Annotated in this window: 61 protein-coding genes, 10 tRNA genes and 1 pseudogene (2 of these 72 only partly in view); 30 read left to right on the top strand and 42 right to left on the bottom strand. The window is 22.6% G+C overall.

The window, feature by feature from the left end:
- The 12 genes in view from rpsC to map are tightly spaced (at most 6 nt apart) and all read right to left on the bottom strand, a layout consistent with a single transcriptional unit that may run on beyond the window.
- A protein-coding gene (gene rpsC / locus NHG04_01540; protein ID WGH27326.1) for a 30S ribosomal protein S3 crosses the window boundary here: on the bottom strand, nucleotides 1–414 show its 5' portion. It extends 246 nt beyond the left edge of the window; the window shows 414 of its 660 coding nt (coding positions 1–414); it begins with the start codon at nucleotides 412–414; the stop codon falls past the left edge of the window.
- Nucleotide 415: 1 nt separating this feature from the next.
- Nucleotides 416–796, bottom strand: a complete 381-nt coding sequence (locus tag NHG04_01535; GenBank protein ID WGH27325.1) for a 50S ribosomal protein L22 — start codon at nucleotides 794–796, stop codon at nucleotides 416–418.
- A 6-nt stretch (nucleotides 797–802) separates the two neighbouring features.
- The gene (gene rpsS / locus NHG04_01530; protein ID WGH27324.1) at nucleotides 803–1,084 is read right to left on the bottom strand and encodes a 30S ribosomal protein S19; all 282 of its coding nucleotides are present in this window, start codon (nucleotides 1,082–1,084) and stop codon (nucleotides 803–805) included.
- 1 nt (nucleotide 1,085) lies between these two features.
- Nucleotides 1,086–1,913, bottom strand: coding sequence for a 50S ribosomal protein L2 (rplB, locus tag NHG04_01525; GenBank protein ID WGH27323.1), 828 nt, complete (start codon nucleotides 1,911–1,913; stop codon nucleotides 1,086–1,088).
- 3 nt (nucleotides 1,914–1,916) lie between these two features.
- A complete protein-coding gene (gene rplW / locus NHG04_01520; GenBank protein WGH27322.1) occupies nucleotides 1,917–2,198 on the bottom strand; it encodes a 50S ribosomal protein L23 in 282 nt (93 codons plus the stop codon).
- Entirely contained in the window at nucleotides 2,195–2,824 is a 630-nt protein-coding gene (rplD, locus tag NHG04_01515; GenBank protein ID WGH27321.1) for a 50S ribosomal protein L4, read from the bottom strand. Before rplD ends, rplW begins: the two co-directional genes overlap by 4 nt.
- The gene (rplC, locus tag NHG04_01510; GenBank protein ID WGH27320.1) at nucleotides 2,815–3,432 is read right to left on the bottom strand and encodes a 50S ribosomal protein L3; all 618 of its coding nucleotides are present in this window, start codon (nucleotides 3,430–3,432) and stop codon (nucleotides 2,815–2,817) included. The genes rplD and rplC overlap by 10 nt, the downstream gene beginning before the upstream one ends.
- Nucleotides 3,433–3,434: 2 nt before the next feature.
- Nucleotides 3,435–3,740 (bottom strand): 30S ribosomal protein S10, encoded by a 306-nt coding sequence (gene rpsJ, locus NHG04_01505; GenBank protein ID WGH27319.1) that lies wholly within the window; start codon nucleotides 3,738–3,740, stop codon nucleotides 3,435–3,437.
- A 3-nt stretch (nucleotides 3,741–3,743) separates the two neighbouring features.
- A complete protein-coding gene (fusA, locus tag NHG04_01500; protein WGH27318.1) occupies nucleotides 3,744–5,840 on the bottom strand; it encodes an elongation factor G in 2,097 nt (698 codons plus the stop codon).
- A gap of 5 nt (nucleotides 5,841–5,845) precedes the next feature.
- A complete protein-coding gene (gene rpsG / locus NHG04_01495) occupies nucleotides 5,846–6,322 on the bottom strand; it encodes a 30S ribosomal protein S7 (protein ID WGH27317.1) in 477 nt (158 codons plus the stop codon).
- Nucleotides 6,322–6,711: a 30S ribosomal protein S12 gene (gene rpsL / locus NHG04_01490; GenBank protein WGH27316.1), complete on the bottom strand. Its 390-nt coding sequence runs from the start codon at nucleotides 6,709–6,711 to the stop codon at nucleotides 6,322–6,324. The genes rpsG and rpsL overlap by 1 nt, the downstream gene beginning before the upstream one ends.
- Nucleotides 6,712–6,717: 6 nt before the next feature.
- Nucleotides 6,718–7,488: a type I methionyl aminopeptidase gene (gene map / locus NHG04_01485; GenBank protein WGH27315.1), complete on the bottom strand. Its 771-nt coding sequence runs from the start codon at nucleotides 7,486–7,488 to the stop codon at nucleotides 6,718–6,720.
- 53 nt (nucleotides 7,489–7,541) lie between these two features.
- Between map and dnaB the strand changes: the two genes are divergently transcribed.
- A complete protein-coding gene (dnaB, locus tag NHG04_01480) occupies nucleotides 7,542–8,870 on the top strand; it encodes a replicative DNA helicase (GenBank protein WGH27314.1) in 1,329 nt (442 codons plus the stop codon).
- A 49-nt stretch (nucleotides 8,871–8,919) separates the two neighbouring features.
- Here dnaB and dnaK read toward each other — a convergent pair whose 3' ends face one another.
- Nucleotides 8,920–10,860: a molecular chaperone DnaK gene (gene dnaK / locus NHG04_01475; protein WGH27313.1), complete on the bottom strand. Its 1,941-nt coding sequence runs from the start codon at nucleotides 10,858–10,860 to the stop codon at nucleotides 8,920–8,922.
- Between the two features lie 797 nt (nucleotides 10,861–11,657).
- Between dnaK and rplM the strand changes: the two genes are divergently transcribed.
- The 5 genes from rplM to NHG04_01450 are packed head-to-tail and all read left to right on the top strand — an operon-like array spanning nucleotide 11,658 to nucleotide 14,787.
- On the top strand, nucleotides 11,658–12,095 hold the full coding sequence (rplM, locus tag NHG04_01470) for a 50S ribosomal protein L13 (protein WGH27312.1): 438 nt from the start codon (nucleotides 11,658–11,660) through the stop codon (nucleotides 12,093–12,095).
- 4 nt (nucleotides 12,096–12,099) lie between these two features.
- A complete protein-coding gene (rpsI, locus tag NHG04_01465; GenBank protein ID WGH27311.1) occupies nucleotides 12,100–12,498 on the top strand; it encodes a 30S ribosomal protein S9 in 399 nt (132 codons plus the stop codon).
- Between the two features lie 13 nt (nucleotides 12,499–12,511).
- Nucleotides 12,512–13,207 carry a 30S ribosomal protein S2 gene (gene rpsB, locus NHG04_01460; protein ID WGH27310.1) on the top strand — a complete coding sequence of 232 codons (696 nt, stop codon included), beginning with the start codon at nucleotides 12,512–12,514 and terminating at the stop codon, nucleotides 13,205–13,207.
- A gap of 12 nt (nucleotides 13,208–13,219) precedes the next feature.
- The gene (gene tsf, locus NHG04_01455; protein ID WGH27309.1) at nucleotides 13,220–14,011 is read left to right on the top strand and encodes a translation elongation factor Ts; all 792 of its coding nucleotides are present in this window, start codon (nucleotides 13,220–13,222) and stop codon (nucleotides 14,009–14,011) included.
- An 11-nt stretch (nucleotides 14,012–14,022) separates the two neighbouring features.
- Nucleotides 14,023–14,787, top strand: coding sequence for a TerC family protein (locus NHG04_01450; protein WGH27308.1), 765 nt, complete (start codon nucleotides 14,023–14,025; stop codon nucleotides 14,785–14,787).
- Here NHG04_01450 and dnaX read toward each other — a convergent pair.
- Both dnaX and sucC read right to left on the bottom strand, forming a co-directional pair.
- The gene (gene dnaX / locus NHG04_01445; GenBank protein ID WGH27307.1) at nucleotides 14,784–15,809 is read right to left on the bottom strand and encodes a DNA polymerase III subunit gamma/tau; all 1,026 of its coding nucleotides are present in this window, start codon (nucleotides 15,807–15,809) and stop codon (nucleotides 14,784–14,786) included. The genes NHG04_01450 and dnaX overlap by 4 nt on opposite strands.
- Before the next feature lie 2 nt (nucleotides 15,810–15,811).
- Nucleotides 15,812–16,996, bottom strand: a complete 1,185-nt coding sequence (gene sucC, locus NHG04_01440; protein ID WGH27306.1) for an ADP-forming succinate--CoA ligase subunit beta — start codon at nucleotides 16,994–16,996, stop codon at nucleotides 15,812–15,814.
- Nucleotides 16,997–17,072: 76 nt separating this feature from the next.
- On the opposite strand from sucC, the gene NHG04_01435 reads away from it, so the two are divergent.
- From NHG04_01435 to NHG04_01405, 7 genes are all read left to right on the top strand, one after another.
- Nucleotides 17,073–17,705 (top strand): phospholipase, encoded by a 633-nt coding sequence (locus NHG04_01435; GenBank protein WGH27305.1) that lies wholly within the window; start codon nucleotides 17,073–17,075, stop codon nucleotides 17,703–17,705.
- Nucleotides 17,698–18,228: a hypothetical protein gene (locus tag NHG04_01430; protein ID WGH27304.1), complete on the top strand. Its 531-nt coding sequence runs from the start codon at nucleotides 17,698–17,700 to the stop codon at nucleotides 18,226–18,228. Before NHG04_01435 ends, NHG04_01430 begins: the two co-directional genes overlap by 8 nt.
- A 1-nt stretch (nucleotide 18,229) precedes the next feature.
- Nucleotides 18,230–21,559 carry an isoleucine--tRNA ligase gene (gene ileS, locus NHG04_01425; protein ID WGH27303.1) on the top strand — a complete coding sequence of 1,110 codons (3,330 nt, stop codon included), beginning with the start codon at nucleotides 18,230–18,232 and terminating at the stop codon, nucleotides 21,557–21,559.
- Entirely contained in the window at nucleotides 21,546–21,941 is a 396-nt protein-coding gene (locus NHG04_01420) for a TraR/DksA C4-type zinc finger protein (GenBank protein WGH27302.1), read from the top strand. Before ileS ends, NHG04_01420 begins: the two co-directional genes overlap by 14 nt.
- The gene (locus tag NHG04_01415) at nucleotides 21,938–22,549 is read left to right on the top strand and encodes a signal peptidase II (GenBank protein ID WGH27301.1); all 612 of its coding nucleotides are present in this window, start codon (nucleotides 21,938–21,940) and stop codon (nucleotides 22,547–22,549) included. The genes NHG04_01420 and NHG04_01415 overlap by 4 nt, the downstream gene beginning before the upstream one ends.
- Before the next feature lie 53 nt (nucleotides 22,550–22,602).
- Nucleotides 22,603–23,208, top strand: a complete 606-nt coding sequence (locus tag NHG04_01410) for a superoxide dismutase (GenBank protein ID WGH27547.1) — start codon at nucleotides 22,603–22,605, stop codon at nucleotides 23,206–23,208.
- A 5-nt stretch (nucleotides 23,209–23,213) separates the two neighbouring features.
- A tRNA-Cys gene (locus NHG04_01405) sits at nucleotides 23,214–23,284 on the top strand.
- On the opposite strand, the gene recJ is transcribed toward NHG04_01405, so the two are convergent.
- Nucleotides 23,254–24,972: a single-stranded-DNA-specific exonuclease RecJ gene (recJ, locus tag NHG04_01400; GenBank protein WGH27300.1), complete on the bottom strand. Its 1,719-nt coding sequence runs from the start codon at nucleotides 24,970–24,972 to the stop codon at nucleotides 23,254–23,256. The two genes, NHG04_01405 and recJ, sit on opposite strands and share 31 nt — an antisense overlap.
- Entirely contained in the window at nucleotides 24,956–25,636 is a 681-nt protein-coding gene (gene rsmI, locus NHG04_01395) for a 16S rRNA (cytidine(1402)-2'-O)-methyltransferase (protein WGH27299.1), read from the bottom strand. Before rsmI ends, recJ begins: the two co-directional genes overlap by 17 nt.
- A 34-nt stretch (nucleotides 25,637–25,670) precedes the next feature.
- Here rsmI and alr point away from each other — a divergent pair, with 34 nt between their 5' ends.
- From alr to NHG04_01375, 4 genes are all read left to right on the top strand, one after another.
- On the top strand, nucleotides 25,671–27,131 hold the full coding sequence (gene alr / locus NHG04_01390) for an alanine racemase (GenBank protein ID WGH27298.1): 1,461 nt from the start codon (nucleotides 25,671–25,673) through the stop codon (nucleotides 27,129–27,131).
- A gap of 2 nt (nucleotides 27,132–27,133) precedes the next feature.
- Nucleotides 27,134–27,562: an rRNA maturation RNase YbeY gene (ybeY, locus tag NHG04_01385; GenBank protein ID WGH27297.1), complete on the top strand. Its 429-nt coding sequence runs from the start codon at nucleotides 27,134–27,136 to the stop codon at nucleotides 27,560–27,562.
- 12 nt (nucleotides 27,563–27,574) lie between these two features.
- Complete coding sequence (gene mnmG, locus NHG04_01380) at nucleotides 27,575–29,461, top strand: tRNA uridine-5-carboxymethylaminomethyl(34) synthesis enzyme MnmG (GenBank protein WGH27296.1); 1,887 nt, start codon at nucleotides 27,575–27,577, stop codon at nucleotides 29,459–29,461.
- 26 nt (nucleotides 29,462–29,487) lie between these two features.
- A tRNA-His gene (locus NHG04_01375) sits at nucleotides 29,488–29,561 on the top strand.
- Between the two features lie 6 nt (nucleotides 29,562–29,567).
- On the opposite strand, the gene nusB is transcribed toward NHG04_01375, so the two are convergent.
- Nucleotides 29,568–30,395, bottom strand: coding sequence for a transcription antitermination factor NusB (nusB, locus tag NHG04_01370; protein ID WGH27295.1), 828 nt, complete (start codon nucleotides 30,393–30,395; stop codon nucleotides 29,568–29,570).
- Nucleotides 30,396–30,510: 115 nt separating this feature from the next.
- Between nusB and NHG04_01365 the strand changes: the two genes are divergently transcribed.
- Nucleotides 30,511–30,837, top strand: coding sequence for a PUR family DNA/RNA-binding protein (locus NHG04_01365; protein ID WGH27294.1), 327 nt, complete (start codon nucleotides 30,511–30,513; stop codon nucleotides 30,835–30,837).
- A 1-nt stretch (nucleotide 30,838) separates the two neighbouring features.
- On the opposite strand, the gene NHG04_01360 is transcribed toward NHG04_01365, so the two are convergent.
- The 4 genes from NHG04_01360 to ubiE are packed head-to-tail and all read right to left on the bottom strand — an operon-like array spanning nucleotide 30,839 to nucleotide 34,889.
- Complete coding sequence (locus tag NHG04_01360) at nucleotides 30,839–31,738, bottom strand: RNA polymerase sigma factor RpoD/SigA (protein ID WGH27293.1); 900 nt, start codon at nucleotides 31,736–31,738, stop codon at nucleotides 30,839–30,841.
- A 1-nt stretch (nucleotide 31,739) separates the two neighbouring features.
- Entirely contained in the window at nucleotides 31,740–33,848 is a 2,109-nt protein-coding gene (locus NHG04_01355; protein ID WGH27292.1) for a polyribonucleotide nucleotidyltransferase, read from the bottom strand.
- A gap of 5 nt (nucleotides 33,849–33,853) precedes the next feature.
- Complete coding sequence (gene rpsO / locus NHG04_01350) at nucleotides 33,854–34,123, bottom strand: 30S ribosomal protein S15 (protein WGH27291.1); 270 nt, start codon at nucleotides 34,121–34,123, stop codon at nucleotides 33,854–33,856.
- Nucleotides 34,124–34,166: 43 nt separating this feature from the next.
- On the bottom strand, nucleotides 34,167–34,889 hold the full coding sequence (gene ubiE, locus NHG04_01345) for a bifunctional demethylmenaquinone methyltransferase/2-methoxy-6-polyprenyl-1,4-benzoquinol methylase UbiE (GenBank protein WGH27290.1): 723 nt from the start codon (nucleotides 34,887–34,889) through the stop codon (nucleotides 34,167–34,169).
- 29 nt (nucleotides 34,890–34,918) lie between these two features.
- Between ubiE and NHG04_01340 the strand changes: the two genes are divergently transcribed.
- Complete coding sequence (locus tag NHG04_01340) at nucleotides 34,919–35,164, top strand: type B 50S ribosomal protein L31 (GenBank protein WGH27289.1); 246 nt, start codon at nucleotides 34,919–34,921, stop codon at nucleotides 35,162–35,164.
- Here the strand turns inward: NHG04_01340 and NHG04_01335 are convergent.
- A complete protein-coding gene (locus NHG04_01335; GenBank protein ID WGH27288.1) occupies nucleotides 35,161–35,871 on the bottom strand; it encodes a 16S rRNA (uracil(1498)-N(3))-methyltransferase in 711 nt (236 codons plus the stop codon). The two genes, NHG04_01340 and NHG04_01335, sit on opposite strands and share 4 nt — an antisense overlap.
- Nucleotides 35,868–36,893 carry a tRNA (adenosine(37)-N6)-threonylcarbamoyltransferase complex transferase subunit TsaD gene (gene tsaD, locus NHG04_01330; GenBank protein WGH27287.1) on the bottom strand — a complete coding sequence of 342 codons (1,026 nt, stop codon included), beginning with the start codon at nucleotides 36,891–36,893 and terminating at the stop codon, nucleotides 35,868–35,870. Before tsaD ends, NHG04_01335 begins: the two co-directional genes overlap by 4 nt.
- Nucleotides 36,894–36,922: 29 nt before the next feature.
- Here tsaD and NHG04_01325 point away from each other — a divergent pair.
- The 3 genes from NHG04_01325 to NHG04_01315 all read left to right on the top strand — a co-directional run bounded on the left by NHG04_01325 (nucleotide 36,923) and on the right by NHG04_01315 (nucleotide 37,182).
- A tRNA-Ser gene (locus NHG04_01325) sits at nucleotides 36,923–37,009 on the top strand.
- A 7-nt stretch (nucleotides 37,010–37,016) separates the two neighbouring features.
- A tRNA-Pro gene (locus NHG04_01320) sits at nucleotides 37,017–37,091 on the top strand.
- Between the two features lie 17 nt (nucleotides 37,092–37,108).
- Nucleotides 37,109–37,182: transfer RNA gene (locus NHG04_01315), tRNA-Arg, on the top strand.
- A 29-nt stretch (nucleotides 37,183–37,211) separates the two neighbouring features.
- On the opposite strand, the gene NHG04_01310 is transcribed toward NHG04_01315, so the two are convergent.
- The 4 genes from NHG04_01310 to NHG04_01295 form a co-directional block, all read right to left on the bottom strand.
- Nucleotides 37,212–37,286, bottom strand: a tRNA-Val gene (locus tag NHG04_01310).
- A 169-nt stretch (nucleotides 37,287–37,455) separates the two neighbouring features.
- On the bottom strand, nucleotides 37,456–37,782 hold the full coding sequence (locus NHG04_01305) for a hypothetical protein (GenBank protein ID WGH27286.1): 327 nt from the start codon (nucleotides 37,780–37,782) through the stop codon (nucleotides 37,456–37,458).
- 60 nt (nucleotides 37,783–37,842) lie between these two features.
- Nucleotides 37,843–38,292, bottom strand: coding sequence for an SsrA-binding protein SmpB (gene smpB, locus NHG04_01300; protein ID WGH27285.1), 450 nt, complete (start codon nucleotides 38,290–38,292; stop codon nucleotides 37,843–37,845).
- A gap of 3 nt (nucleotides 38,293–38,295) precedes the next feature.
- The gene (locus tag NHG04_01295) at nucleotides 38,296–39,297 is read right to left on the bottom strand and encodes a YchF family ATPase (protein ID WGH27284.1); all 1,002 of its coding nucleotides are present in this window, start codon (nucleotides 39,295–39,297) and stop codon (nucleotides 38,296–38,298) included.
- 42 nt (nucleotides 39,298–39,339) lie between these two features.
- On the opposite strand from NHG04_01295, the gene NHG04_01290 reads away from it, so the two are divergent.
- The 3 genes and pseudogenes from NHG04_01290 (at nucleotide 39,340) to NHG04_01280 (ending at nucleotide 41,410) form a co-directional block, all read left to right on the top strand.
- A complete protein-coding gene (locus tag NHG04_01290) occupies nucleotides 39,340–40,125 on the top strand; it encodes a twin-arginine translocase subunit TatC (GenBank protein WGH27283.1) in 786 nt (261 codons plus the stop codon).
- 10 nt (nucleotides 40,126–40,135) lie between these two features.
- Entirely contained in the window at nucleotides 40,136–40,948 is an 813-nt protein-coding gene (locus NHG04_01285) for a 1-acyl-sn-glycerol-3-phosphate acyltransferase (protein ID WGH27282.1), read from the top strand.
- Nucleotides 40,929–41,410, top strand: a pseudogene (locus tag NHG04_01280) (ribonuclease HI). Before NHG04_01285 ends, NHG04_01280 begins: the two are co-directional and overlap by 20 nt.
- Here NHG04_01280 and NHG04_01275 read toward each other — a convergent pair.
- On the bottom strand, nucleotides 41,407–42,192 hold the full coding sequence (locus NHG04_01275; GenBank protein ID WGH27281.1) for an RNA methyltransferase: 786 nt from the start codon (nucleotides 42,190–42,192) through the stop codon (nucleotides 41,407–41,409). The pseudogene NHG04_01280 and the gene NHG04_01275 sit on opposite strands and share 4 nt — an antisense overlap.
- A complete protein-coding gene (asd, locus tag NHG04_01270) occupies nucleotides 42,170–43,168 on the bottom strand; it encodes an aspartate-semialdehyde dehydrogenase (protein WGH27280.1) in 999 nt (332 codons plus the stop codon). The genes NHG04_01275 and asd overlap by 23 nt, the downstream gene beginning before the upstream one ends.
- A 25-nt stretch (nucleotides 43,169–43,193) precedes the next feature.
- Between asd and pth the strand changes: the two genes are divergently transcribed.
- Both pth and NHG04_01260 read left to right on the top strand, forming a co-directional pair.
- Complete coding sequence (gene pth / locus NHG04_01265; GenBank protein WGH27279.1) at nucleotides 43,194–43,781, top strand: aminoacyl-tRNA hydrolase; 588 nt, start codon at nucleotides 43,194–43,196, stop codon at nucleotides 43,779–43,781.
- Nucleotides 43,760–43,831: transfer RNA gene (locus NHG04_01260), tRNA-Arg, on the top strand. Before pth ends, NHG04_01260 begins: the two co-directional genes overlap by 22 nt.
- On the opposite strand, the gene NHG04_01255 is transcribed toward NHG04_01260, so the two are convergent.
- Nucleotides 43,832–45,085: a hemolysin family protein gene (locus NHG04_01255; protein ID WGH27546.1), complete on the bottom strand. Its 1,254-nt coding sequence runs from the start codon at nucleotides 45,083–45,085 to the stop codon at nucleotides 43,832–43,834.
- A gap of 86 nt (nucleotides 45,086–45,171) precedes the next feature.
- Here NHG04_01255 and NHG04_01250 point away from each other — a divergent pair.
- Nucleotides 45,172–45,244: transfer RNA gene (locus NHG04_01250), tRNA-Phe, on the top strand.
- Nucleotides 45,245–45,260: 16 nt separating this feature from the next.
- Here the strand turns inward: NHG04_01250 and trmD are convergent.
- The 6 genes from trmD to NHG04_01220 all read right to left on the bottom strand — a co-directional run bounded on the left by trmD (nucleotide 45,261) and on the right by NHG04_01220 (nucleotide 50,914).
- Nucleotides 45,261–45,920, bottom strand: a complete 660-nt coding sequence (gene trmD / locus NHG04_01245) for a tRNA (guanosine(37)-N1)-methyltransferase TrmD (protein ID WGH27278.1) — start codon at nucleotides 45,918–45,920, stop codon at nucleotides 45,261–45,263.
- Nucleotides 45,911–47,389, bottom strand: coding sequence for a glutamate--tRNA ligase (gene gltX, locus NHG04_01240; GenBank protein ID WGH27277.1), 1,479 nt, complete (start codon nucleotides 47,387–47,389; stop codon nucleotides 45,911–45,913). Before gltX ends, trmD begins: the two co-directional genes overlap by 10 nt.
- 22 nt (nucleotides 47,390–47,411) lie before the next feature.
- A tRNA-Leu gene (locus tag NHG04_01235) sits at nucleotides 47,412–47,498 on the bottom strand.
- Between the two features lie 22 nt (nucleotides 47,499–47,520).
- Nucleotides 47,521–49,593, bottom strand: a complete 2,073-nt coding sequence (locus NHG04_01230) for a penicillin-binding protein (GenBank protein ID WGH27276.1) — start codon at nucleotides 49,591–49,593, stop codon at nucleotides 47,521–47,523.
- Nucleotides 49,586–50,548, bottom strand: a complete 963-nt coding sequence (locus tag NHG04_01225; protein WGH27275.1) for an RluA family pseudouridine synthase — start codon at nucleotides 50,546–50,548, stop codon at nucleotides 49,586–49,588. Before NHG04_01225 ends, NHG04_01230 begins: the two co-directional genes overlap by 8 nt.
- A gap of 9 nt (nucleotides 50,549–50,557) precedes the next feature.
- Nucleotides 50,558–50,914, bottom strand: coding sequence for a hypothetical protein (locus tag NHG04_01220; GenBank protein ID WGH27274.1), 357 nt, complete (start codon nucleotides 50,912–50,914; stop codon nucleotides 50,558–50,560).
- A gap of 65 nt (nucleotides 50,915–50,979) precedes the next feature.
- On the opposite strand from NHG04_01220, the gene NHG04_01215 reads away from it, so the two are divergent.
- Together NHG04_01215 and rseP are read left to right on the top strand one after the other, a co-directional pair.
- The gene (locus tag NHG04_01215) at nucleotides 50,980–51,930 is read left to right on the top strand and encodes a D-alanine--D-alanine ligase (GenBank protein ID WGH27545.1); all 951 of its coding nucleotides are present in this window, start codon (nucleotides 50,980–50,982) and stop codon (nucleotides 51,928–51,930) included.
- A 34-nt stretch (nucleotides 51,931–51,964) separates the two neighbouring features.
- Nucleotides 51,965–53,236, top strand: a complete 1,272-nt coding sequence (gene rseP, locus NHG04_01210) for an RIP metalloprotease RseP (protein ID WGH27273.1) — start codon at nucleotides 51,965–51,967, stop codon at nucleotides 53,234–53,236.
- Here the strand turns inward: rseP and NHG04_01205 are convergent.
- The 5 genes from NHG04_01205 to aspS form a co-directional block, all read right to left on the bottom strand.
- Nucleotides 53,229–53,795 (bottom strand): 5-formyltetrahydrofolate cyclo-ligase, encoded by a 567-nt coding sequence (locus NHG04_01205; GenBank protein ID WGH27272.1) that lies wholly within the window; start codon nucleotides 53,793–53,795, stop codon nucleotides 53,229–53,231. The two genes, rseP and NHG04_01205, sit on opposite strands and share 8 nt — an antisense overlap.
- 25 nt (nucleotides 53,796–53,820) lie before the next feature.
- A tRNA-Val gene (locus tag NHG04_01200) sits at nucleotides 53,821–53,895 on the bottom strand.
- Nucleotides 53,896–53,929: 34 nt separating this feature from the next.
- Nucleotides 53,930–55,123 carry a bifunctional folylpolyglutamate synthase/dihydrofolate synthase gene (locus NHG04_01195; protein WGH27271.1) on the bottom strand — a complete coding sequence of 398 codons (1,194 nt, stop codon included), beginning with the start codon at nucleotides 55,121–55,123 and terminating at the stop codon, nucleotides 53,930–53,932.
- A gap of 2 nt (nucleotides 55,124–55,125) precedes the next feature.
- A complete protein-coding gene (murA, locus tag NHG04_01190; protein ID WGH27270.1) occupies nucleotides 55,126–56,430 on the bottom strand; it encodes a UDP-N-acetylglucosamine 1-carboxyvinyltransferase in 1,305 nt (434 codons plus the stop codon).
- Nucleotides 56,417–57,671 carry the 3' portion of an aspartate--tRNA ligase gene (aspS, locus tag NHG04_01185; protein ID WGH27269.1) on the bottom strand. The gene runs 479 nt beyond the window's last position, so only the last 1,255 of its 1,734 coding nucleotides appear in the window; its start codon lies off the right edge, out of view — the gene reads right to left on this strand; the stop codon is at nucleotides 56,417–56,419. Before aspS ends, murA begins: the two co-directional genes overlap by 14 nt.

The raw sequence follows: 57,671 nt of genomic DNA, 5'->3' as shown, positions 1-57,671 counted from the left end.
AGCAGATATAATAGCTTGTTTAATAATTCTTTTATAAGAAAATCTATTTTCAATATAACGAGCTAAATTTTTAGCTACTAAAGATGCATCAAGTTCAGGACGTTTAATATCATTAACATTTATTTGCATTTCTTTGGTAGTAATTTTACTTAATTCATTTTTTAATTTATCTATCTCATGACCACCTTTACCAATAATAATAGCTGGACGAGAAGTATATATAGTAATAGTAATAAATTTTAAAGTACGTTCTATGAATATACGAGAGACAATATATTTTGGTAAACGTTTTTCTATATAATGTCTTATTTTAAAATCTTCAGTAATTCTTTCTAAAAAATCCCCACACCAACTAGATTGCCATGATAGAATAATACCTAATCTATTAGCAATTGGATTTGTTTTTTGTCCCATTTTAATAATTAATTATAATTTTAACATTATTATATTTCTTTTTTATTTGATTAGCTCTACCTTTAGAAGCTATTCGTAATCTTTTTAAAGTACGAGCTTTATTGACAATAATTTCTTTTATATATAAAGGTTTTTCAATATTTTTATTTTTTATTTTCCAATTTGATAATGCTGATAATAAAAGTTTTTTTAAAAAAATTGATGATTTTTGTTTGCTATATTTTAAAATATTTAAAGCATTATTGACACTTAAATTACGAATATTATTCGCCATTAATCTCATTTTCCGGGGAGATATTGGAACATTTCGTAATAAAGCAAATACTATTGGTTTTCTATATTTAATATTATTTATAGCTATTCTCTTTTTTCTTGCACCCATACTACATTATTTTGTTATTTTTTTATTTTTAGAACCTGCGTGTCCCCTAAATATCCTAGTATAAACAAATTCTCCTAATTTGTGGCCCACCATATTTTCAGTTATATATACTGGAATATGATGTTTTCCATTATGAACAGCAAAAGTTTGACCTACAAATTCAGGAATTATCATTGATGATCTTGACCACGTTTTTATAACTATTTTTTTATTTAATTTTTTATTATTAATAACCTTTTTTAATAATGTATACGATACATATGGACCTTTTTTTAATGAACGTGCCATATTATTTTTTATTATCTATTATATATTTAGATGATGTTTTTTTAGAACGTGTTTTAAATCCTTTTGAAGGTATACCTTTTCTATTTCTTGGATGACCTCCAGAAGATTTTCCCTCTCCACCTCCCATAGGATGATCTATTGGATTCATTGCTACACCTCTAGTGCGTGGTCTTCTTCCTAACCATCTATTTCTTCCAGCTTTGCCTAATATTTCTAATTGATGATCAACGTTAGATACAGACCCTATAGTAGCAATACAGTTATTCAAAATCATTTGATTCTTACCTGAAGGTAATTTAACTATTACATATTTACCATCTTTAGCCATCAATTGTGCATAAGAACCAGCACTACGAGCTAGTGTTGCTCCTTTACCAGGTTTTATTTCTATACATGAAATAATAGTTCCTAAAGGAATATCATTTAAATATAAAGCATTTCCAATGTCTGGTGAAATGTTTTTACCTGAAAAAATTTTTTGACCAATTTTAATTCCATTGGGAGATATAATATATCGTTTTTCACCATCAGCATAAAATAACAAAGAGATAAAAGATGATCTATTAGGATCATATTCAATAGTTTTTACAATAGCTGGTATATTGAATTTATTTCTTTTAAAATCAATAATTCTATATTTTTTTTTATGCCCTCCTCCAATATAACGCATAGTAATTTTGCCATAATTATTTCTTCCACCTGATTTATTTTTTCCTATACTTAAATATTTAACATTACTTAAATTTTTTTTTTTAGAAATATCATCATAATTATTTACTACTCTAAATCTTTGACCTGACGTTATTGGTTTTAATTTTTTAATTGACATTTATTATTTATTTATATAATTTATAAAAGCACCTTTTTCAAGAGTTATTATAGCTTTTTTTAATGTTTTTGACTTATTTATAATAAATCCTTTTTTAGTATATTTAGATTTTGGTTTAATATAAAATATTATTGTATTAACATTTTTTACTATAACATTATAAAATTTTTCTATTTCATTCTTTATTTGAATTTTATTGGCTCTATTTTTAACTAAAAAAACGTAAGATTTATTATATCTATTATATTTTTCAACTTTATTTAAAGGTTTAATTAAAATTGTCATTTATTCAAATAATTAGAAATTTTTTCTATTGAACTTTTAAAAAAAATAATATATGAAGCTTTTAAAAGATCATAACTATTTAATTCATTAACTGATATAAGTTTGAATTTAGGTAAATTACGAGATGCTAAATATAAATTTTTATTATACGTTTCTAAAACCATTAGAATATTTTTTTTATTTATTGATATATAATTAAAAAATTTTAATTTTTCTAAAAAAATCCTAGTTTTAGGAATTTCTAAATAAAAATCTTCTAAAATTAATATTGAATTATCTTTCAATTTTTGACTTATAATAGAACGTTTAGCTAATCTTTTTAAAGATTTATTTAACTTAAAATTATACTTTCTAGGAGTAGGTCCAAAAACTCTTGCTCCACCTTTAAATAAAGGATTCTTAATATCACCTTTTCTTGAACTACCAGTTCCTTTTTGACGATGTAGTTTACGTCTACTTCCTGATAATTCACTTCTTTCTTTGGTTTTATGAGTTCCTTGACGTTTTGATGCTAAATATCTTTTAATTTCAAGATATACAGAATGATTATTAGGATTAATATTAAAAGAATCTAATTTTAAAGATCCAGTTTTTTCACCATTTATATTAAATACTGTTACTTCCATTTATTAATTTTATTTATTATTAAATACGAATTTTTATATCCTGGTACGGATCCTTTAACAATTAATAAATCTTTTTCTATATCTATTTTAATTAAATTAATATTTTTAATAGTAATTCTATTATTACCTGTTCTACCTGCCATTAAAGTCCCTTTAAATACACGAGAAGGATCAGATCCAGCTCCAATAGATCCTGGAGCTCTTAAACGATTATGTTGACCATGAGTACTTTCACCAACACCTGAAAATCTATGACGTTTTATTACCCCTTGAAATCCTTTGCCTTTAGAAATACCTGTAATATTAATTAATTCATTTTCATTAAAAATATTAACTTTAATATTATCTCCTAATTTAAGATTAGGAAAATCTCCTTTAAATTCTACAATTTTTTTATTAGGTAATATATTTTTAAAATGTCCTTTTAAAGGTTTATTTATCTTTTTTTTATACTCAAAACCCAATTGTATAGCGCAATAACCATCTTTATCTATAGTTTTAATTTGAGTTACTGTACATGGTCCAGCTTTTATAATACTACATGGAATACTTATTCCATTTTGATATAAGTTAATCATACCTATATACTTACCTATTATTCCTTGCATAATTAAACTTTAATTTTAACTTCAACTCCACTAGCTAATTCTAACTTCATCAAAGCATCTATAGTAGTAGAACGTGCATTACAAATTTCTAAAAATCTCTTATGTTTAGGTAAAACATATTGTTCACGAGACTTTTTATTAACATGTGGTGAACGTAATACAGTATAAATTTTTTTAACAGTAGGTAAAGGAATAGGACCTTTAATTATAACACCTGTAGGAATTACCGATTTAATAATTTTATCCATAGAATTATCTAATAAAAAATGATCATATGATTGTAATTTTATTCTAATATTTTGACTCATATTTTATATATCTTTTGTTTTTGAAATAATTTCTTCTGCTATATTAGAGGGAACAACTTCATAATGAGAAAATTCCATTGTTGAAATTGCTCTACCAGAAGATAACGTACGTAAAGTAGTGACATATCCAAACATTTCTGATAAAGGAACAATAGTCTTAATAATTTTTGTATTATTACGGCTATCTATGTGTTTTACAGTACCTCTCCTACGATTCAAATCTCCTACAATATCTCCCATATTTTCTTCAGGAGTTACTATTTCTAATTTCATTATAGGTTCTAATAAAACAAATTTTGCCTTTTTTGATGATTCTCTAAATCCAGATTTTGCTGCTAATTCAAAAGATAATTGATCAGAATCTACTGGATGATAAGAACCATCTATTAAAGTTAATTTCATTGCATCAATTTCATAACCAGCTAAAGGTCCACTTTTCATTGCTGCCCTAAAACCTTTTTCAATAGAAGGAATAAATTCTTTTGGAATATTACCACCTTTCACTTTATTTATAAATTCTAAACCATTTTTATTTTTTTCAGAAGGACTTAATATAAATATTATATCTGCAAATTTTCCCCTACCTCCAGTTTGTTTTTTATAAATTTCTCTATGTTTAATTGTAGTTTTTAATGCTTCTTTATATTCAACTTGAGGTTCTCCGTGATTGACTTCTACTCCAAATTCTCTTTTCATACGATCTATAATAATTTCTAAATGTAATTCTCCCATACCTGAAATAATAGTTTGTCTGGTTGATCTATCAATACGTACTTGAATAGTAGGATCTTCTTCAAGAAATTTTGAAATTGCCAAACTCATTTTATCAAGATCTTTTTTATATTTAGGTTCAATAGCTAATCCTATTACTGGTTCAGGAAACGATATATTTTCTAATATTATTGGATATTTCTCATAACAAATAGTATCTCCTGTTTTAATATCTTTAAAACCTACTATAGCTCCAATATCACCTGCTCCAACTTTTTCTATAGGAATTTGTTTATTAGTATGCATTTGATATATACGTGAAATACGTTCTTTATTTTTTGTACGCGTATTATATACATAAGAACCAGCATTTAATACACCAGAATAAACTCTTATAAAAGCTAAACGGCCAACAAATTGATCAGTAGAAATTTTAAATGCTAATGCTGAAAATGGTTCATTATCATCAGGTCTACGTTCTTCTTTATTATTTGTAATAGGATTTATACCAATAATTTTTTTTATATCAATAGGAGATGGCAAATACTGACATATTGCATCTATTAATATTTGGACTCCTTTATTTCTAAAAGAAGAACCACAAAACATAGGAACTATTTTAAGATTTATTGTAGCTTTACGTAAAGTTTTATATATTTCTTCTTCTGAAATAGAAGAAGGATCTTTAAAAAATTTTTCTATTAAAACATCATCATATTCTACAATATCTTCTATTAATTTATTTCTATATTTTATAGAAATATTTTTTATACTATTAGGTATTTCACATTCTTTATATGTTACACCTTTATCATTATCATTCCAAATAATAGCTTTATTTGAAATTAAATCTATTATACCTTTAAAATCTATTTCATTACCAATAGGTATTTGCATAATAACTGATTTACTACCTAAAATATTTTTTACTTGATCACAAACATTAAAAAAATCTGACCCTCTACGATCCATTTTATTAACATAACCTATTCTTGGAATATTATATTTATCAGCTTGTCTCCAAACAGTTTCTGACTGAGGTTCTACCCCATCTACAGCACTAAATAAAACTACCATACCATCTAATACACGAATAGAACGTTCTACTTCTACTGTAAAATCTACATGTCCAGGTGTATCAATTATATTGATATAATATTTATTATTATAATACGTCCATTCGCAACGTGTTGCTGCAGAAGTAATTGTAATGCCCCTTTCTTGTTCTTGAGCCATCCAATCCATGGTAGCAGTTCCTTCATGCACTTCACCTATTTTATGAGTTTTACCAGTATAAAAAAGAATACGTTCTGTTGTAGTTGTTTTACCAGCATCAATATGTGCTGCAATACCTATATTTCTTGTATATTTCAATTTGTTTTTGACCATAAATACTAAAATCTAAAATGAGAAAAAGCCTTATTAGCTTCAACAATTTTATGAATATTATCTCTTTTTTTTATAGCCATACCTTCTTCATTAAACGCATCTAAAATCTCACAGGCTAATTTAAATGCCATACTTTTTTCATTTCGTAATGATGCACATTTAATTATCAATTTTATGGCTTTAGTTATTTTCATATGTGACGATATAGTAACAGGAATTTGAATATTTACTCCTCCAATGCGACGGCTTCTAACTTCTACATGAGGCATAACATTTTTTAATGCCTGTTTCCAAATATCTAAACCTGTTTTTTCTTCTGTTTTTTTATCCTCATCTATTTTTTTAATAGCATTATAAAATATATTAAAAGCTTTTATTTTTTTACCATCTTTAATAAGATGATTAACAAATCTAGTGACTAATGTATCACCATATTTGGGATCTGGTAAATAAGACTTTTTTAAAGCTTTAACTTTTCTCATTATTGTTTATTTTCATTAGAACTTTTTTTAGTACCATATTTACTTCTACTTTTCATACGACCAACAACTCCAGCAGCATCTCTACATCCACGTTCTACATGAGCACGTACTCCTGAAAGATCTCTAGCTATTTTTCCTCCTGCTACACATACAATTGAATGCTCTTGAAGATTATGACCTTCACCACGTATATAAGCAATTATTTCTTTTCCATTAGTTAAACGTACACGACAAACTTTACGCATAGCAGAATTAGGTTTTTTAGGAGTAGTAGTATATACACGTGTACATACACCTCTTTTTTGAGGACAAGAATTTAATATAGCTGATTTACTAGTTTTTTTAATTGAAATTCTTCCTTTTCTTATTAATTGTTGAATAGTGGGCATATTTATTTATTTAATTAAAGATTTATAAATATATTCAAAAGTAGATAGTAAAGAAGCTTTACCATTAATAATTGCTATATTATGCTCAAAATGAGCTGAAGGTTGTCTATCAAAAGTAGAAATTGTCCAACCATCTTTATCAAATTGTATTTGATCAGTACCCATATTAACCATTGGTTCTATAGCTAATACCATTCCTTCTTTTAAAAGATCACCATTACCTTTTTTACCATAATTAGGTATTTGAGGATTTTCATGTATTTTACGTCCTATACCATGTCCTACAAATTCTCTAACTATGCTATATCCATATTTTTCTACATTATTTTGAATAGCAAAACCAATATGTCCTATACTATGTCCTTTTTTACATTCTTTTATTCCTAAATATAAAGATTCTTTAGTTATTTGGAGTAATTTTTTTTTTTTTGAATTTATTTGACCTACTTCAAAAGTATATGCTTGATCTCCACAATATCCATTCATTTTTACACCACAATCTATAGATATAATATCTCCTTCATATAAATAAACATTTTTTTTAGGAATTCCATGTACTACTTGTTCATTAATAGATATGCAAATAGTATTAGGAAAATCATATAATCCTAAAAATGCTGAAATACCACCATTATCATAAATAAATTCTTTTGCTAATTTATCCAAATATAAAGTATTAATCCCAGGTTTTATTTCCTTTGCTAACATTCCAAGTGTTTTTGATGTTAATAACGCACTTATTCTAATAAGTTCAATTTCTTCTACAGAATAAACCATATAATTTTTTTTACGATTAATACTATTAAATTAATAATAATTAATATAAAAAAATGGATAAAAATTTAAAAATACCTCCTCAAGCATTAGAATTAGAAGAAATTGTTTTAGGTGCTATAATGATTGATCAAAAAGGATTATATAAAATTATTGATATATTATCTCCAGAAATGTTTTATAACACAAAACATAAAGAAATATATAGAGTTATACTACAACTTTTTCATAATTCTGAACCTATAGATTTATATACAATATCAAATAAACTTCGTCAATTAGGAAAAATAAAAATTATTGGAGATGAATATTATTTAATAAAACTTACCCAAAAAGTAGTTTCTTCCGCACATATTGAATATCATAGCAGTATTATAAAATACAAATTTATCTTAAGAAGTCTTATAAATATTTCTTATGAAATAATAGAAAAATCATACGATGAAACTACAGATATTTTTGAATTACTTGATTATGCTGAATCAAAATTTTTTGAAATTACTTATAATAATTTAAGTAAAAAAAAATTTGAACATGTACAATCAATTATTTTAGAATCTATAGATAAAATGAAAAAAATAGCATCACTTAATAATAATGGATTGAGTGGTATACCTTCTGGTTTTTCTAAAATAGATGATATTACTTCAGGTTGGCAAAATTCTGAATTAATTATATTTGCAGCACGTCCTGGAATGGGAAAAACAGCATTTATATTATCTATGGCTAATAATATTTCTGTATATAATAAAATACCTATAGCATTCTTTTCATTAGAAATGTCTTCTATACAATTAATTAATAGATTGATTGCATATCAAACTGATTTATCAATTAATAAATTAAAAAAAGCTAATTTATCTGATTTAGAATGGAAATTACTTAATCAAAAAATAAAAAAAATAGAACAATCTCCATTTTATATAGATGATACTCCAGCACTTTCAATATTCGATTTACGTTCTAAATCTCGTATTTTAGTCTCTCAATATGGTGTACGTCTTATTATGATTGATTATTTACAATTAATGACTTGTAATAAAAACACTATTAATCGTGAACAAGAAATATCAATAATTTCTAGAAGTTTAAAATCTATTGCTAAAGAACTTAATATACCTATAATAGCTATATCTCAATTATCTCGTGCCGTAGAATCTAGGGGAGGAAATAAACGTCCATTATTATCTGATTTACGAGAATCAGGTGCAATTGAGCAAGATGCTGATATTGTTTCTTTTATTTATAGACCTGAATATTATGGTTTTAATACTGATACTTGCAAAGATCAAGCTGAAATAATTATTGCTAAACATCGTAATGGAAAATTAGATAATATTCGTTTACGTTTTATTAAAAATAAAGCCCAATTTTTAAATGACTAAATAAATACATAAATACATTTATGTATTTATTTAGTATTTATTTATTTATTTATTTAACTTCTTCAAAATCAACATCTTGTACATTTTCATTTTTTTTAGAATCAGTTTTTTTTGAAGAATCATTTGTTTCAGCTTGTTGAGCTTGTTGAGCTTGTTGAGCTTGTTGAGCTTGTTGAGCTTGTTGAGCTTGTTGAGCTTCATAAATTTCTTTAGAAGCAGCTGAAAAAGCTTCGTTTACTTCTTTTGTAGCTTCATCTATCATAGATAAATTTTTATCATTATATGCAGATTTAAGTTTTTTTATTGATTCTTCAATATTTTTTTTATTATTTTCTGAAATTTTATCTCCATATTCTTTTAATTGTTTTTCACTATTAAATATTAAACTATCAGCAGAATTTAATTTTTCAACTTCTTCTTTTATTTTTTTATCTTTTTCAGCATTTTCCTTTGCTTCTAGTTTCATTTTTTCAATTTCTTCTTTACTTAACCCTGATGAAGCTTCTATACGAATAGATTGCTCTTTTCCTGTAGCTTTATCTTTAGCATAAACATTTAAAATACCATTAGCATCAATATCAAAAGTAACCTCAATTTGAGGAGTACCTCTTGGAGCAGGTGGAATATCCACTAAGTCAAAACGTCCAATTTCTTTATTATCATTGAACATAGAACGTTCACCTTGTCCTACACGTATAGTAACAGCTGGTTGATTATCTGTAGCAGTAGAAAATATTTCTGATTTTTTTGTAGGAATAGTTGTATTAGATTCTATTAATTTAGTAAAAACTCCTCCTAAAGTTTCTATTCCTAAAGATAATGGAGTGACATCTAATAAAAGAACATCTTTTACATCACCAGTTAATACACCTCCTTGAATAGCAGCACCAATAGCTACCACTTCATCAGGATTTACTCCTTTAGATGGTTGTTTACCAAAAAAAATTTCTACTTCTTTTTGTATTTTAGGTATACGTGTCGAGCCACCTACTAAAATTACTTCATCAATATCTTTAGCTTTTAATCCTGCCGCATCTAGAGCTTTTTTGCAAGGTTCCATAGAACGATTAATTAATTTTTCAGAAAGTTGTTCAAATTTAGCTCTTGTAAGTGTTTGTATTAAATGTTTAGGACCAGAAGCTGTAGCAGTTATATAAGGTAAATTAATTTCAGTTTGCATACTTGAAGATAGTTCAATTTTCGCCTTTTCTGCAGCTTCTTTTAAACGTTGATGTGCAATAGGATCTTTACGAAGATCTATACCTTCTTGATTTTTAAATGTCATAGACAACCAATTAATAATAACACTATCAAAATCATCACCTCCTAAATGTGTATCTCCATTAGTTGAAAGAACTTCAAAGACACCATCAGCTAATTCTAATATTGAAATATCAAAAGTTCCTCCTCCCAAATCATATACCACTATTTTTTTAGATTCTTTATGTTTATCTATACCATAAGCTAATGCAGCTGCAGTAGGTTCATTAATAATACGTTCAACTTTTAATCCAGCTATTTCTCCAGCTTCTTTAGTTGCTTGTCGTTGGGAATCATTAAAATATGCTGGAACAGTAATTACTGCTCTACTTACTTCATGTCCTATATAATCTTCTGCTGTTTTTTTCATTTTTTGAAGTATCATAGCTGATATTTCTTGAGGAGAATATAATTTGCCATCAATACTTACTCTAGGAGTATTATTACTACCTTTTATTACTTTATAAGGAACATTTTTAATTTCTTCAGTAACTTCAGAAAATTTTCTTCCCATAAAACGTTTTATAGAAAAAATTGTTTTTGAAGGATTAGTAACAGCTTGACGTTTAGCTGGATCACCAATTTTTATTTCACCACCTTCTACAAAAGCCACGGTAGAAGGTGTAGTTCTCTTTCCTTCTGAATTAGGTATAACAGTGGGATCCTTTCCCTCTATTATAGCAACACACGAATTAGTAGTACCTAAATCTATACCTATAATTTTACTCATATTATTTTATTATTAATTAATAATTAATTTTCAATCATCATGCCCAATCATCATGCAATTAAAAAATTATTTATATAATAACAAAAATAATAACATAAGAATATACAAATTGGTAAAAAAAATATTTTTTTTTAAAATTATTAATAAATTATTAATAATTATTAATGACAAAAAGTCATTTAAATAAAAGTCATTTAAATAACAAAATCACAAATATTATTTTATTAATAAAGTCACATAATATATTTATATATATATATATATAATTATTATATATAATTATTATTTATATAATTATTATTTATATAATTATTATATATAATTATTATTTATTTATATAATTATTATTTATATAATTATTATTTATATAATTATTATATATAATTATTATATATTTATATATATATAATTATTATATAATTATTATTTATATAATTATTATATATAATTATTATATATTTATATATATATAATTATTATATATAATTATTATTTATATAATTATTATATATAATTATTATATATTTATATATATATATATATATATATTTATATAACATATAATATTAAAATATTTTATAATATAAATATATTATATATATAATTATATATAATATATTTATATATATAATAATATATTATATATAATTAATATATAATATATTTATATTATTTATTTATATAAATAAATATTATATATATATATAATAAAAATATTATATATATATATAATATTTATTATTAATGATAATATATATAATTATAATAATATTATATATAATAATATTATATATATAATGAATACTTTAAGTTTTAAAACTATTTCAAATAATAAATCAATTAAAAAAGAATGGTTTATTATAGATGCTACGGATAAAATTCTAGGGAGATTATCTTCAAAAATTGCTATTTTAATAAGAGGAAAACATAAACCATATTTTATTAATAATGTTAATATAGGAGACAATATTATTGTTATAAATGTTGATAAAATTAAACTAACTGGAAAAAAATGGAATAATAAAACATATATTACTTATACAGGATATCCTGGAGGAAAAAAAATAATTCTTTTTAAAGAATTATTCAAAAGAAATCCTAAAAAAATTTTGGAAAAATCAATAAAAGGTATGTTACCTAAAAATAGGTTAAGAAAACAATTTCTTAAAAATTTATATATATATGTAGGATCAAAACACAATCATGATGCTCAAAAACCTAAAATTTTATTATAATTAAATGGAAGAAAAAAATATTATATATCATGCAATAGGAAGAAGAAAATGTTCTGTGGCTAGAATTTACTTGAAAGAAGGACATGGAGATATTAAAATTAATAAACGTTCTTATAAAGAATATTTAAAACATTATTTACTTTTTGACAAAATTTTAAAATCTATTATATTAACTAATAACCAAAATAAATATGATATATTAATTACAGTATTTGGTGGTGGATTTAATAGTCAAGCAGAAGCTATTTCATTAGCTATTTCACGTGCACTTTGTAAAGTAAATTTAGAAAATAGATCTATTTTAAAACCTAAAGGATTATTAACACGTGATTCACGAATTATAGAAAGAAAAAAATATGGTAGAAAAAAAGCACGTAAAAAATTCCAATTTTCAAAACGTTAAAATTTAATAAATAGTGATACCAGAAATAAATATTCAAGAATTATTAAAAGCAAGAGTTCATTTTGGACATTTAACTGAAAAATGGAATCCACATATGAAACCTTATATTTTTTTTGAAAAAAGAGGAATTCATATAATAGATTTATTTAAAACACGTAAAAATATGATAGAATTTTGGGATCCCTTAAAAAGGATTGCATCTTCTGGAAAAAAAATATTATTTGTTTGTACAAAACAACAAGGAAAAAATATAATATCTAATTATGCTAAAAAAGTAGGAATGCCTTATATAACAGAACGTTGGTTGGGAGGGATATTAACAAATATATATACTATACGTAAATCTGTTACAAAAATGAATACTATTGATCGTAATAAAAAGGAAGGTATTTATGATAAACTTTCTAAAAAAGAACAACTTCTTATAGAAAGATTACAATTAAAATTAAATCGTACATTTGGAACTATTGCTAATATGAATAATCTACCTTCTGCTATTATTATAGTAGATATACGTAAAGAACATATAGCGGTAAAAGAAGCAAAAAAACTTAATATTCCAATATTTGCAATGGTAGATACTAATTCAAATCCTAAAGATGTTGATTATCCTATACCTGCCAATGATGATTCTTCTAAATCAATTGAATTTATTATATCATTTTTAACTAAAGCTATTAATGAAGGTATTTCCATTAATAAATCTTAAATATTTTTTTTTATGTATAAAATATCAATTGATGATATTAGTAAATTAAGACAAATTACTGGCTCTGGCATAATGAATTGTAAGAAAGCATTAGAACAAACAAAAGGTAATTTGAATCAAGCTATAAAACTGTTAAGAACAAAGGGACAAGAATTTATAATAAATAAAAAGAAAATTACTAATCAAGGATTAGTAATTGCTAAAGTTAATCATAATCGTAAAAAAGGCGTAATTATTGCTTTAAATTCAGAAACAGATTTTGCATCTAGGAATAAAAAATTTACCAATTTAATAAATGAAATAGCAGAATTAGCAATTATTTACAATTGCAATTCTAAAGAAGAATTAATGTTAAAAAAATTTGATGATGGATTAAATGTTATAGAAAAAATAACAGAATTAGCAGGCATAATTAAAGAAAAATTGGTATTAACATATGAACAATTAGAAGCTCCATTTATTTCATATTATACACATCAAAATAGAATTGCTGCTTTAGTAGGATTTTATGCAAAAATTAAAAATTGTGAAGATATATATAAAAATGTCGCTATGCAAGTTGTGGCTATGAATCCTATATTTTTAAATGAAAAAACTGTTGATAAATCAACAATTGAAAAAGAAATAAAAGAAAAATTAAATGAAGAAAAAAATAACCATAATATTATTATAAATAATTTTTTTTCAGAAAAAGTACTTACTCATCAACCTTTTATTAAAAATAATAATATATCTTTAATAGAATATATTAAAAACATTAATTCAAATATTGAAATTATTAATTTTAAAAGAGTATCTATATAAATAAATAAATAATGTTATTTAATCCTAATACATATATTGTTTTATTTATGTTAATTTTTTTTGAAATTGTTTTAGGAATAGATAATTTATTATTTTTATCAATAATTTCGAATAAATTACCTAAAAATAAACAAAATTTAGCCCGAATAATAGGTTTAAGTTTAGCTATGTTATTCAGATTAATACTTCTTTTACTTATTACTTGTATTTTACATTTAAAACAAACATTAATTAGTTTTGATATAGGTTTTATAAAAGGTGAATTTTCATTTAAAAACCTAATTTTATTATTAGGAGGATTTTTTTTACTTTATAAAAGTATTTACGAAATTTATAATTTTACAAAAATTAAAAAAAATAATATACAAATATCTAATTCTAATTTATTTAATACAATTTCACAAATTGTATTTATTGATATTGTATTTTCCTTAGATAGCATATTAACAGCTATAGGTATAGTTAATTTTAAAGGATTGGGTTATATTAATGGTATTTTTTTAATTATGATAGCAATAATAATAACAATTGCAATAATGCTTATGTTTTCATCTTATCTTAGTAAGATAATAAATAATCATCCTTCTATACAAATTTTAGTATTATCTTTTTTATTATTAATTGGATTAATGTTAATAACAGAAGCTGCTAAAATAGGAAATTTTAGAATTTTTGATAATTATATAGAAACTATACCTAAAAATTGGTTTTATATAACAATAATATTTGCATTATTAATTGAAATATTCAATATAAACATGAAAAAAAAAAATTAATATTTTAATAATGCCAGTTTTATTAAAGCAATTTCTGCATCTAATCTAGAATTGTGGCTTTTTTTACAATTATATTCTGCATTTTTACATATTTCAATAGCATTAATTAAAAAATTTTTATTTATTTGGTGTGCTTGTTTTAAATAATCTTCTTTCATATTTTCATTTTCTAATAATTTAATAGTTATTGAATCTTTAGATATAAAAAGTTCTCTAAAATGATCAGCTAAACCATTAAGAAATAAATCAATATAAAATCCACGTTCTAAAATTTTAGAAAATAATAATAAAGTTCTTGAACTATCGTTTTTTATAATAAAATCAGTTATATTAAAATAATATTCATTATCTAGTATACCTAATTGATCTTCAACAGTTTTTTTAACTAAAATATTACCTGAATATGAAACTAATCTATCAAAAATAGAAAGTGCATCCCTAATAGAACCATTAGCATGTTTTGCAATCATAAATAAAATGTAATCAGTAACTTTAATTCCTTCTTTTTTTGAAATTGATTTTAAATATAATTGAATATCTACTGTAGATATACGTTTAAATTCATATACTTGACAACGAGAAATTATAGTAGGCAAAATTTTGTACTTTTCTGTTGTAGCTAATATAAATATTATATGTGATGGTGGTTCTTCTAAAGTTTTTAGAAAAGCATTAAAAGCCGATTGAGAAAGCATATGAACTTCATCAATAATATATATTTTATACTTTCCTTTTTGTGGATGGAAATATATTTTATCAATGATATTACGAATATCTTCTATTGAATTATTAGAAGCTGCATCTAATTCTATTATATTTAAATTATAATCTTCTAATGGTTCATTAATTTTTTTAGCCACAATACGTGCACAAGTAGTTTTTCCCACTCCTGGAGGTCCACAAAATAATAAAGCTTTTGCTAATCTTTTTTTATTAATTGCTTTTTTTAAAGTTTCTGTAATAATTTCTTGTCCTATAACATATTCAAATTCTGTAGGACGATATTTTATTGATGAAATCATATTTATAATAAAGACTTAATATTTTCCATTGCTTCTTTTAAAGAATTAGCATAATAAATATTTTTTAATAAATTTTTATTAATCATATTTATTGCTAATTCATAATTAGTACCATTAAAACGAATAACTATTGGTTTTAATATTTTATTTTTTTTACAAGCATTAATAATACCTAGTGATACTATATCACAACGTACAATTCCACCAAAAATATTAACAAATATTATTTTTACATTTTTATCATTTAAAATAATATTAAAAGCTATTTCAATACATTTCTTATCAGCATTTCCACCAATATCTAAAAAATTAGCTGGATCACCTCCATATAATTTAATCATATCCATAGTTGCCATAGCCAAACCAGCACCATTAACTACACATGCAACATTACCTGTAAGTTTTATAAACTTTAATCCAAATTTAGAAGCTTCTACTTCAATGGGATTTTCTTCTTTAAGATCACGCATAGATAAATAATCATTATGACGAAATAATGCATTATCATCAATAATTATTTTAGCATCAACAGCAACAATATGATTATCTGAAGTTTTTAATAAAGGATTAATTTCCAAAAGAGTAGCATCAGATTTAATATATGCTCTATATAAAGAATATAGAAATTCTATGAATTCATTAAAAGATTGTCCATTTAATTTTAAATTAAATGCAATTTTTCTAGCTTGAAAAGATTGAAGTCCATATGAATCTATTTCTTCATATAATATTTTATTAGGATTATTTTTAGCTATATGCTCAATATCTATTCCACCTTCATTTGAATATATAATAATATTTTTGTTTTTGATTCTATCAAATAATATAGATATATAATATTCTTTTATTTCATATTTACCTTCATAATAAATATCTTCTGCAATCATAACTTTATTAACTAATTTTCCTTCTTTAGTAGTTTGTGGAGTAATTAAATGCCTTCCTAATATTTTAGATACTTTTTCTTTAACTTCTTTTAAAGATTTTGCTATTTTTATACCTCCACCTATTCCTCTTCCTCCAGCGTGAATTTGAGCTTTTATAATAAAACATTTAGTATCTGTTTCTTTATGTAATTTTTTAGCTAATTCTATTGAATTTTCTATATCATCAACTATAACATAACGAGGTACTTTGATTCCAAAAGATTTTAATATTTCCTTACTTTGATATTCATGTAAATTCATATAATCATATTATTTATAATAATTAATAATATAAAAGAAGATTTTATATATTTATTTAAATTATTTATAATTTTTTATGCTAAAACATATAACTAAACAACCTTTAATAAAAAAAAAGAATCCACCATTATTTCTATTATTACATGGATATGGTGGAAATGAAAATGATTTTTTTTCTTTGACAAAAGAATTACCACAATATTTTTTTTTTATTAGTTTACGTGCATTCCATAATTTGAATGATATCGGTTTTTGTTGGTATAATATTTATAATGATATAAAAATATATAATACTTCACAAGCTATTAAATCAATTAAAGAAATAATTAAATTTATTCATGACTCTATATTATTTTATAATTTAAATAAAAATAACATATGGTTATGTGGATTTAGTCAAGGAGCTATTTTAAGTTATGCTATTGCCTTACATTATCCTGAAATAATAAAAAAAATAATCATATTAAGTGGATTTCCTGATACAAATTTATTACCTAATACAAAAAAAGAAAATTATAAAACATTAGATTTTTTTATTTCTCATGGAAAAAATGATTCTATAATACCTATAGAATGGGCAAAACAAGGTCCTATAATATTAGACAATTATAATATTAATTATTATTATAGAGAATATGAAGCAGAACATAATTTGAATTATGATAATTATTATGATTTAACTAAATGGGTAAAAGAAAAATATGAATAAATATATCAAATTATATATATCATTAATAATTTTAATTATTGCTATATATAGTTTTTTTATTATAAAAACAACTATAATTAGTATATTATTACTTTTATTAAGTTCGATTTTTATTTTTTTATTTTTCCAAAATGAGTTTCTTTTATTAGCCTTTTTTAAACTAAAAGAAAAAGATATAGAAAATGCAAAAAAATGGTTACGTTTTATTAAAAATCCTGATTTACAACTTACAAAAAATCAAAAAGCATATTTTTATTTTTTAAATGGATTAATTTATTCAAATATAAATTTTGATAAATCAGAATATTTTATGCAAAAAGCTCTATCAATTGGACTTTATTTTAAACACAATATAGCAATAGCCCAATTAAATATAGCTATAGCATCTATAATAAAAGGAAACAAAAATTATGCATCTAATTTATTATTAGAGGTGAAAAAAAATGATAAACATGGATTATTAAATAAAGAAATAGAAATAGTAAAAAAAATGATTAAACAATATAAATACTATAATAGATAGTATGTTTAAAATATATAAAGAATTAAATTTCGAAAAAATTATTAATAATATAATAGATTTTTGGATTAAAAAAAATATTTTTGAAAAAAGTATTTCATCTAGAAAATCTTCATCTGCTTATATTTTTTATGAAGGTCCTCCATCTGCTAATGGCAAACCAGGTATTCACCATGTTATGGGAAGAACTATTAAAGATATTTTTTGTAGATTTTTCACTTTAAAAGGTAAACAAGTAAAACGTAAAGCTGGTTGGGATACTCATGGATTGCCTATAGAACTTAATGTAGAATATAAATTAGGTATAAATAAAGAAGATATTGGCAATAAAATTAGCATAAAAGAATATAATAATATTTGTAAATCATCAGTAATGCGTTATACAAATGTTTGGAATGAACTAACTAAAAAATTAGGTTATTGGATAGATCTTAAAAATCCATATATAACATATGAAACTAAATATATAGAAAGTATTTGGTGGTCTATAAAAGAATTATATAAAAAAAAATTGTTATATAAAGATTATACAATTCAACCATATTCTCCTTCAGCAGGTACTAGTTTAAGTTCACATGAATTAAATATGCCAGGTGCTTATAAGAATATAACAGATCTAACAATAACTGTTCAATTCAAAGCTATCAAAGAAAGTCTTCCTATTGAATTTCAATCAATTAAAGGAGATATTTATTTTTTAGTTTGGACTACTACACCATGGACTATACCATCTAATACTGCTTTAGCTATAAATAAGTACATTGATTATCAATTAATATCTACTTATAATCCTAAAATTAATATTATTTTAGCTAAACAATTAGTAGAAAAAAATTTAAATATACCTTATTTTACTTTACTAGAATTTAAAGGTAATAAAATAATAGGTAGTAGGTATGAACAATTATTAAATTGGGCTTTACCATATAAAGATGTAGAAAATGCATTTCAAATTATTCATGGAGATTTTATAAAGACCAATGAAGGAACTGGTATTGTACATATTGCACCAACATTTGGTTTGGATGATGCTTTAATCGCTAAAAAATATGGAATTCCACCTATGTTAATAATAAATGAAAAAAAAGAAATTGTTCCTTTAGTAGATTTACAAGGTAGATTTTTAAAATCTATAAAAAACAATTTCGCTGGAAGATACGTTAAAAATGAATATTATAGAAATAATAATGAAATACCTAAAAATTCAGTAGATGAAGATATTGCTATTCTTTTGAAAAAAAATAATAAAGCGTTTAAAATAGAAAAATATACTCATGCTTATCCACATTGTTGGCGTACAGAAAAACCAATTTTATATTATCCATTAGATTCTTGGATAATTAAAACTACAAATCTAAAAAATAGATTGGTTGAATTAAATAAAATGATTAATTGGACTCCCAAAGTAACTGGAGAAAAACGATTTAATAATTGGTTAAAAAATATTAATGATTGGAATCTATCTCGTTCTAGATATTGGGGAATACCATTACCAATATGGAAATCTAATAATAATGAACTCCTAATTATAGGATCTATAGAAGAATTAATTATGGAAATAAAAAAATCTATTAAAAAAGGATTTATGAAAGAAAATCCTTTTAAAGATTTTGTAATAGGAAATATGAGTAATGAAAATTATAATAAAATAGATTTGCATAAACAGATTGTAGATCAAATTATATTAGTATCTGATTCTGGAAGTATTATGAAAAGAGAACCTGATTTAATAGATGTATGGTTTGATTCTGGAGCTATGCCATATGCACAATGGCATTATCCATTTGAAAATAAAAATTTTATTGATAATAAAAAATATTTTCCTGCTGATCTTGTTGCAGAAGGTGTAGATCAAACACGTGGTTGGTTTTATACACTTCATGCTATATCATGTATGTTATTCGATTCAATCGCATATAAAAATGTTATATCTAATGGAATAGTTTTAGATAAAAAAGGACATAAAATGTCTAAAAGCAAAGGCAATACAATAAATCCTTTCGAAATTTTAGATAATTTTGGAGCCGATACAGTTCGTTGGTATATGATATCTAATACTCAACCTGGTGAAAATTTAAAATTTGATATCGAAGGTATTGAAGAAATAAAACGAAAATTTTTTGGTACACTTTATAATACATATATTTTTTTTGCAGTATATGCTAATATTGACGGATTTAAATATCAAGAAAAATATATTAATATAAATGATAGACCAGAAATTGATTGTTGGATACTTTCAGAATTAAATTCTTTAATAAAAAAAGTTGACTATTATTATACTAATTATAATCCTACTTTAGCAGCGAGATCAATAATGAACTTTGTAATAGATAATTTAAGTAATTGGTATATACGTTTATGTCGTCGTCGTTTTTGGAAAACTAATTATTCAATAGATAAAATTTCAGCATATCAAACACTTTATGAATGTTTGTTAACTATATCTAAAATTGCTTCACCAATTGCTCCTTTTTTTATGGAAAATCTTTATAAAGATTTAAATGATACAACAAAAAAAGAACTTTTTGAAAGTGTTCATTTATCTTATTTTCCAAAATATAATGATAATATTATAAATGAAGAATTAGAATATAGAATGCATTTAACTAAAAAAGTCACTTCAATGGCATTTTCTTTAAGAAAGAAAGGAAAAATAAAAGTAAGACAACCTTTACAAGAATTATTAATTATCACAAATGATAAAAAAAAGTTACAATCAACATTATCTATAATTAAACAAGAGGTTAATGTTAAAAACATATATTTTTTAGATCAAAATGAAAATTCAAATTCTTTAATTAAAAAAATTAAACCTAATTTTAAACTTTTAGGATCAAGATTAAAAGAAAAATTAAAATTAGTTATTAATGCTATAAATAATTTTACTCAAAAAGATATATTAAAAATAGAACAAGAAGGAAAATATATACTTGATATTCAAGGTGAAAAAATTATTCTTCTAAAAGAAGAATTTGAAATTTATACTTGTGGCATAAATGATTGGTTAGTTATTTCTGAAAAAGATTTAACTTTAAGTTTAAATACACATATTACAGAAAGTCTTAAAAAAGAAGGGTTAATTAGAGATTTTATTAGTTTAATACAAAAATTAAGAAAAAAAAATAAATTAGAAGTAACTGATAAAATATTAATTTTTTTAAAATGTGAATCACAATTATTTTATAATATAATTATAGAACATCAAAATTATATTTGTGAAGAAACTATGGCATTAAATTTATCATTTCAAAATTTTAATAATATTAATAAAATAATTAATTTAGCAGGTTATCATATATATATTTATATTAAAAAATATGACAATAAATAAAAAAATTGGTTATTCAATAAAAGAAAGAGAAGAATTTGAAAAATTAATTTTAGATAAACTTGAAAAAGCAAAAAAAGATTTATCATTTTTAAAAGAATCATTTGTAAATGATCAAAATAATGGTACTGATGATACATCTCCTACATTTAAAGTTTTTGAAGAAGGAGCAGAAACTTTAAGCAAAGAACAAAATGCACAATTAATATCACATATACAAAAACTTATTACTAATTTAGAAAATGCTTTACTTAGAGTCAAAAGACCAGATTATGGAATTTGTAGTATAACAGGAAATATTATACCTAAAGAACGTTTAATAGCTATACCTTATACAACTTTAAGTATTGAAGGTAAACAAATGATTGAAGGAAAAAAATTTTGAAAAAATTTATATTAATTACATTAATTATAATTTTAATAGATCAAAGTTTAAAAATATATGTAAAAACCCATTTAAAATTAGGTGATAACATATATATATTTCCATGGTTAAAAATTTTTTTTATAGAAAATCCAGGAATGGCTTATGGTTATAATTTGGGAGGATATATAGGAAAAATAATTTTAAATATTATTCGTTTAATATTTATTAGTATTTATTTATTGAATATAAAAAAAATTACAAAATTTAAAAAAAAATTAATAATTCCAATTAGTTTAATATTGGCAGGAGCTATAGGAAATACTATTGATTCTACTTTATATGGTTTAATATTTAATACTGGCACTATATATGATCCAATATGTAATAAATGGATAGGTTATACAGGATTATCTAAATTGGCTACTCCTAGTTATAGTTATTCTTTTTTTATGGGAGGATGTGTTGTAGATATATTTAAATTAACATTAATTAATACATATATAAATATTCCATTTTTTGGTAGAAAACATTTTGAAATATTTAAACCTATTTTTAATGTAGCAGATTTGTCAATATTTATAGGAATAAATATTTTATTTTTTTTATTTTTTTTTAAAAAAAAATAAAAAAAATTATTTATTAATAAATATTAATTTATTTTTGTACTAAATACAATAAAATTATGTTCAAACTTCCTATTTTATCATATAAATATGATGCTTTAGAACCTTATATAGATTCTAGTACTATGGAAATACATCATACTAAACATCATGCATCATACACTTTAAATTTGAATAATGCTATCAAAGAATTAAATTTATGTGACCAATCAATAGAACAAATTTTAAAAAATAATATAGATAATACTGTTATTCGCAATAATGGAGGAGGGTATTATAATCATAATTTCTTCTGGAAGATTATTTCTCCCAATAATAAAAAAGACAACAAACCTTCAGATTCTTTAATTGTAGATATTAATAATAAATTCGGTTCTTTTGAAAATTTCAAAGAAATATTTTCTAATGTTGCTATAAAACATTTTGGGTCAGGATGGGCTTGGTTATATTTAAATATTAATAATGAATTAACAATTAATTCTACAATTAATCAAGATAATCCATTAATGTATGGTGAAGGAATACCTATAATGGCATTAGATGTATGGGAACATGCTTATTATCTTCGTTATCAAAATCGTCGCAATGAATATATAGAAGCATTTTGGAATGTTATTAATTGGGATGAGGTATCAAAAAATTTTGAAAATAATAAAAATTAAATTAAGGCACCGTGGCCGAGAGGTTAGGCATAGGTCTGCAAAACCTTATACAACGGTTCGAATCCGTTCGGTGCCTCTTATATCCTTTATATACAATTGTGTATAATTTTTACCTTTATAAGAAATTTCTTCTATTGTATAGACAATATCAAATGATCTATTATTTAAAACAATATCAATATATTTACCTAATCCAAAGCCAATTGCAATTAAACTTTTTTTTTGTCCTATATGATATACATTTAATTTTAAATGATTATTACCTATTACTTTAGCACCTCCTTTATCTAAAACTTCTTTTGATAAAAAGACTGGTTTTCCGTTGTCTTGACCAAAAGGAGAAAATTGTTTTAAAATACGTAATAATTTTGGGGTTATATCATTTAGGGATATGCAATAATCAATTGTTAGACTAGGATAACGTTGTTTTTCATTAATACTATTTTTTACTATATTTTCAAATATAGACTTAAAAATAGGAAAAACTGAATAATCTATAGTAATACCTGCAGCATATTTATGTCCTCCGAAATAGTCTATATATTTTGAACATTTTTTAATAGCATTATAAATATCAAATCCAATAACAGAACGCGCTGAAGCTACTAATTTTTTGCCATTATTTGTTGCTGTAAATATTAATGTAGGACGATAATATTTTTCAATAAGACGAGATGCTACAATACCTAAAACTCCTTTATGCCAATTAGGTTTATAAACTATTGTAGTATATTTGTTTTCTTCTTTATGTAACTTAATAAGTTCTAAAGCTTCTTGAGTGACCATACTATCAATATTTTTTCTTGAATTATTCAATTCAATAATTTCTTTATATAGTTTTTTTATTTCTTCTGTTTTTTTTGAAAGCAATAATTCAACAGCAATATTAGCATGTTTAATACGACCAGCAGCATTAATTTTAGGAGCTATTTTATAGACAATATCAGACATATCAATAGTATTTTTTATTTTTTTAACAATTATCCTAATACCTATAAAAGGATTTGTATTTAGTTTTTTAAGACCATAAAATGATATTATACGATTTTCATTAATAACAGGTACAACGTCTGCAGCAATACTCAAAGTGACAAGATCTAAATATAGATAAACATTTTCTTTATTTATATTTAATATATTAGCTAATCCATGAATTAATTTAAAACCAATACCACATCCACTTAATTCTTTAAATGGATATTGACAATCATTATATTTTGGATTAAGCACTGCATAAGCATTTATATTTTTTATTTCAGGTAAATGATGATCACATATAATAAAATCAATTCCATGTTTTTTAGCATAATTTATTTCTGATAAATTATTAATTCCGCAATCTAATGCAATGATTAAAGTAATTTGTTTTGATAATGCAAAATTTATACCTTCATAAGAAATACCATATCCTTCTTTATATCTATCAGGTATATAATAATATATAAATGAATTTGATAATTTTTTTAAAAAATCATAAATCATTACAACTGAAGTAATACCATCTACATCATAATCACCATATATTAAAATATTTTCATTGTTTTTTATAGCCTTTAATATTCTATTAACAGCTTTATTCATATCTTTCATTAGAAAAGGATTATAAAGATATTCTAGTTTAGGACGAAAAAAATTTTTTGCTTCTTCAAAAGATTTTATATTTCTTTGTGCTAATAAAATTGCAATAATATGATTTACACCCAGATCTAATTTTAATTTACTTATAATTTCCTCCTTAGGAGTATCTTTATATATCCATTGCATTTTTTTTGTTTTTTAACACAATAACAAATTCTCCTTTTGGAATTTTATTATTAAAATAAATAGTCATTTCTTTAATAGTTCCTCTAATAATTTCTTGAAATTTTTTTGATAATTCTCTACAAATAGTTATTACTTGTTCTCCACCTAAAAATATTTGTAGATCACATAAAGTTTTTACCAGTCTATGAGGGGACTCATATAAAACAATAGTTTTATTTTCTTTTGAAATATATTTCAGTTTTTTTTTTCTTCTCTTTTTAGATGGTAAAAAACCCATAAATACAAATTCATTTATAGGAAAACCTGAATTTACTATAGCAGGAACAAATGCTGTTGCTCCTGGTAAACAATCTATTTCTATTTTATCTTTAATACAAGCTTTTATTAGTAAATAACCTGGATCAGATATACTAGGCGTACCAGCATTAGAAATTAATGATAATATTTTTCCATCTTTAAGTTTTTTTAAAATATCTGGAATAATTTTATGTTCATTAAATATATGATAAGTTTTAATAGGTTTATCAATATTATAATGATTTAATAATTTTTTAGAAAAAAAAATATTTTCAGCCAATATCAAATCTGATTCTTTAAGTATACGAATACTTCTAAAGCTAAAATCTTCAAAATTTCCTATAGGAGTTGGCACAATATATAACATTTATAAATAATTGTATTATTAATATAATAATATTATGGATAATAAATTATGGATTTCTAAAGGAATTAATAATTGTTTAATTATTAAGGATACTTATAATTTAAATTTAAAATCAATAAAAATTGCTGTAGATTTTATACAAATATACAAAAATTATAAAAAAACACTTATTATTTACGATTTTATAATAAATACTACTATTATTGAAAATTTAAAATTTAAAATCAATAGATTAATTATAATAGGAACAAAAATTCCAATTATTAATATTAATAAAAACTTTTGTTATTATTATTTAAATACAAAAGATTTTATCAAAAAATTTCATTTTAAAAATGAAATAATACTTATAAAGGGTAATAATTTTGGAGTTGAACAAATAGTAGAATCTTTAGAAGAAAATTATAATATAACAGTATATGAAATTAATTTAAAATCATTGATTTTTAATTTAAACTACTTCAAAAAATATTATCTAAAAACCACAACTAAGATAATGGTAATGGTAAAATCTTTTTCTTATGGTAGTAGTAGTAATGGTGAAATTCCAATTTTTTTACAAAATCATGTTGATTATTTAGGTGTAGCATCTGTTAATGAAGGAATAAATTTGCGTAATTGTGGTATTACTATACCAATTATGGTTATGAATCCTGATTGCAGTAATTTTATAGCTATTATTAAATATAATCTTGAACCATCAATTTATAATTTTTATGTTTTAAAAAAATTTTTAATTGAGTTAAAAAAACATACTTTACATACTCCATATCCAATACATATAAAAATAGATACTGGTATGCATAGATTGGGTTTTTTAGAAGATGATATTATTATGTTAGGTAACATTTTATTAAATGAAAAAAAAATATTTGTTCAATCTATTTTTTCTCATTTAGCAGTTAGTGATAATAAAAAAGAAAGTAAATTTACTTTACAACAAATTAATAAATTCAATCGTATATATATACTATTAACAAATATCATAAAATATAATTCTATTAAACATATTTTAAATACTTCTGGTATTGTAAATTTTCCTAAAGCTCAATTTGATATGGTTAGATTAGGTTTAGGTATTTATGGAATAATATCTGAAAATAGTTTTTTATCAAAAAAATTAAGGGTTGTATGTGTGCTAAAAACTATTATTTCTCAAATAAAAAAAGTTTCTGTAGGATCAACAATAGGATATGGACTAAAATATAAGGTTAAAAAAAATATAATAATAGCTATTATACCTATAGGATATGCAGATATTAAATTAGGATTATATGGATATATTATGATAGATAATCATAAAGCATTTATTATAACTATTTGTATGGATATGCTTATTGTAGATATTACTTATATTAATTGTAAGGAAGGTGATGAAGTTATTATTTTTGGTAAAAAACCTAATGTAATGGAATTAGCTAAAATGTACAACACAATACCATATCAAATATTCACTTCTATTTCTTTTAGAGTTAAACGTATTTATTTATATTAAAAATGATTTATTTTTTTTATGAAACTAACTTTTATATAACAAAAAGAGATAGACATTTATTTATTAAATGGATATCCTTTGCAATTAAAAATGAAGGAAAAAATCTAAAAAATATTAATTATATTTTTTGTACTGATGAATATATATATAATATAAATAAAAAATATTTAAATCATAATAATTATACTGATGTTATAACTTTTAATTATAATAATAATAATAATATATATGGAGATATATTTATTAGTATAGATCGTGTTATTGAAAACGCTTATATATTATCTAATAATTTTAATTATGAATTGAAAATAGTAATGATACACGCTATATTACATTTATCGGGATATAATGATAAATCACAAATTGATAAAAAAATAATGCATAATAAAGAAAACTTTTATATTAAATTATTTCACAAATTATATAAATAATTATATAAAATTATGTTTATAAATTATGATGTAATTGTAGTTGGTGGAGGACATGCAGGGGCTGAAGCGGCAGCAGCTGCTGCTAATATGGGATCCAATACCTTATTAATAACAATGAATATACAATTAATTGGTAATATGTCATGTAATCCAGCTATAGGTGGAATAGCTAAGGGACAAATTGTTAGAGAAATAGATGCTTTAGGAGGTTATTCAGGCATTATAACGGATAAAACGATGATACAATTTAGGATGTTAAATAAATCTAAAGGACCAGCAATGTGGAGTCCTAGAGCACAATCAGATAGATTACGTTATACAGAAGAATGGAGATTAACTTTAGAATCTATTCCTAGATTAGATCTTTTTCAAGATACTGTAACATCTTTATTAATAAAAGGTGATATAGTAATAGGAGTATATACTCTTATGGGAATAAAAATTAAAAGTAAATCTGTTATATTAACTAACGGTACATTTTTAAATGGTCTAATACATATAGGAAATAAAAAAATTAGTGGAGGAAGAATATCAGAACAATCATCTTTTGGTATTACTGAACAATTAAAAAAATTAGGTTTTAATTATGGAAGAATGAAAACAGGTACTTCACCAAGAGTAGATGGAAGATCTTTAAATTATTCCAAAATGTTAAAACAACAAGGAGATAATCCCTCTAAACAATTTTCATATTTAAATACTACAATTTTAACTCATCAACGTAATTGTTATATTACATATACTAACAAAGAAGTCCACGATATTATACGTAATAATTTTGATTCTTCTCCTATTTTTAATGGATCTATTAAAAGCAAAGGACCTAGATATTGTCCTTCTATTGAAGATAAAATTTATCGTTTTCCAGATAAAGATAAACATCAAATATTTATAGAACCAGAAGGTTGGCATACAAAAGAAGTTTATATTAATGGTTTTTCTACTTCTTTACCTCAAGATATTCAATATAAAGCACTTAAAAAAATATCAGGTTTTGAAATGGTTAAAATATTAAAAATAGGTTACGCTATAGAATATGATTATTTTCCTCCTACTCAACTTAATTATAATTTAGAAACAAAAATTATAAAAAATTTATTTTTTGCTGGACAAATTAATGGAACTACAGGATATGAAGAAGCAGCAGCACAAGGTATTATTGCTGGTATAAATGCACATTTAAAAATTAATGAAAAGAATCCATTTATTTTAAAACGTAACGAAGCTTATATTGGTGTATTAATTGATGATTTAATTAATAAGGGTACTCAAGAACCTTATAGAATGTTCACATCAAGAGCAGAACATCGTATGCTTCTTAGACAAGATAATGCTGATGAAAGACTTACTCCTATAAGTTATAAACTTAACTTAGCAAGTATTAACAGGATACAAAAACTTGAAAATAAACTAAAAAAAATAAAATCTTGTTTATTTTTTTTTTCAAAAAAAGATATTCTTCCTGAAGAAATAAACACTATTTTAAAAGAAAAAAAATCATCGTTAATTAACAAATCAAATAAAATTAATGTTTTGTTATTACGGCCAGAAATATCTATTAAAGATATAGTATCAATACCTACAATATATAACTATATAAAAGAGCAAAATTTAAATGAAGAAATATTAGAAGAAGTTTCAATTAAAATAAAATATAAAACATATATAGAAAAAGAAATCAATAATGCAAATAAATTATTACAATTAGAAAATATTCGGATACCTTATAATTTTAATTATTCAATCATAAAATCTTTATCTTATGAAGCTATAGAAAAATTAAATTTATATAAACCATTTTCTCTTGGACAAGCTTCTAGAATTAGTGGAGTTTCACCATCTGATATTAATATATTATTACTTTACATACATAAAAAAAATAAAAAAATAAATAAATAATATTATATTTAAATATTTTTTGTATGGTGGGCGTAGCTCAGTTGGTTAGAGCATCAGATTGTGGTTCTGATAGTCGCCGGTTCGAATCCGGTCGTCCACCCTTTTTTTACAACAATCCTTTTCCTATTTTTATAATTTGTTTTTGTAATATTTTTAATATTTTATCTAAAATACCATTAATAAATATTGGGCTTTTAGTAGTAGAATAAATTTTTATTATTTCTATATATTCATTCATAGTCACTTTAATAGGTATATTAGGAAAGTATAAAAATTCACATATTGCCATATGCATAACAATTAAATCTAATTTAGCTATACGTTTTAAATCCCAATTAGTAAGCACATCAGATATTAATGTATTAAATAATAATTTATTAGATAATGTTTTACGATATAGATTAATAATAAAATTTATATTATTTGAATTTATATTATATAATAATACATATTTTGGATTTACATTTTTTAATGTATTATAAACCATTAAATGTGCATAATTTAAATCATTAATATTATCTTCATAAGAATAAAGTTTATTATTATGCATAATATAACATTCATAATATTTTATTATAAAATTTTTATCTTTTATAAAAGATGATTTAGTAGTATTGATATACTCTTTATACAAAGATGTATTACGGAATTCACTTAATAATAATAATATATCGTATTCACTTATTCTAAATAAGTTATCATTTATGTTATTAAACTTATAAATATTATTATTTATATTATTTATTAATAATTTTAATACATTATTTTTTTTAAAAAAATCACTTATAGATAACTCTTTAATAGCTTTATTTCTAATAGTTAATATTAATTTAATTAAAGAAATATATAAATATCGTAATCTATCAATACTATTAGTTATTTCTACTACATTGTGATCAATATTAGAAATATATTGAGCATATAAAAATTGCATACTTTTTATTCTCAACAAACGTCTAAATAACATTTTTAATATTTAAAAAATTTTATATATTTTTATATATAAAAATATATAAAATTTTTTATATTATTCTTAAACTAAAAGTATAATGGACGAAAAAAGTAAGATAAAACATATGGTTTATTCAAACGTTTTAAAATCTGGTAATCGTACGTATTTTTTTGATGTTAAAGAAACACGTGCTGGAGATTATTATTTAACTATTAATGAAAGCAAAAGATTTTTTTCTGAAAATGGAGAAATAATATTTAAAAAAAATAAAATTTATTTATACAAAGAAGATTTCCAAGAATTTAAAGAAATATTAAATAATGTTATTGAATTCATTTTAGAAAAAAAAGGAAAAGAAGTTATTTCAGAACGTCATAATAAAAATTTTGTTTCACAAAAAGATAAAGATCAAACCAACAAATAATTTATCTTAAATAATTTAATAAGTTTTTACTACGAGATTGATTTTTTAATCTTTTTAATGCATTATTTTGTATTTGTCTAACACGTTCTCTAGTTAAATTAGCAACTATTCCTATTTCTTCTAATGTCATTGGAGTACAACCACATAATCCAAAATATAATTTAATTACAAGACGTTCACGTTCATTAAGTGTATTAAGTGCTCTTTCAATTTCTTGACATAGTGATTCTTTTTCTAAATTTATATCAGGACTGGGCGATTCATCATATTTTATTACATCATATAAATTAGAATCTTCGCCTTCTATTAATGGAGCATCCATAGAAACATGTCGTACAGAATTTTTTAAAGATTCTTCTACATCTTTTTCAAACATATCTAAAAATTCAGCTATTTCTACTATATATGGTGATCTATGTAATTCTTGTTCTAATTTAGCAATAGCTTTATGAACCCTACTATTCAATCCTTGTTTATTAGTAGGTTGACGGACAGGACGAGATTGTTCAGCTATAGCTTGTAAAATACATTGTCTTATCCACCATACTGCATAAGATATAAATTTAAATCCTTTAGTCTCATCAAAACGAAATGCTGCTTTAATAAGACCTACATTTCCTTCATTTATTAAATCACATAGACTTAAACCTTGATTTTGATATTGTTTTGCAACAGATACAACAAAACGTAAATTACTTTCAACAAGTTTTTTTAATGCTATTTTTTCTGCTATTTTCTCTGATTTTGTAGCATTGGTTTGAATTCCTAATCTTATTTTACGTGCATATTTTATTTCTTCTTCAGGAGTTAATAAATTAATTTTTCCAATTTCATGAAGATATTTATCTAATGATTCAGCCTCTCTATTAGTGACTTGTTTAGTTATTTTAAGCTGTCTCATATTATTTATTTTTAGGTATTAATATTTTGCGTGATAATCTAATCTTGCCATTATCTATATCTAATAATTTTACTTTGATTTCATCACCTATTTGCAATACATCTTCTACTTTTTTTAATCTTTTATGTTCTATTTCAGAAATATGAAGTAATCCTTCAATTCCTTTAGATAATTCAAGAAATGCTCCAAATTCTTTAATAGATTTAACTTTTGCTTTATATATTTTTCCAACTTCAGGAATAAATACTATTTTTTTAATTTTATTAACTGCTTCTTCTATTTTAGAATATTCTTTTCCTAAAATTTCAACAATACCTAAATTATCTTTTTCTTCAATTGATATACTAGTATTTGTATCCAATTGTATTTGTTGAATAATTCTACCATTAGGTCCAATAACAGAACCTATAAATTTTTTAGGAATATTAAAAGTATAAATTTTAGGAGCATTAGGCTTTAAATATTTTCTAGGTTCAGGAATAGTATTAAGCATTTTGTTCAAAATATATAAATAACCTTCTTTTGCTTGAAAAAGAGCTGTCTCTAAAATATTATATGATAAACCATTAATTTTAATATCCATTTGACAAGATGTCAGTCCATTATTAGTACCTGTAATTTTTAAATCCATATCACCTATATAATCTTCATCACCTAAAATATCTGATAATATTATATATTTTCCTGTAATATTATCAATTATTAATCCCATAGCAATTCCTGAAACTGGATTTTTTATAGATATCCCTGCATCCATTAAAGCTAATGAACTAGCACAAACAGTAGCCATAGAAGATGATCCATTAGATTCTAAAATATCTGATACTACACGAATAGTATAAGGTATATTAGTAGGAATAACATTTTTTAATGCACGTTTAGCTAAATTACCATGTCCAATTTCACGTCGTGATACTCCTCTAATAGGACGAATTTCCCTAGTAGAAAAAGGAAGAAAATTATAATGTAAGTAAAATTTTTCTTTATCTTCCATAATAGCATTATCTATCCTATTAACATCTAAAGAGGAACCTAAAGTTATGGTAGTTAATGATTGAGTTTCTCCACGAGTAAATAAAGCTGAACCATGAACTCCTGGAAGACAATTTACTTCACACCATATTTTACGAATTTCTTTATAAGTACGACCATCTAAACGAATACCTTCTTTTAATATAATTGTACGAAATAATTCTTTTTTAATTTCTTCATAATATTGATCAATAAGTAATTCTTGTTCTTGTAATTCTGTTTCTGAAATACTATTTTTAAATTCTTTTAAAATATTATAATAATTTTCTGAACGATCCTGTTTATTTAATTTTTTTTTATAAACTTCATAAAGTTTTTTTTTAGAAAAAAATAAAAGTTTTTCTTTAATTGTATTATTATCATTATTATCAGTAATTACTTCTGTATTAGATTTGGGATTTACTTTTTCAAGTAAACGATTTTGAGCATCTATTTGTAATTTTATATCTTTGTGTGCTTCTTTAATAGCATTAATTAAATCAATTTCTGAAATTTCTTTCATTTCCCCTTCAACCATAATAATAGAATCTTTAGAAGCACCAACTACTAAATCTATATTGGCTTTTTTTAATTGTTCTATTCCAGGATTTATAATGAATTTATTTTCTATACGTATAATACGAACTTCTGATATTGGTCCAAAAAATGGTATTCTTGATATTGTTAATGCTGCTGAAGCAGCTAATCCTGCTAAATTATCTGGTAATACATCTTTATCATATGATAACAATGAAATCATAATTTGTATTTCTTTATAAAAATTTTTAGGAAAAAGAGGACGTAATACACGATCTACTAAACGCATTGTTAAAATTTCCTCATCAGAATGTCTACCTTCACGTTTAAAAAATCCTCCTGGAATTTTTCCTCCAGCAGAATATTTTTCTCTATAATCTACTATTAACGGTAAAAAATCTACTTCTTTTTTAGATTCTTGACCTATAACTACAGTAGCTAGTAACATAGTATTACCCATACGTACTATAACTGAACCATTGGCTTGTCTAGCTATTTTTCCAGTTTCTAATATAATAGTCCTACCATCTTTTAATAAAATCTTTTCTTGTATAACTTTCATATTATTTATTTTCTAATTCCTAGTTCATTTATAGTTTCTTTATAAAGATATAAACTTATATTTTCAATATATTTAAGTAATCGTTTTCTCTTACAAACTAATTTAACTAACGCTCTTTCACTATTAAAATCTTTTTTATTCTTTTTAAGATGTTCACTTAAATAAGCTATACGATAAGTTAATACTGCAATTTGTCCTTTTATTGAACCTGTATCTGATTTAGATTTACCATATTTTTCAAATATTTCTTCTTTTTTTTCTTTTGTTAAATTCATTAATTTTTTTTATTTAAAATAAGTATTTTTTATTTAAACTATTTTAACCTTTTTCAGCAAAATATATAGAAACAATACCAAAAGTTAATGGTAACGTATATAAATTTATAAATCCACAATTACTAAGTAATTTTTCCATATAACCACCATTATATGCAAAATATTTTATAGATTTATATAAATATTTATAAGCTAATTTATTATTAGAAATAATATTTCCAATACATTTTATGTAATAAAAATATAATTCATATAAAAATCTTATAATACTATTTTTTGGTCTAGAAAATTCTAAAATAATCAATTTTCCTCCATGTTTTAACACTCTAAACATTTCTTTTAAACTTTGATCAGGATAATATAAATTTCGTATACCAAAAGCTATAGTTATTATGTCAAATGACTCATTATTAAAAACAATATTATTAGAATTACCTTTAAATACTTTAATGCGATTTTGAAATCCTTTATTAAAAATTTTTTTAATGCATATTTTTAACATTTCATCAGAAATATCTATACCTACAATATTAGCAGATGGTAAATATTTTGCTAACATTATTGCCAAATCACCAGTACCTGTAGCTACATCTAATATTTTTTTGTGATAAAATTTTTGTGCTATATTTACAACTTGTTTACGCCATAAAATATCCATTCTAAATGATATAATACGATTAATTATATCATATTTATGTGAAATACAATTAAACATATGTTCTATTTGTTCTTGTTTAGTCGTATTTTGATTTTCATACGGTTTCATTATATTATACATTATTAAAAATTTTTTCAATGAAAAAAAATATACATCCTAAAAATTACAGACTTGTAGTATTTAAAGATACTAGTACTAATAATACTTTTATATGCAGATCTACAATTCAAACAAAATCTACTCTAAAAATTAATAATATAGAATATCCTTTGTATAAACTTGATATTTCTAGTTATTCTCATCCTTTTTTTACTGGAAAAATGAAATATGTAGATACAGCTGGTAGAATTGAAAAATTTATTAAAAAATATAAAAAACATTAACTATTATACTTTAATAATAAAGTATGTAAAGCAACTAATCCAGCTGTTTCTACTCTTAATCTAATATTTCCTAAACTTATGCTATTCCAATTAAAATTCAATGCTTGATTAATTTCTTCACTAGAAAAATCACCTTCTGGACCAATTAAAATTATATATTTTTTTGTATTTTGAATGACTTCGTTAAAAACTTTTCTGTTAAAATTAGTATTACAATGTGCAATAAATTTAGAATTATAATTATTCATAGATGAAATAAATGTATTAAACATACTAACATTATTTATAATAGGAATATATGTTCTAAATGATTGTTTGGCTGCTGAACGAATAATTTTAATTCCTCTAATTATATTAATTTTTTTTCTTTCAGAATTTTTACATATTAAAGGTGTTACTTCATCAACACCTAATTCAGTAGCTTTTTCTAAAAACCATTCAAATCGATCAATAGATTTAATTAAAGATATTCCTATATGTACCCAATATTTTTTTTTATTATATTCTGGATAATGCATTATAGGTTTTGCTTTTACGATTCCATTAATAATTGAATGAATAATTGCTTTCCACAAATCACCATATCCATTTGTAACAAAAATTTCTTTACCTGGATGCATACGTAATACTGTATTTATATGATAGCTATCTTGTTTATTTAATTCTATCATAGAATCATTTTTTTTTTCTAAAAAAAATAATTTCATATTGATTTTAAATCATATCTAGCACAAGGTGTAATATTTAAAGAATCAAATAATTTACGGTCACATTTTAATTGACCTACCATAGCAATCATTGCTGCATTATCTTTAGTATATTCAAATGGAAGAATATATGGTTTCATATTTTGTTTTAAAGCAGTTTGAATAAATTGTTTTCGGAACTCAGTATTAGCTGAAACTCCTCCAGATAATACTATTCTATCAATATTAAAATTTAGTGAAGCTAATTTTATTTTTTCTAATAAAATATCTATAATAGTTTGTTGTAAAGATGCACATATATCATGTATATTATTTTTAATAAAATTAGAATCTTTTTTTAATTTTTTTTCCAAAAAATATAATATATGTGTTTTTAATCCACTAAAACTAAAATTTAGTCCAGAAACTTTCGGTTTTGAAAAACAAAATTTTGTAGGATTCCCTTTTTTTGCATAAAAATTAATTAATTGTCCACCAGGATAACCTAATCCACATATTCTAGCAATTTTATCAAAAGCTTCTCCAGCTGTATCATCAATAGTATTACCCAAAACAGTCATTTCAAAAAAATCATTAACTTTAACAATTTTTGTATGTCCACCACTTACTGTTAAACATAAAAATGGAAATTTAGGTGGATATTTATGAATACCGTTTATAAAATGTGCTAAAATATGTGCTTGTTCATGATGAATTCCTATAATAGGAATTCCTAATGATATAGCAAACGATTTTGCCAAAGATGCTCCAACTAATAAAGATCCCATAAGACCAGGACCCCTAGTAAAAGCTACAGCATTTATTTCATTTTTATTAATATTTGCTAATAATATTGTTTTATTTATTATTGGAATAATATTTATTTGATGTGATCTAGAAGCTAATTCAGGAACTACTCCACCGTATATTTTATGAACATCTTGGGAATATATAATATGAGATAATATTTTATTATTTTTAATTAAAGCCGCAGATGTCTCATCACATGATGATTCAATTCCCAATATAATTTGATGTTTCATATATATTATTATATTATTATATTTATTAAGGAGAGTTGCCGGAGTGGTTAACGGAACAGTTTGCTAAACTGTCAGTAATAATATATACTGCGTGGGTTCGAATCCCACACTCTCCGCTTTCTTCGGGGTGTAGCGTAGTCCGGTTATCGCGCCTGGTTTGGGACCAGGAAATCGTAGGTTCAAATCCTACCACCCCGACATACCAATTTATTTTTGGTTACGTAGCTCAGTAGGATAGAGCAACTGCCTTCTAAGCAGTCGGTCGCAGGTTCGAATCCTGCCGTGACCACATCACATAAATTACAACATACCAAACAGTGGACATTATCGGAGTCGAACCGACGACCTTTACTCTGTCAAAGTAACGCTCTAAACCAACTGAGCTAAATGTCCATATAAAAAAAAATATAAATTTTATATGAAAAAAAACATATAAAATTTATATTTTTTTTAGTTTTTTCTTAAAAACATATAAAATTTATATTTTTTATTTAGCAGCTTCTTCTCTAAAAATTGAGATAAAGCTTTACCAGATTTAGCAGCTTATTATAGAGCTTCTTCTCTAAATTAAAGCTTTACCAGATATAGCAGATTCAGCTTCTTCTCTTTCTAGAGCTTCAGCTTCTTTTTTAGCTTTAGCTTCAGCTTCTTTTTTAGCTTTAGCTTCAGCTTCTTTTTTAGTTTTAGCTTCTTTTTTAGTTTTAGCTTGAAGAATTTTTTCTTTGATTATATTAAGAATTTCTGAAATAGATATACCTGTTATTTTGTCAAAATTTATTTCAACTTCTTTATCTTTGTTTCCTAGAACATTATTAACATTAGTTTCTGAATGCAATATTCCTATATTTAATAATGATATAGTTAATATGAATGATATTATTTTTTTCATAATATATATATTTTATTTATATATATATATAATATATTATTATTTTTAATCAAAAAAAAATTAATATTTATTTAAATAATTTTTTATTTCTTTTTCTTTAAGAATTTTTATTTCTTTTTCTTTAAGAAATTTTCGTTTATCATAATTTTTTTTTCCTTTTGCTAAAAATATTTGCAATTTTGCATAACCTTTTTTATTAAAAAATAATTTAAAAGGAATAATAGTAATTCCTGAATCTTTTAATTTTCGTTTTAATCTTAATAATTCTTTTTTTTGCAAAAGTAGTTTTCTTTCTCTTTTAGGATCATGATTAAGATACGTTCCAAATTTATATTCAGCTATATGCATATTAATTATATATAATTCTTCATTTTTTATTTGACAATAACTTTCAGATATACTTACTTTATATTGTCTAATTGACTTAATTTCAGTTCCTAATAATTGTATTCCAGCAATATATTCTTCATATAAATTATATTTATATGAAATTTTTTTATTAAGTATCATACATTATGTATGTTTAAAATTAATAATATCACCATCTTTAATAAGATAATTTTTTCCTTCTAAATATACTTTACCTACTTCTTTTGCTTTATTATAAGAACCATATTTAATAAAATCATCATAATGTATAATTTCAGCACGAATAAAATATTTTTTAAAATCAGTATGAATTACTGAAGAAGCTTCTAAAGCTGTACAATATTTATCAATAGTCCAAGCACGTATTTCTTTTTTACCAACAGTAAAAAATGTTTTAATATTTAATAAATAATAAATAGAAGTAATTAATTTAGTTATTATAGTTTCTTTTTCATTTGATTTTTCATTTGATTTAGCATTTAATATTAAAATTTGTGTTTTTTCTTCTTCTAATTTTTTAATTAAATCAATATTTATTGATTTATCTGCATTACAAACATATATTATAGGTTTAGCAGTTAATAATTGTATATTATTATTAATTAATAATTGAATTTCATTATTTGATAATGGAATATTTCTAACATTTTTACCTAAATTTAGAATTTTTAATATTCTTCTTAATAATTCTATTATTTGATTTATTTGATTTTTTTTTGTTAAAAATTTTTCTAATGTTTCTATATCTTTTAGTTGTAATTCCAAATCAATTATTTCTTTATCTCGTATAGGATTAACATTACCTTCAATATGAATTATATTTTCATCTTTAAAACAACGTAAAACATGAATAATAGCTTGTGTTTCACGAATATTAGCTAAAAATTGATTTCCTAAACCTTCTCCTTTATGAGCACCTTTAACTAACCCAGCAATATCTAAAATTTCTAATACAGCTGGTACTACTTGTTTAGGATTAATTAATAATTTTAATTGATTTAATCGTTTATCAGGTACTTGAACACTACTTATATTAGGTTTAATTGTACAAAATGGAAAATTATATGAGGGTACTTTAAAATTTGATATACAATTAAAAAGAGTTGATTTGCCTACATTAGGCAATCCAATAATACCACATTTCATCTATATTAATATTATAATTAATAATATATTAATTTTAATTATATGACAGATTCAAAATTACCTTTTATAGGTCATATAAAAATATTAAGAAAACATATTATTCGTAGTTTATGTAGTATAATTTTATCAGGAATAATTTTAATGTTTAATAAAGAAATAATTTTTGATAAAATTATTTTTGGACCAATTAAAAATAATTTTATTACATATCGTTTTTTTAAAAAAATAGGCAATTTTTTTTGTGATAACGTAGATTTTTCACCAAATTTTAAAATACAAAATAGAAAAATTTTAGGTCAATTTAATATATATATATCTGTATGTATAATTGGAGGTTTTATAATATCATTTCCATATATTTGTTATGAATTATGGATGTTTATTAAACCAGGACTAACAATAAAAGAACAAAAATTTTATAGAATAATTACTATTATTTCTTATATATTATTTATTTTAGGTATTTTTTTTGGATATTTTTTATTATCTCCTATGATATTACAATTTGGTGATAATTTTAAAATTAGTAATATACCACAAAATGTATTTGATTTATCTGATTATATATTTACAATAATAATATCTACATTTTATATGGGAATAGTATTTTTATTTCCTATTTGTGCATTTGTGTTAACCAAATTAGGATTAATTACACCTAATTTATTACATAATTATAGAAAACATGCAATTTTATTAATTTTAATTATTGCTTCTGCAATAACTCCAGGAGATATTATCAATACAATTGTTGCTTTAATTCCTATTATATTGTTGTATCAAATAAGTGTCTTTATAGTATCATTAGTTTATAACAAAAAATTATAAAAAAAAATATATGAAATTTTTTTTTAGCTTTATATATAAAATATTTATAATAATATTATCCATATTATGGAGAATATGGTTTATATTTATTAATATAATATTAATTCCATTATTAGGATGTATATCTATACCATTTATTTTTAGTAAAAAATATTATTATATTGCTTATTTGTTTCATAGTTTTTGGGGACAATGCAATCTTTTCTTAATGGGATTTAGATATACTTTAATAAAAAAATATAAAGAATTAATAAAAAAAAATGAATCTTATATTGTTATAAGTAATCATGTTTCTATTCTGGATATAATGTTAATATATTCAATTTTTAAAAAAAATATTGTAATATTTGTAGGTAAATATGAATTAGTAAAAATTCCTATATTTGGATATATATACAAAAAATGCAATATTTTAGTAAAACGTACTAAAAATAGAAAAGTATTTGAAGAAATAAAAAATAAAATAATGGATGGTAAAAGTATTTGCATTTTTCCTGAAGGTTGTATTAACAATAATAAAAATATTTTATTATTGCCATTTAAAAATGGAGCTTTTTCTATTGCTATAAAAACAGGAAAACCTATATTAGCATTTACTATAGCAGATCTTAAACATAAATTTCCTTATAATTTTTTTAAAAATTTTTTTAATAATTTTTTTACTATTGGTAAACCTGGAAATATACGTGTAAAACAACATAAAATTATCATTACAAAAAATTTAAATATTAAATATAAAAATAAATTAAAAAAAAAATGTTTTAATATGATTTATTATCAATTAATAAAATTTAAAAAAAATTATGAATTTAAATCAAAATGAAATACATATATATACAGATGGATCTGCTAAGATAAATCCTGGCCCTGGAGGGTATGGCATAATTATATTATATAATAATTTTGGAACTTTTTATAAAAAAGAATTTTCAGGAGGTTTCAATTATACTACAAATAATAGAATGGAATTAACAGCAGTTATTCTAGCATTAGAAATAGTAAAAAAAACAAATAACAAAAAAATTATTATTTTCACAGATTCAAAATATATAGTTGATGCTATAGAAAAAAAATGGGTTTTTTCTTGGGAAAAAAATAATTTTTTAAAAAAAAAAATTCTGATTTATGGAAACGTTTATTAATTATTTATCGTAAACATACATTTATTTTATTTAAATGGATAAAAGGACATTATTTATTATATAATAAATATTGTGATAAATTAGCTAAACAATTTTCTGTTAAAAACAAATATTTAAAAATTGATTATGGATATATAAATTAATTATATAAACGTTGTCTAATAGCTTCAAAAGTAATAATAGCTGTTGCATTACTTACATTTAGTGAATCAATACTACCATACATGGGTATTTTAACTATTTTATAAGCATTTTTTAACCATATTTTTGATAGTCCAATAGTTTCAGTCCCTATTATTAGAGCTATTGATCTAGATAAATCAGTTTTATATATATTTTTTGCATATGATTTTAAACATGTAGCTATTATTTTTATATTTTTATTTTTAAACCAACGAAATATTTTATTATTAAATGTTTCTTTTATTATATTTATAGTAAATATACTTCCTAAACTTGATCGTATTATATTAGGATTATATAAATCTATTTTTTTATCTAAAATTACTGCATCAACAGAGGCTGCATCAGCTGTACGAAAAATTGCACCTATATTACCTGGTTTTTCAACTTTTTCTATAACTAGAATAAGTGGATTTTGAGATAATTGTATTTGTTCTAAAGAACAAAATTTTTTTTGTTTAAAAATAGCAATAATACCCCCACTATTATCACGATATACAAGTTTAGTAAATATTTTTCTACTAATAAATGTTTTTTTTTTAAAAAAACTTAAAATATTATTATTATTATATAATTCTGTACATATAAAAGCTTCTTCAGGTATATATCCTCCATTAAGAGCCATTTTTATTTCTTTTATACCTTCTATAAGGAAAATTTTTTTTTCATTACGTATTTTAGATTTTTTTTGAATAGCTAATAATGTTTTTATTTTAGAATTAGATATTCTCATAATACCCATTTTTTATTAAAAATTCTGCTATTTGTATAGCATTAGTAGCAGCTCCTTTACGTAAATTATCAGCTACAATCCATAGGTTGATTGAATTGTAATGTGATAAATCTTTTCTAATACGTCCAACAAATACTTCATCTTTACCTTTAACATATAAAGGCATTGGATATAAATTATTTTCGGGACAATCTTGAATAATTACACCTGATGTATTTTTCAATATTTTCAATATTTTATTAAAACTTATTTTTTTAACAAAACTAATATTTACACTTTCAGAATGTCCCCCTAAAACTGGCACACGTACTGCAGTTGCAGTTATAGCAATATTATTTGATAATAATATTTTTTTAGATTCTTGCATAATTTTTATTTCTTCTTTAGTGTATCCAGATTTTTCAAATCTATCACAATGAGGTAAAACATTATTATAAATAGGATGTGGATAAATTTTTTTAACTTGTATTTTTTGTGATTCACCTTTAAGTTGATCTACAGCTTTTTTTCCTGTTCCTGTTACTGATTGATAAGTAGATATAATAACACGTTTTATACCATAATGATTGTGTAATGGAGCCAATACCATAACTAATTGTATAGTAGAACAATTTGGATTAGCAATAATTTTATCATCTTTAGATAAAAGATTAGCATTTATTTCAGGAACAATAAGTTTTTTTGTAGGATCCATCCTCCAAGCTGAAGAATTATCAATTACAGTAGTTCCTAATTTAGCAAATTTAGGTGCCCATAATTTAGAAACAATTTCTCCAGCTGAAAATAAAGCAATATTAGGATTTAGCTTAATAGCTTGTTTTATATCAATAATTTTATATTTTTTTCCTCTAAAATCAATTTCCTTTCCTAATGAATTTTGTGAAGCTACTGGAATTAATTTACTAATAGTAAAATTACGTTCTTCTAATACTTTAAGCATTACACTACCTACCATTCCTGTAACACCTATTATAGCTAATTTCATAATTTTATGTTAAATAATCAATTATATGAAAAAAATATTAATAATAGGATTAGGAAATATAGGAAAACAATATCAAAAAACTCGTCATAATATAGGATTTTTAATAATAGATGAAATTATAAAAAATTACCCATCATTTAGTTTAAAAAATGAAAAATTAGGATATATTGCTAAATCTTGTTACAAACAAAATTATTTTTTTTTATTAAAACCATCTTTGTATATGAATTGTAGTGGTATATCAATAAAATATTGGATTAATAAAGAAAATATACAAATAAATAATATTATTGTTATTACTGATGATATTAATTTATCTTTAGGAATTTTACGTATAAGAAGCAAAGGAAGTAATGGTGGACATAATGGTTTAAAAAATATTGAAGATGAATTAAAAACCTCTAATTATGCACGATTACGTTTTGGTATTGGAAATAATTTCTATAAAGGTGAAAAAAATAATTATGTATTAGGAAAATGGACAAAAGAAGAATTAGATAAAATTAAACACCCAATTAATATAGCAGCAGAAGCTGCATTATCATTTGGAATATTTGGATTACAAAAAACAATGAATTTATTTAATAATAAGACCTCGTATTTCAATGGATAGAATATAGGATTCCGATTCCTATGATGTGGGTTCAAATCCCTCCGGGGTCACTACATTTTTTTTAGATATACTTCTTCAATTCTATTTATAGATACTTTTTTAATTTCTATTGAAAATTCATTTAAAATTAATATTTCTCCTTCCTTAGGAATATTTCCAGAATAAAACATTATCAAACCTCCAATTGTTTTATAATATTCAGATTTTGGAATATTTAATTTATATTTATCATTAATAAAATCAATTTCTAACCTACCAGAAAATATAAATTTATTAAAACCTATTTTTTTATCAATTAATTTAATTTTATCATGTTCATCTTCTATATTTCCAATTATTTCTTCAATAAGATCCTCAATTGTAATAAGTCCTGCTGTCCCTCCATATTCATCTAATACAATTGCTATACTTTTTCTTTTTTTTATTAAAATATTCATTATATCTTGTGCTGATATAGTGATATGTACAAATTCAACTTGTAAAATAATAGATAATATATCTTTAGGTTTTTTAAATAATTCAAAAAAATGAATATATCCTATTATATTATCTACATTTTCTTTGTATATAACCACTTTTGATATACCTGTATCTATAAATTTTCTATTAATTTCTTCTAGAGAACTATCTAGTTCTGCAGTAATCATTTCTTTTCTAGGAATCATACATTCTCTCGCTTTTTTTTTTGAAAAAAATAAAGCTCTATGAACAAATTTTACCTCAGATTCAATTTCTTCTTGTTTTACATTTTCAATATTTTCTAATATTAAAAAATTTAAATCTTCTTTATTAAATATTCTTATTTCATTTTTTTCTTCATAACCTAATATTTTTAAAATATTATTAGATATCCACATAATAAAATTTATTATAGGATAAAATATTTTATAAAAAAAATAAGTAGGTATTATTAATTTTTTTAATAATTCATAAGAATAAATATTAAATATTAGTTTAGGAAGAAACTCTGCTGTAATTAAAATAATTATTGTCGATAAAAAAGTTTGCAAAAATAAAACAACTAAATAATATTCATTATATAATTTTGTAGATATAAATAACAAAATAAGTTTGCCCATATATATCCCATATATAACTAAAGAAATATTATTACCTACAAGCATAGTAGCAATAAATCTTTTAGGTTCTTGTATTATTTTTTTTAATAATTTATATCTAATATTATTTTTATTTTTTTCAATTTCAATTTTTAAATGATTAAAAGAAATATAAGCCATTTCAATACCAGCAAAAAAAGCTGAAATCAATATTGTAAAAATTATAATAAATACATAATAAAATATCATTTACAATAAATATTATACGTTAGTTAAAATTAGTATTATTTATACAATTTTATTATAATTAATATTTATATTTTTAAATATTTGGTATCTTAGCTCAGTTGGTAGAGCAATGGACTGAAAATCCATGTGTCCCCGGTTCGATTCCGGGAGATACCACACCAATAATTCAAAATTATAATTTATTACGTTTCATAATTTGTTCATTTTTCCAACATTCTATTTTTTTTAAATCTCCTGATAATAAAACTTCAGGGACTTTCCATCCTTTATATATTGATGGACGAGTATAAATAGGAGGTTCCAAAGAGTCAGATTCATTTTGAAATGAATCTGTTAAAGCAGAATATTTATTACCTAATACACCTGGTATTAGTCGGATAATTGCATCAATTATAACAGCTGCAGCTAATTCACCACCTGATAAAACATATTTTCCTATAGAAATTTCTCTAGTTATTAAATTATCTCTTACTCTTTGATCAACTCCTTTATAATGACCACAAAGTATAATTAAATTTTTTTTTAAAGAAAGTAGATTAGCATCTGATTGTATAAATTGCTTACCATCAGGAGCCATAAATATTACTTCATCATAATTTATTTTTGACTTTAGTTTTTCTATACACTTATATATAGGTTCTATCCGCATAACCATTCCTACTTTTTTTCCATAAGGATAGTCATCAATCTGTTTATATTTGCCAATACCATATTCATGAATATCATGAATATATATTTGTACTAATCCTTTATCTATAGCTCTTTTAATAATAGAATTAGATAACGGACCGTCAAATAATTTAGGAATTACTGAAATAATATCTATCCGCATAAGTTATATTTTAAAATAAGAGATTCTATGCGTTTAATACTTTCTATTTTACCAATAATTTCCATTATTAAATAAATATCAATACCTTGCAATTTTCCAACTAAAGCTAAACGTATAAATTGAATTATATTTTTAGTAATCAAATTATTATTGCTAATATATTCCATAATAATTGTTTTTATATAATCTTTGTAAAATTTTTCTATTGTTTGTATTAAACATTTTATTTTATTTAAATGATAAATGTTATTAATATTTACTTTTATATCATAATCTTTAGGGGGTTGAAAAAAATAAAATGATTGGTTCCAAATTTCATTAATAAATGAAACTCTTTCTATTATACAACTTATTACTTTTTTAATATAATTATCACTTACATATATTTTACGTTTATTTAATTCTTTACTAAATAAAAATGAAATTTCTTCTACAGATTTTAATTGTAAATATTGTTTATTAAACCATATAGCTTTATCTATATTAAAACGTGCACTAGATTTATTTATTTTTTCTATTGAAAACTTGTTAATCAATTCTTTTAATGAAAAAAGTTCTTGTTTATCACCTGGATTCCATCCTAATAAAGCAAGCATATTTATAAAAGCTTCTGGAAAATAACCTATTTCATTATATCCTTTGTTATCTTTCCATTTTAATGGAAAAATTGGAAAATTTGATTTTTCTAAATCACGTTTGCTAAGTTTGCCTTTTCCTTTAGCATTTAATATTAAAGGTAAATGAGCAAACTTAGGAAGTTCCCAGTCAAAAGCACGATATAACAGTACATGTAAAGGTAATGAAGATAACCATTCTTCTCCCCTAATAACATTAGATATCTTCATAAGATGATCATCTATAACATTAGCTAAATGATATGTTGCTATACCATTTGATTTTACTAAAATTTTATCATCAATATTATCAGTTTCAAAAGAAATATTTCCATGTATATCATCATATATTTTTATACTTTCTGAATAGGGAACTTTAAATCTAATTACATAAGGTAATCCCCTATTAAAATTGTTAATAACTTCTTTTGAAGTCAAACATAACGAATTATTCATTTTATTTCTTATGCTAGCATTATAAGAAAATCCTTGTTTATTTTTTCTAATCTTTTCAAGATCTTCATATGTATCAAAAGCATAATAAGCATAACCTTTTTCTATTAAGTATTTAACATATTTATTATATATTTTTATCCGTTCAGATTGACGATAAGGTCCATAATTACCACCATAATTAAAACCTTCATTGGGTTCTATTCCTGCCCATTTTAAAGTTTTTAAAATATATTTTTCAGCACCAGGTATAATACGATTTTGATCTGTATCTTCAATACGTAAAATAAAATTACCATTATACTTTTTGGCAAATAGATAATTATATAAAGCTGTTCGAACACTTCCTAAATGCAAAGGTCCTGTTGGACTAGGAGCAAACCGAACTCTTACATTTTTCATATTTTATTTATATGAATTTATGTACCCGAGGCGGGAATTGAACCCGCATGGCCAAATAATGGCCACAGGATTTTAAGTCCTGCATGTCTACCTATTCCATCACTCGGGCTAACAGATTTAATTATATTAATTTAATTAAAATTTTTTATATTAAACTCTAATTTTTTCTCAGAATTTAAATGAGCCCATATTCGTAAAGAAATATTATAATAATACTTTCCTAAAGGAGTAAGAAAAGGATATTCCCAACCTACCCATATAGTAGTAGTTAATTTTGGTGTTAGACCTACAAACCAAAAATCAGTATATTTATTAGTTGTTCCTGTTTTACAAGCTATTTTGTTTTTTATTTCATATCTTTTACGTAAAGATTTAGCTGTACCAAAAGATGCTACTCCTTCCATTAATTTAAATACCATATCTGATACTTTTTTATTCAAAACTTCTTTTTTAGAAATAGAAAATGTTTTTTCATCAGCGATTACTTGACCTAATCTATTTTTTATTTTTAATAAAATTCTAGGTTTGATATATATACCATGATTTTGAAATACATTAAAAGAATAAGTTATTTCGTAAAGTGTTAAATTTGCTGATCCTAAAGCTATTGTTATATTATTAGGTATATAAGATTTTATACCAATTTTATGGGCAAGATTAATTACTTCCTGTGGTGTAGTTTTTAATATTAGTCTAACAGCAACAGTATTCAACGAATATGCTAAAGATTCTTTTAGAGTAAAAAATCCTCCATATTTATTATTATAATTTTTAGGATTCCAATATTTTAAATATAATGGATCATTTGAAATTATAGTATTTGGAGTATAATTTAATTTTAGAATAGCTGTTGCATATACTATAGGTTTAAAAACAGAACCTATTTGACGTTTACTGTTTTGGACGTTATCATATTTAAAATAATTAAAATCTCTGCCTCCTATCCAAGATTTAATATATCCTGTATTAGGTTCAATTGATAACATTGCAACTTGCAATAAAGATTTGTAATATAACAATATATCTAATTTAGAGGCAAATATTTTTTTTTCTCCTTCCCATGTAAATATTTTTTCATAATGTTTTTTGTTAAATTCAATCATTATTTCTTTTTCAGAAAGCCCATTATTTTTAAGATCAATATAAGTTTTAGTATTACGTATTATATTCAATAATATTTGTTTATGTTTTTTAAACAAAGAGTATATTTTTTTAATATTTTTTAATAAAAAAAATTTTTTTTGTATATACATTAAATTCTGTTTAACAGAACTTTCAGATTTTTTTTGAAGATTAGAATCAATAGATGTATAAATCTTTAACCCACTTGAATTAATATCTAATATATTACCAGTTTTTTTTTTATATTCTTTAAGAAAATTATTAACTTCTGATTTGATGAAATCAGCATAATATGTTTCAAACTCATTTTTTTTTGGTGATAAATTAAAATTAATTTTAATAGATTTATTTATAGCTTTTTTATAAATTTCATTATTTATAAATCCATATTTTTTCATTTTAAATAATACAATATTTCTTTGTTTTATACATTTCTTAGGATTAAGAATAGGATTAAAATTTCTAGGATTTGAAAGCATACCTACTAATATAGCAGATTCATTTAAATTTAAATTAGAATAATTTTTATTAAAATAAGTTTTAGCAGCATTATAAATTCCTTTAGAATTAAACAGAAAATCAAATCTGTTCAAATAAATAGAAATTATTTCTTCTTTAGTAAAAATTTTTTCTAATTGTACTGCCAAAAAACATTCAATAATTTTTTGACGTATTCTTTTAAATTTATTTTTATTGGGATTACGAGTATATAATAATTTTATTACTTGTTGAGATATAGTACTACCACCACCTTTAAATCCTAAAAAAAAAATTACTCTTAATAAAGATCTGCCATCAATACCAGAATGATTTTTAAAACGAATATCTTCTTTAGCTATAAGTGCATTAATTAAATGATTAGGTAATTTATTATAATTAATATTCTTACTATTAGTAGTAAACTTTCCTAAAAGTTTGTTATTTATATCATAAACTGATGAACTTTTTTCAATTACTAAATTTTCTACTAAAGAAAGATAATTTTTTGGTATAGTTTTAATCGTTTGATGTATTATTATTGATATATATATAAAGAATGATATTATAACTATCCAAAATATATATATTTGTTTTTTATTCATATGATAATATTTTTATTATATTCTTAATATCATTTGGTAATGGACATTTAAAATAATATTTTTTTTTATTAAATGGATGTATAAAACCTAGTGAAAAAGCGTGTAAAGCTTGTCTAGGGAGTATTTTAAAACAAAAATTTAAAAATTCTTTATCTTTTTTATTTTTTAATATTTTATTTCCACCATAAATATGGTCATTAAATACAGGATGTCCAATATATTTAAAATGTACTCTTATTTGATGTGTTCTTCCTGTTTCTAAATAACAAGATACCAAATTAACATATTTAAATCTTTTTAAAACTTTATAATGCGTAACTGCATATTTTCCATAATTACCATCAGGGAATACATTCATTTTTTTCCTATTATATAAATTTCTTCCAATATGTCCTGTTATTGTACCTGTATTGTTTGATATATTTCCCCATACTAAAGCAATATATTGTCTTATAATTGTATGATAAAAAAATTGTTGTAATAAATGTTGTAAACAATATTCATTTTTAGAGACTATTATTAAACCTGAAGTATCTTTATCTATACGGTGAACTAAACCATCTCTACTTACTATCATTTTGTTGAAATTTTTTTTATGAAAATAATATTTCAAAGCATTTATTAAAGTATTGTTATAATGACCATAACTAGGATGAACTACCATTCCTGATGGTTTATTTACTAATATTAAATATTCATCTTCATATATAATATTTATAGGAATATTTTTAGGAATTATATGGTAATTATCTTTTTCATAATCAATTAAAATATGAATAATATCAAAAGGTTTTATACGATAATTGGATTTTACTGTAATTCCATTAACCTTAATATTTCCATTATTAGCTGAATTTTGAATCTTATTTCGTGTAATATTATATAATTTTTTTAATAAAAATTTATCAATTCGTATAGATTCTTGTTGTTGATCAACTTTAATAACAAAATACATTATTACTTATTACTTCTTAATTTTTTTAATGTAAATATAGATAATTCTATCAGGTTTTATATATTCTACATTTTTAGGAAAAAAATCCACAATTATATAATCATTAGTATTAGTAATATTAGTCTTATATATATCATTTTCATATATATGATATCGTAAGCCCATATTTTTTAATTTTTTTATAGCATCATCAAATGTAAGTTCTAATAAATTAGGAATCTTAATATAAACATTATGATTAGTATAATTATCTAATGATTTAAAAAATAGTATTGATAATACATAAATGATAAATACTAATATTAAAATATTAATACCTAATAATAAAATTATATTTTTTATATTTTTTATGATTTTTTTTATCATTATTAATTAAATTTATTTAATTAAATAAATTATTAAAAGTTTTGAAAAAAAACGTTGCTATTATTATGGGAGGGTATTCAAATGAATTTAGTATTTCTTTGCAAAGTGGACAAACAGTTTTTGATAATATTGATCGTAAAGAATTTAATCCTTTTAAAATTTATTTATTTAAAAATAAATGGGTATTGATAGATAATAATAAAGAATATAAAATAAATAAACATAATTTTACAACTAACATAAATGGTAAAATTTTACGATTTGATGTTGTCTATAATGCTATACACGGTACACCTGGTGAAGATGGTAAATTGCAAGCATATTTTAATATTGTCAATATACCATGTACTGGTGAAAATTTTCATCAATCAGCATTAACAATAAATAAAAATTTATGTAAAAAATTCTTGAATTCATTTGGAATTAAAACAGCAAAATCATTTTTGTTATATAACAATATAAAATTTTCAAATGAAAAAATAATACAAAAAGTTGGATTACCATGTATAATTAAACCTAATAAATCTGGTTCTAGTTTAGGAATATCTAAAGTAAATAAAAAAGATGAATTATTATTTGCAATAAATAAAGCATTTAATGAAGATAATGAAATTATTATAGAATCATTTTTAGATGGAATCGAAATTTCTGTAGGAGTTTTAACATTCAAAAATGAAGTTATAATACTTCCTATAACAGAAATTATAAGCGAAAATGTGTTTTTTGATTATGAAGCCAAATATTTAGGAAAAGCAAAAGAAATTACTCCTTCCAGAATATCATATTCTACTGAACAAAAAGTAAAAAAAATTGCAAAAAAAGTATATTCTTTATTAAGAATGTCTGGATTATCTAGATCAGATTATATAATAGTTAATGGAGAACCTTATTTCATAGAAATAAATACTATACCTGGTATGGCTAAAGATAGCATTGTTCCTAAACAAATTAAGATAGCAGGTCTATCTATTTCAGAAATTATTAGTAATACTATATATATATCTTTACATAGGTAAAAAAAATGAATATATTTATAAAATTTTAATAAACATGATTTATAAATTAATACAATTAATATTAAGTATTTCGATTATAATAATAATACATGAACTAGGTCATTTTATTCCTGCTAAATTATTAGGAACACGCGTAGAAAAATTTTTTTTATTTTTTGATCCTGGTTTTGCATTATTTAAAAAAAAAATTAAAGATACAGTATATGGTATAGGTTGGTTACCTTTAGGAGGATATATTAAGATTTCTGGACTAATTACTCAATCAAATAATACAAAAAATGATTTTTATTCCAAATCATCTTGGAAAAAATTATTAATTATGTTAGGAGGAGTAATAGCCAATATATTATTATCTATAATAATTTTTTCATTAATGATATTCAATTATAAAGAAATATATCTACCTGTTAAAAATATGAAATATGGTATTGTTGTAAATAGTATAGGACGAAATTTAGGTTTAAAAAATGGAGATTATATATTATATGTAGATGGAAAAAAAATTAAAAAATTTACCGATTTACCTAAATCTATTATTTTAGGTAATTCAATTATTATAAATAGAATGGGTAATATTATTACTTTACCTATAACAGATAATCAAAAAAGAATTTTTTTTTCAAACTTAAAAAAAATAGATTTGTTTATAAAACCCCGTATACCTACTATAATTGGACAAATTTTATCTAATGCAGATAAAAGATTAAAAATAGGTGATAAAATTATAGCTATTAATTCTAAACCTGTTAATTTTTTAGATCAATTAAAAGAAATATTATCTAAATTACCTAAAAAAAAATATATAATATTATCTATTAATAGAAATGGTAATTTATTAAAATTAATAACTACACAAAACAGTCTAAATGTTATATTTACAGGAAATTTTCAAATGGAAAAAATCAATTATAATTTAATTGAAAGTATTCCGGCTGGAATAATAAAGACTTGGGACTCATTAAAAACTCAAATAAACTTTTTCAAACAAGTGTTTAAGTTAAAAACTCAAGCTTATAAACAAGTTGGTAGTTTTTTTTCTATTGCTAATGTTTTTTCTCCAAAATGGAATGGTGAAATATTTTGGTTATTAACAGCTACATTATCAATATGGCTCGCTTTCTTAAATATACTTCCTATTCCATCACTTGATGGTGGATACGTATTTTTTATTTTATTAGAAATGATAATTGGAAAAAAACTTAACGATAAGTTCATAGAAAATACTATCACTATTGGATTTATGTTTCTAACATTTTTAATGTTTATTATTTTAATATGGGATTTTTTTAAAAATTTTATTAAATAATTTTATTATAAATTTTATTAGGAGTAACTACTATATCTAATGGTATATCATCCATATTTATATCTATTATTCTAGATATAGGTTCTAATAAACTTAATCCAATTTTTATTACGTCTACTCTACAATTAATTAAAAACTTATCATAAAATCCATAACCATATCCTACACGATTATATTCTTTATCAAAAATTAATAAAGGAATAAAGACTATATCTATCAATAGATAACTTATTTGTTCTGATTTTAAAGGTTCTAATATACCATATTTATTTTTTTTTAAAAAAGTATTTTTTTTAAATAAATAATTTTCTATAAACATGTTTGAAAAATTAATTTTAGGAATTACTACTTGTTTATCCATTGATAATAATTTATAAATAATGGGATATGTATTTATTTCATATTTTATGGGTAAATAAATATGATAATATTTTTTATTCCAAATATTAATATTTTGTATATTATTATATATTTTACTACTAAGTAGTAATAACTCTTTTTTAGATATTTCTTTTCTACGTTGTAAATAAATTTTACGAATTTCTTTTTTATAATACAATATACAATGTTGAATGTGTTGTTAGTAGGCGATACTGGATTCGAACCAGTGACATTCTGCTTGTAAAACAGATGCTCTAAACCAACTGAGCTAATCGCCTAAATAAATAAATATATGTAAATATTTGATATTTATCAGAAAATTTCTGATACAACAAAGGTACTTCCTCCTATAAAAATTAAATCTTCATTTTTAGATCTTATCTTGGCCATATCAAATGCTTCTATTACAGTATCAAAATATTGTGTATCTTTATAAGATTTTGTTAATTCTTTTATTTCTTGGATAGGAAACTTCCTATATATATTAGGTTGACAAAAATAATATAAAGCTTTTTTAGGAAAACATGATAAAATCTTTTGTATATCTTTTTCTTTAACAAATCCTAAAACTAAATGTAAATTTTTATATTTTTCTTGTTTTAACTGCCTAACTAATATTTTTATTCCACTTTCATTATGTCCTACATCACAAATTATTTTAGGACTATTTCCTAATATTTGCCATCTACCTTGTATATGGGTGTTATTAATTACGTTTTTCAATCCATTTTTTAAATCATTTTTTGATACTTTTATACCTAAAGTAGATAAAATTTCTATTGTTTTTAAAACTGTTTTTTGATTCAAAATTTGATAATTACCTTTCAAATCAGTATTATAAATTTCATAATTATTACTATTTACAAATGAAATAGGAGCATTTTTATTTTTTGCTATTTCTTGAAATATAAATTTAGTTTTCTTTGAATATTCACCAATTATAATGGGTGTATATGGTTTTATAATACCAGCTTTTTCATAAGCTATTTTATCTAAATTAGAACCTAAAGATTTTATATGATCAAAACTAATATTAGTAACAATAGAAATAATTGGTGAAATAATATTAGTAGAATCTAATCTTCCTCCCATTCCTACTTCAATAATAGCTATATCAACTTTTTTTTCTTTGAAATAGTAAAATCCTAATACAGTCATTATTTCAAAAAATGAAAAATATTCTAGAATATTTTTATATTTATTAATAAATGATATTATAAATTCTTTTTCAATCATATTGCCGTTATAACGAATACGTTCACGTAAATCTTTTAAATGTGGAGAAGTCAATAAACCTACTTTATATCCTGATTCTTGTAAAATAGATGATAACATATGAGATGTTGAACCTTTACCATTTGTTCCTCCTATATGAATGCTTTTAAATTGTTGTTGAGGATGTTTTAAATATTGGCATAAACTATATATACGATGTAATCCAGTGTTATATTTTTTATTTTTATACAATTTATCAAAAATCCATTTAACAATTTGTATATAATTCATAATTATTTTATCCGTGAAATATACGCCCCTAATATACGTAAACGTTGATCAATATTTTCATAACCTCTTTCAATTTGTTCTATATTAGAAATTATACTACACCCTTTAGCAGATAACGCAGCTATTAACAATGATAGACCTGATCTTATATCGGTAGCACTTAATAGAGATGATCCACGTAAAGGATATTTTTTATCTAAACCCATTACTATTGCTCTATGTGGATCACACAAAATTATTTTTGCCCCCATATCGATTAGTTTATCTACAAAAAATAATCTACTTTCAAACATTTTTTGATGAATTAAAATACTGCCATTAGCTTGAGTGGCGACAACTAATATTATGCTTAATAAATCTGGTGTTAGTCCAGGCCATGGAGCATCATAAATCGTCAAAATGGAACCATCCATAAATTTTTTAATAGAATAATTACCTTGTGAAGGGATATAAATATAATTGTTATGTTCTTCTAATTTAATACCTAATTTTTTAAAAGTATTTGTAATAATCCCTAAATTTTTATAACAAATATTTTTAATTATAATTTCTGAATTAGTTATAGCTGCTAAACCTATCCAACTACCAATTTCAATTATATCTGGCATTATTGAATGTTCACATCCATTTAAACGATTAACACCTATAATATTTAATAAATTTGACCCAACACCTTTTATTATAGCTCCCATATTTATTAACATTTTACATAATTGTTGAATATATGGTTCACAAGCAGCATTAAAAATAGTGGTTTTTCCCTTAGCTAAAACAGAGGCCATAAGTATATTAGCTGTGGCAGTAATAGATTGTTCCTCCAAAATTAAATATTTACCTACTAAATTATTAGTATTAAGAACATAAACTTTATTCTTATAAGTTATATTAACTCCTAAATCAATAAATCCCTTTATGTGAGTATCTATATGTCTGATACCAATTTTATCTCCTCCAGGAATAGGCATAATAGCTTTGCCAAATCTACCCAATATAGGTCCTGCAATCATAATAGATCCGCGTATCTTAGAACTTTTTTTTAAAAAAATTTTTGTATTAAAAAAATCAAAATTTATATTTTTTGCTTGAAAAGTATAATGATTTTTATTATTAGATATAATCTCTACTCCTAAATATTTTAAAATTGAAATTAAACATTTAATATCTCTTATATTAGGTATATTTTTAATACTTATTTTATCTGAAGTTAAAAGTACAGCACATAGCACTTGTAAAGCTTCATTTTTAGAACCTTGAGGAATAACTTCTCCCTTTAAAGATCTACCTCCTATTATTTTAAATTTTTCCAATTTGTTTGTTAATTTTTAAATTAAGTTCTTTTAATTTTTCTAAACTTAATACTGATGGTGCATTTATCATAGTATCACGTCCTGCATTATTTTTAGGAAAAGCAATAAAATCTTTAATATTGTCATTACCAGTAATAGTAGACATAAGTCTCTCTAGTCCTATAGCAATTCCACCGTGTGGTGGAGCTCCATATTCAAGAGCTTCTAATAAAAATCCAAATTGTGTATATATTTCATCTTTTGAAAGTCCTATACATTTTAAAACAGTTTCTTGTAATTTTCTTTTATGAATGCGTATAGAACCTCCACCTATTTCTACTCCATTTATTACTAAATCATATGATTTAGCAAAAACTTTTTGAGGGGCATTTTTTAAAAATTTTATATCTTTATCTTTAGGACTAGTAAAAGGATGATGTAAAAAATAAAATCTTTTTCTTTTTTCATCCCATTCAAATAATGGAAAATCTACTATCCATAATGGAGCAAATTTTTTAAATTTCAATTTTAAAAAATTTGCTATTTTTAGTCGTAATTTTTCCATTATAATTTTTTTATATTTTACTGCTATTATAATTAACAAATCTCCTGGATTAGCATCAATACGCTTAGCCCAATTTTTTAAATTGATATTATCAAATATGTCTAATGGATATTGAAATGTACCATCATATAAATATTTTATCCATATAACAAAATTAATATCTTCTTTTTCAAGATATTTAATCAGTTTATCAATTTCTTGGTATATAGCATATTTAGGAATTATAATACTAACAATTTCATATCCTGGTTTTAGAAAATTTGAAATTACTGATTTTTTTAAATCATTTAATTCACAATATCTAATATCAAAACGTAGATCAGGTTTATCAGAACCATACATTTTAATTGCGTTAACATAAGAAAGTTTTAAAAATGGTTGTGATATATTTAATCCACATTTATTATTTATTATATAACAAATAAGTTCTTCAATTATATTTTGAATATTATTTTCTTCAATAAAAGACATTTCACAATCTATTTGTGTAAATTCAGGTTGTCTGTAGGAACGTAAATCTTCATCACGAAAACATTTAACAATTTGAAAATATTTATCTATGCCACCTATCATTAATAATTGCTTAAAAATTTGAGGTGATTGAGGTAAAGAATAAAATTTTCCTATATTTATACGTGATGGCACAACAAAATCACGTGCTCCTTCTGAAGTTGATTTAATCAACATTGGAGTTTCA

This window comes from Candidatus Bostrichicola ureolyticus, from assembly GCA_029851125.1.
GTDB lineage: Bacteria > Bacteroidota > Bacteroidia > Flavobacteriales > Blattabacteriaceae > Bostrichidicola > Bostrichidicola ureolyticus.
Note: the sequence above shows the minus strand (reverse complement) of the source record. Positions and strands in the feature narration are given on the sequence as shown.

Coding starts and splice junctions, on each gene's coding strand:
- rplW (WGH27322.1), bottom strand. CDS start 2,198: ATGACAATTTTAATTAAACCTTTAAATAAAGTTGAAAAATATAATAGA.
- NHG04_01535 (WGH27325.1), bottom strand. CDS start 796: ATGGGTGCAAGAAAAAAGAGAATAGCTATAAATAATATTAAATATAGA.
- NHG04_01275 (WGH27281.1), bottom strand. CDS start 42,192: ATGGGTATTATGAGAATATCTAATTCTAAAATAAAAACATTATTAGCT.
- NHG04_01340 (WGH27289.1), top strand. CDS start 34,919: ATGAAAAAAAATATACATCCTAAAAATTACAGACTTGTAGTATTTAAA.
- NHG04_01285 (WGH27282.1), top strand. CDS start 40,136: ATGAAATTTTTTTTTAGCTTTATATATAAAATATTTATAATAATATTA.
- ileS (WGH27303.1), top strand. CDS start 18,230: ATGTTTAAAATATATAAAGAATTAAATTTCGAAAAAATTATTAATAAT.
- gltX (WGH27277.1), bottom strand. CDS start 47,389: ATGAAAAATGTAAGAGTTCGGTTTGCTCCTAGTCCAACAGGACCTTTG.
- smpB (WGH27285.1), bottom strand. CDS start 38,292: ATGATACTTAATAAAAAAATTTCATATAAATATAATTTATATGAAGAA.
- tsaD (WGH27287.1), bottom strand. CDS start 36,893: ATGAAACATCAAATTATATTGGGAATTGAATCATCATGTGATGAGACA.
- rpsI (WGH27311.1), top strand. CDS start 12,100: ATGGAAGAAAAAAATATTATATATCATGCAATAGGAAGAAGAAAATGT.
- mnmG (WGH27296.1), top strand. CDS start 27,575: ATGTTTATAAATTATGATGTAATTGTAGTTGGTGGAGGACATGCAGGG.
- rplB (WGH27323.1), bottom strand. CDS start 1,913: ATGTCAATTAAAAAATTAAAACCAATAACGTCAGGTCAAAGATTTAGA.
- NHG04_01225 (WGH27275.1), bottom strand. CDS start 50,548: ATGTATTTTGTTATTAAAGTTGATCAACAACAAGAATCTATACGAATT.
- rseP (WGH27273.1), top strand. CDS start 51,965: ATGATTTATAAATTAATACAATTAATATTAAGTATTTCGATTATAATA.
- NHG04_01435 (WGH27305.1), top strand. CDS start 17,073: ATGCTAAAACATATAACTAAACAACCTTTAATAAAAAAAAAGAATCCA.
- NHG04_01430 (WGH27304.1), top strand. CDS start 17,698: ATGAATAAATATATCAAATTATATATATCATTAATAATTTTAATTATT.
- NHG04_01365 (WGH27294.1), top strand. CDS start 30,511: ATGGACGAAAAAAGTAAGATAAAACATATGGTTTATTCAAACGTTTTA.
- sucC (WGH27306.1), bottom strand. CDS start 16,996: ATGAATTTACATGAATATCAAAGTAAGGAAATATTAAAATCTTTTGGA.
- NHG04_01305 (WGH27286.1), bottom strand. CDS start 37,782: ATGAAAAAAATAATATCATTCATATTAACTATATCATTATTAAATATA.
- pth (WGH27279.1), top strand. CDS start 43,194: ATGAAAAAAATATTAATAATAGGATTAGGAAATATAGGAAAACAATAT.
- dnaK (WGH27313.1), bottom strand. CDS start 10,860: ATGAGTAAAATTATAGGTATAGATTTAGGTACTACTAATTCGTGTGTT.
- fusA (WGH27318.1), bottom strand. CDS start 5,840: ATGGTCAAAAACAAATTGAAATATACAAGAAATATAGGTATTGCAGCA.
- NHG04_01290 (WGH27283.1), top strand. CDS start 39,340: ATGACAGATTCAAAATTACCTTTTATAGGTCATATAAAAATATTAAGA.
- asd (WGH27280.1), bottom strand. CDS start 43,168: ATGAAATTAGCTATAATAGGTGTTACAGGAATGGTAGGTAGTGTAATG.
- recJ (WGH27300.1), bottom strand. CDS start 24,972: ATGCAATGGATATATAAAGATACTCCTAAGGAGGAAATTATAAGTAAA.
- NHG04_01220 (WGH27274.1), bottom strand. CDS start 50,914: ATGATAAAAAAAATCATAAAAAATATAAAAAATATAATTTTATTATTA.
- rpsG (WGH27317.1), bottom strand. CDS start 6,322: ATGAGAAAAGTTAAAGCTTTAAAAAAGTCTTATTTACCAGATCCCAAA.
- NHG04_01360 (WGH27293.1), bottom strand. CDS start 31,738: ATGAGACAGCTTAAAATAACTAAACAAGTCACTAATAGAGAGGCTGAA.
- NHG04_01335 (WGH27288.1), bottom strand. CDS start 35,871: ATGAAATTATTTTTTTTAGAAAAAAAAAATGATTCTATGATAGAATTA.
- nusB (WGH27295.1), bottom strand. CDS start 30,395: ATGCAATTTTTATATGCTCAATATATTTCTAATATTGATCACAATGTA.
- ybeY (WGH27297.1), top strand. CDS start 27,134: ATGATTTATTTTTTTTATGAAACTAACTTTTATATAACAAAAAGAGAT.
- ubiE (WGH27290.1), bottom strand. CDS start 34,889: ATGAAACCGTATGAAAATCAAAATACGACTAAACAAGAACAAATAGAA.
- trmD (WGH27278.1), bottom strand. CDS start 45,920: ATGCGGATAGATATTATTTCAGTAATTCCTAAATTATTTGACGGTCCG.
- rplM (WGH27312.1), top strand. CDS start 11,658: ATGAATACTTTAAGTTTTAAAACTATTTCAAATAATAAATCAATTAAA.
- NHG04_01195 (WGH27271.1), bottom strand. CDS start 55,123: ATGAATTATATACAAATTGTTAAATGGATTTTTGATAAATTGTATAAA.
- rsmI (WGH27299.1), bottom strand. CDS start 25,636: ATGTTATATATTGTGCCAACTCCTATAGGAAATTTTGAAGATTTTAGC.
- rpsL (WGH27316.1), bottom strand. CDS start 6,711: ATGCCCACTATTCAACAATTAATAAGAAAAGGAAGAATTTCAATTAAA.
- map (WGH27315.1), bottom strand. CDS start 7,488: ATGGTTTATTCTGTAGAAGAAATTGAACTTATTAGAATAAGTGCGTTA.
- tsf (WGH27309.1), top strand. CDS start 13,220: ATGTATAAAATATCAATTGATGATATTAGTAAATTAAGACAAATTACT.
- rpsO (WGH27291.1), bottom strand. CDS start 34,123: ATGAATTTAACAAAAGAAAAAAAAGAAGAAATATTTGAAAAATATGGT.
- rplD (WGH27321.1), bottom strand. CDS start 2,824: ATGGAAGTAACAGTATTTAATATAAATGGTGAAAAAACTGGATCTTTA.
- dnaX (WGH27307.1), bottom strand. CDS start 15,809: ATGATTTCATCAATAAAATATCGTCCTACAGAATTTGAATATGTTATA.
- rpsJ (WGH27319.1), bottom strand. CDS start 3,740: ATGAGTCAAAATATTAGAATAAAATTACAATCATATGATCATTTTTTA.
- NHG04_01295 (WGH27284.1), bottom strand. CDS start 39,297: ATGAAATGTGGTATTATTGGATTGCCTAATGTAGGCAAATCAACTCTT.
- alr (WGH27298.1), top strand. CDS start 25,671: ATGGATAATAAATTATGGATTTCTAAAGGAATTAATAATTGTTTAATT.
- NHG04_01355 (WGH27292.1), bottom strand. CDS start 33,848: ATGAAAGTTATACAAGAAAAGATTTTATTAAAAGATGGTAGGACTATT.
- NHG04_01420 (WGH27302.1), top strand. CDS start 21,546: ATGACAATAAATAAAAAAATTGGTTATTCAATAAAAGAAAGAGAAGAA.
- rplC (WGH27320.1), bottom strand. CDS start 3,432: ATGCAAGGAATAATAGGTAAGTATATAGGTATGATTAACTTATATCAA.
- NHG04_01215 (WGH27545.1), top strand. CDS start 50,980: ATGGGAGGGTATTCAAATGAATTTAGTATTTCTTTGCAAAGTGGACAA.
- NHG04_01230 (WGH27276.1), bottom strand. CDS start 49,593: ATGAATAAAAAACAAATATATATATTTTGGATAGTTATAATATCATTC.
- NHG04_01450 (WGH27308.1), top strand. CDS start 14,023: ATGTTATTTAATCCTAATACATATATTGTTTTATTTATGTTAATTTTT.
- dnaB (WGH27314.1), top strand. CDS start 7,542: ATGGATAAAAATTTAAAAATACCTCCTCAAGCATTAGAATTAGAAGAA.
- rpsS (WGH27324.1), bottom strand. CDS start 1,084: ATGGCACGTTCATTAAAAAAAGGTCCATATGTATCGTATACATTATTA.